Source organism: Marinobacterium sp. xm-d-530, assembly GCF_013283365.1.
Classification (GTDB): Bacteria; Pseudomonadota; Gammaproteobacteria; order Pseudomonadales; family Balneatricaceae; genus Marinobacterium_E.
In genome coordinates, this window is sequence record NZ_WBYM01000002.1 from 346,030 (window position 1) to 402,678 (window position 56,649).

A 56,649-nucleotide genomic window follows, 5' to 3' on the forward strand; every position below is an offset into this window, starting at 1 on the left:
CGCAGTAGAACTAGCCAGCCTGCTTTCTGATACCAAGCTTTCTCAATCAACTTAGTCGATCTCTCTGGTCGTAAGACTCAATTGAGAAAACCCCAAGTTTGCTGCTACATCCATGGTGGTAATGACCGCTTGGTGAGGAGTCGATGCATCGGCGGAAATCTTTAGAGGGGTTGTAAGATCACCACCACTCTCTTTTAAAAGTGCTGCCCTGAGGGTTTTAGACTGCGCATTGACCAATGCTTTATCGTTGATTGCGAAGCTACCATCAGCCTTGATAATAATTTCAAGCATATCGACCTGAGCCACCTGGTCTGTCGTTGCTTGAGGGAGATCCACTTTAAGCTGGGTCTCTTTAGTAAAGGTGGTCGACACCATAAAAAAGATCAGTAGCAGGAAGACCACATCAATCAATGGAGTTAGGTTGATGGATATCTCTTCCGATTGAGGTCTTGGAAAATTCACAGAGCGCCCTATTTCAGATCCACTTTGCGATCACCATGGATAATATCGACCAACTTGACCGACTCCTGCTCCATTGCCAACACCAGCGTCGATACACGACGTTGCAAGAAGCGGTGCGCTACCAACGCAGGGATGGCAACCGTCAAACCGGCTGCTGTTGTGATCAGGGCTTCAGAGATACCCCCGGCCAAAAGGTTGGCGTTACCCGTGCCGGAAATCATGATCTGGGAGAAGACTTTAATCATGCCGATCACAGTCCCTAACAGACCCAACAGAGGGGTAATGACTGCGACAGTCCCCAGAGCGTTCAAAAATCTCTCCATCTGATGGATGGCGTCACTGGCGGCATCGGTAATGGACTCTTTCATTACATCGCGACCTGAGCCTGCGTTACTCAATCCGGCGACAATCAGTGATCCTAATGCACTCGCCTCTCTTATCTCTTTAAGACGCTCGTTAGTCAGCTGCCCACCTTTATAGAGCCCCCAGACATCGGCTAGAAGACCCGGTGGCAAAATCCTATCAGCCCTCAGGGCCATTAAACGCTCAACCGTGATAGCAAGTGCAAGAATTGAACAGGCTAAAATCGGCAGCATCAACCAACCACCGGCGGAAATTAACTCTAACAACGAAAAACCTCAAAAAGACAGATTAACCAGCCAAGACGGCCGATAAAAAACCCATAGTATCGCAGCATTAATGAGTTCGCCAATAACGGGGATATAAGTTTGCAAAAGAGTCACTTAGACACTGATCTTGGGTCGCAGTTAACACTATTTCACCCTGCTCCGCTGTATCCAAAAGGGTGACACCTCGATCGGCCAAACGCTGTTTTACAGATTCATTGGGATGCCCAAAGCGATTGTGTTTACCTCGCGATGCGATCGCAGCCACCGGCAAAAGTTGATCAAGCCAGACACCTGAGGAAGAGCTATGGCTCCCGTGGTGGGATAAGACCAACCAAGTCACAGGGGTTAATCTCTTTTGATTCAACAGCTCGATTTCAGCACGACTGGACATATCTCCTGCGATCAATATTGAGCAACGACCATTTTCGACGTGCAGAACACAACTTTGATCATTATCGGATTGCTGGTTCTGTAGCGCGTAGAGCTGAAAACGGACCTCTCCTTTTTTCCAGTTTTGTGATGCACAGGCAGTGCCTCCCGTTAAAGAGGGCTGGCCAGAATAGAATCGCTTAACTAAAAACTGATCTAACGTTCTATCCAAGCCTCCACTGTGATCAACGTCTGAATGACTAACAACCAGATCTAACTCTCTATAGCCCAGTGCTCTGAGAGTTGGAAACAGAGTAGCTTGGGCTGCGATCCAACCGCTTCGACTTTTAGCCGCCAAATCATAGACCGTCACTCCCTCTCGAGTCTCAATCAAGATTGATAGACCCTGCCCCACATCCAGAAGACGAACGACATACTCACTTGCATCGGGCCGATTCTGTTTGGGTATGAGCAACGGCAGTAGAAGCAGTAGACTCATCACTTTGAGGCGTCCAGGTAGAAACAGCAACACCAGAGCGGCCAAGCCCACAAAGAGCCCAAACATCGCGGGAGTTTGCCACTGAGCATGCAGACCGATCACTGAGTGAAAATAGAGTCCATGCCAAAACCCTGAAGCCCAAATTTCATAGAACGCTAAGATCGGCTCAAATACTCCAACCAGTGCTAGCGTTAGGGGTAACAGCGCAACAAAGAGTGAGACATAGGGAATCGCCCAAAGGTTGGACAGTGCACCGCCTAAATTAAACTGCCCTAATCCAAAAAGTAATATAGGCAACATTGAGAGGGTTAAAAAGAGCTGTACTGCGAAGATCTTTATCAGCCTTGAGTAGCCATTGCGCCAATTAGAGAACTGAATCAACAACCCTACCAGACTGAACGAAAGCCAAAAGCCGATCTCTAAAATCGATAGAGGCTCATAAACCAGAACCAAAAAGAGTGCGATTTTAAGCCGTTTCATGGGGTCTATTCGCCGTGCGAACAACTGTGGTAGCAACAAGCAGATCGCCATGATCCAAGCTCTCTGAAGCGGCACACCAAAGCCTCCGAACCAGAGATAAAAAGAGGCTAAACTGATCGCACATAAAACGGGAAGGGTTTGTATTATCGAGGTAGGCCTAACACCCAGGTACTGGATCGACACCACAACCAACCTACCCAATAGAAGGCCGGCTAGACACATCACCCCTAGATGTAATCCGCTAACAACCGCTAAATGGACGGTTCCACTGACCCTAAGAAGCTCCCACTGACTGTCATCTAGATCCCCCCTGTAACCCAAAACAAGGGCGGACATCAGAGCGGATGCCGACTGGCTCATATTATGATTCAGCCAATCATGTACCCGTTGCCGAATGGAACTGTGCTGCTCATGTTTTATCAGCTGTTTGACATACCCTGACCCACCAATCCCCTGCGCAAACTCTTTTCTGCGTCGATCCGGACTAAACTCATTTTGGTAGGCATTCAGTGGACCCACCTTGGCCAGCACTTTAATGCGATCGCCAGCCGCTATTCTCACCTCAGAGTCGTATAGCCCCAGTCGCACACGCTCGATTCCCATCAACTGAACAGGCGCACTCTCTATATCCAACATCAGTGATTGAAAGCCCTCAGGAGCCTGAGGCTGCAAGTTGATGACCTGTCCTTCAATCTCAAACTCATCTGGCACAACGCTTATTGGTAAGGTTTTAGAGAGCCCATCAACTGCGTGCCACTGGGCCACCATAAAACCGAATAGAGCAAACAGCAGATGAGATCTAAGTGTAGGAGAGCTCCACCAAAGGCCAAGCGTTCCTAGGGTTAAGATAATAAGAAAATAGGATCCCCAACTGACAGATGGGAGGTAGGCGTGCCCAAGCACTGCTAAAAGAAAACTGATCATCCTTGATCCAAGCCAAATTATTTATTCAATCTAGCAGAAGTTTCAGTAATAGCAGGTTGGTTTATTAATAATCGAAGGGCATAATCTGACTTCCAAATAATTTGATAGGTCGTTCAGGGATGCCACGTAAGCTTTTAAAGCGTTACATGCCGAAACAGGATGCTTTAAAAAGTCATAAGCATCTTAAATGGCTTGGTGAACATCTTCACAACCCAGACCTATTCCATTTGACTCGAAAGTCCGCCGCCAAAGCGTTTTTGGTGGGTATTTTCTGTGCTTTTCTTCCCATTCCTGGTCAGATGCTTGTGGCCGCTTTTTTGGCACTCTGGATTGGCTCAAACCTACCCATTTCGATCGGGCTAGTTTGGTTAACCAACCCTATCACCATGCCACCTATTTTTTATACGACCTATAAAATTGGGGCGTGGATTTTAGGAACGCCGCCGGTCAAAATCAGCTGGGAGTTACACACCATCCATTCAGAGCTGGCAACGATCTGGTGGCCCCTACTGACGGGCTCTCTTATCTGTGGAGTGCTATTTTCTGGGATCAGTTATCTAACCATCAACCGCTTGTGGGTTTGGCAAGTGCGACGCCGTTGGCAGAAACGTTTACTAAAGGCTCGTGCTAGCAAAGACTAGTTCACCTCAACTAAACGCCCCTCTTTCAACTCAAGAACACGATCCATCCGTTTTGCCAACGCATGATCATGAGTGACGACAATCTGTGCCACGCCCTGCTCCTGATTGAGTTTCAGTAGATACTGCTCAACATCTTCGGCGGTATGAGGATCAAGATTACCGGTCGGTTCATCCATCAAAACACAGGCGGGCGTGTTTGCCAGAGCACGGGCAATCGCAACACGTTGACGCTCTCCCCCACTCAACTTAGCGGGTTTATGTTGTGCACGTGATGAGAGACCTACCTGATCAAGAAGATAAGCAGCACGCTGCTGAGCGGCGTCAACAGACGCACCGCCCAGGAGTTGAGGTATGGCGATATTCTCTAACGCAGAGAACTCAGGCAGCAGGTGGTGAAACTGAAACACAAAACCGAGTTGCGAGTTCCGCAGTTCAGCGCGGCGATTCTCGGAAAGCAGACTGATCGATTCACCTGCGATAACCACCTCACCAGCGGTAGGTGTATCCAGCCCTGCCAATAGGTTGAGTAGCGTACTCTTACCACTACCTGAGGAGCCGATGATGGCCACACGCTCTCCGGCAGCCACAGATAGATTCAGATCATTAATGATGATCAACTGACGCTCAGCTTCATCAAAAGAGCGGCATAGTTGGTTTGCAACCAAGACATTACTCATAACGAAGCGCCTCCGCAGGTTCGACCTTAGCCGCTCGCCAAGCAGGATAGAGCGTAGCTAGGAAGCTCATCGTGAGAGTCACGCCAATCACCAGCGACACATCTCCTAATTGAAGCTCAGAGGGTAGATAACTGATGAAGTAGACCTCCGAAGAGAGGAATTGAATGCCTAACACCGACTCTATCCAAGCCACCAGATCAGAGACCGTCAGCGCTAACGTAATGCCTAAAATAGCCCCAAGCAGAGTCCCTAGTAGTCCTATAAGGGAACCTTGAATCATAAAGATCCTCAATATCACCCCTGGCTTCGCGCCTAGAGTGCGCAATATTGCGATGTCGGAGCGCTTATCGGTGACGACCATGACCAGCGTTGAGACGATGTTAAAGCCAGCAACAAAGACGATCAGGAACAGCAGCAGTCCGATCATTCGTTTCTCTAACTGAATTGCTTGAAATAGATTGCCATGGGTTCGAGTCCAGTCAGAGGTAAAGACAGGATGATTCAACTCTCTAGCCAGTTCATAGACTCGTGTAGGCGCACTGAACAGGTCATTGAATTTAATCCTAAGCCCTTCAACGGCGTCACCCTTAATTCGTTTCAAACGGGCTGCATCCTGTAGATGAACATAGGCTAAATTGGCATCCAACTCAGCACCGACTGAGAAAATACCGGACACAGTAAAACGCTTTAGGCGGGGAATCACACCGGCCACACTCACGGACGCTTCAGGCAACACCAGGTTGACCTTATCCCCCATCGATACGCCCAAAAACTTAGCCAGAAGCTCACCTAAGACAATCTGATACTCTCCTGCATGCAGGGAGTTTAGATCACCTAAGGTCATCTGACCGGCGGCTATCGAAACACTCTCTTCCAGCTTTGGATCAATACCTGATACCAATACAGGCTGAACACGACCGGAAGCGGTCAGCATCCCTTGAGCCTGAACAAAGGGTGCCACCCCTTCGACGTCAGGCGCAGTCAGAAGCGTTTCACGTAGTGGTTGCCAATTATCTAACGGAGCGTTGTATCCATTGATGGTAGCCTGTGGAACCATACCAAGTATCCGCTCTTTCAGCTCACGATCAAAACCGTTCATGACACTCAGTACTAGAATCAATGCAGCCACACCGAGCATCAGTCCGAGCGTCGAAACTAAGCTGATAAAGGATATGAAGTGGTTTGAGCGGTTTGCTCGGGTGTAGCGCCAGCCAACAAAAAGAGAAAAGGGATTGAACATCGACTGGCGATTTCCTAGATAATGAATTGAAGCATAAGTTAACAATTCTGACCGCTTGAGTGAACCTAATTCAGGGAGTATTTCGCGATTAACATTTAAAATCGCCGATGAAACCTCTATTCTCAGCACAGCGTATCTTTGGGGTTCTGAAAAACATGCTCGACAATAAAAAACTTCACCACATTGGAATAGCCGTTGGCTTGATTGGCTTGGGCTGCTGGTATCTAGTTGCAGAGCGACTCTCATTATTCAGCCTGATTACGGAACAGTTCCCAGAATCTCACAAAGGCGCAGGTTTAATGGTCGCAATTATGGTAGTGATGACACCTGGCTTCTTCATATGGAAACACTACAACCGTTGGTTAGAGAAGGTACTAGCCATCAAGGGGAGGTACTATGAAGATAGCTACTATCAGAATGACTCAGAAACCAAACAGAAGTAATTAACCAAGCGAATTAGCTTCTCGCTATACTCTCCTTGGTAGGCTTAAACACTGACTCTGTAATAAATTTTCTCATTAAATGAGCGGCTGAAATCGGCACATAGCAGTCGTTTACAGCTGCGAATTAAATCAGAATCTAGCCAATTAAAACATTGGCAAGCCCCGAATCGCCTTAGATGCTTGAAAGTTGATCAAGTAACACCTTATATGATTCGTTTTCAGTTTTCTGAGTAGCAGTATCTTTCTGCATTACTTCTATAAATTTTAAATACGATTCATAGGTTTCAAATCTTTCGAAAAATGTCTGTATCAGTTCAAAGCAGTCATTTTCAATTTCATAAATATCGGAGAGCCATTTGAATAGTTTCGCCAGTTTCTGATCTTCTATCTCTTTGTACCGCCTGAAAATATTTTCATCTAGTCCTCGTTCCATCACGGCTTCCAGATAATCTTTTCTCAGGAGGCTATAATCATAAAACCTGATAGGCATTTCGTCGATCAACCCTCTATAAAGCCTGTCGGTCAGAAGATATTCAAAGGTTTTCCTTTTAGGATTAACCAGATACTCAACATGTGATGCTCCATAATTCTCGTATCGATCAAATACATAGCTGATCTCATCAGCAGCCGAATTGAACGCTACAGGCTTACACCACTGATCATCAGTAGAAAGATTTTCCCAGTCGGCAAAACTTATCAGCATTGATTTACCTTCTGTAATAGTAGAATTGATCTCCGACATTCTTTTCCCTCTGAGGAATACATCCGCATAGTAAAATAAAGATATTAAAGGTTTTTTCTAGTAACTGTATTATTTGCTGCGCACTTATATACGAAGTACGTCAGGTGCAACCCATTTGAATTGTCAGTGGCAGCTTTGGGTCGTGTTTGACCGCTAAGCGGGGCTACGTCTAACGGCACAAAGCTGCCGTCTCTGCTAATACCTCGAAGGGGCTCGCTTCAAGCCAAAACCTATAAATATTTCACCTGCCAGACGCTCAAGGCGGGATATTATCCTCGGACTGTTCATCCATTTGCTTAGTCTGCCAGGTGCCAAAAGAGGACATAAATAATCATATGCTTTATAGGTATATAGTAAACGGCAAATCAAACCGTCTTAGAATTGAAATGTTAGATGTACATGTGCTCACAGTCTCTCCAAAAGAACAAGAGTGCACATTATTAAAGGGTTAGTTTACTCTATCGCAATATATATACATTGGAGCAAACCTTGAAAAACTGGTTGTTTTTATCCGCTGCAATTATTTGTGAAGTAATTGCAACATCTAGTCTGAAGTCGAGTGAAGGTTTTACTAAAATCGCCCCATCTATGCTTGTTATTATTGGTTATGGCGCAGCTTTCTATTTACTTTCACTTACTCTGAAATCAATCCCTGTTGGTATTGCATATGCAATTTGGTCAGGGCTTGGCATAGTTTTAGTTACTCTAGTCGCATGGTTTATGCACGGTCAAAAACTTGACCTTTGGGGATATGTTGGGATGGGGTTAATCGTTAGTGGCGTTGTTGTTCTCAACTTGCTTTCAAAAACTAGCGCACATTAATCCAGTGCATCTAATAAGTTACTCAAGTGTACTGCGTCTGCTATACCTGGCTAAGAGGGGCAGTTATAGCTACTTTTCAGGCCACCTAGCAAGGCGTTAATGTCAGCTTTGGGTCGTGAGCCGACGTCAGACATGAACCGAAACCAGCCAAAAAAGCATTACCACTTACGGAACACGAAGCTCCAGCTTTCCGTCGCTTTGAACAAGGTCCAGGTGTTTCAGAAAACTCATTCCTAGCAGAACCATCTGACTGTCTAGCTCAGGTACAATCATTGCCGGTACGTTACCCATGGAGAGCCCACCCAAGCTAACCTCCTCTAACTGAGTTAAATCAACGGGTACTCGTCCATTAGCGGTTATCGCAAAGCTTTTGCCCTGACGGGGTAACGAGAGCTCATTGGCCAGGGCATCAGAAAGTGACACATAGGTTGCACCGGTATCAACCACAAAAGAGACGGGGTAACCATTGATGGTGCCTGGTGCTCGATACTGCCCTTTTCGATCGGCAATAAGGCGAACTTGATCGGTGCCGTTCGCCAAAGATAGTTGTGAGTTGGGATAGTCGCGCTGCTCAAGATAGGCGTTAAAGCCATAGGTAAGCATCACTAGAATAAGAATCCAGGTCATATGCGCAGAAAAACGGGCCATTTTTAGCTGTGTACTCGGAACCTTATTCACACAAAACCTCTCTAGAAAAGCGCTCTCTGTTTATCTATCAGATCATTAAAGCTGGCACCAAGAAAGGGTAATACTGTATCAGCGACCGGCTCTAACTGTTTAGAGACATAGTGTTGATAATCAATGATTGAACTACGACAGATGACCGGTTCTGGACCGTTAATCGTCATGACGTACTCGATAGGGTCGCCTCGCCCTAGACGCAGGTTTAACCCCTGCTTCTCTAGGTATGATTGCATTTTTTTAGCCGCTTTCACATGCGGTGGATTACTGGCCTGATAGGCATCCAGAGGTCGTCTTAGTCGTCGACGATAGGTCAATAGATGATCCGAGTTACCGCTGAGCAGTTGCTCAGTGGTCTCAACGACTAGATCGCGCCAAGACTCGTCATTGAATATTCTGGACAACAACTCTGTCTGGAACCTTTTCGCCAAGGGTGTCCAATCTGACCGAACCGTCTCCAACCCTTTAAAGACCAATTGATCTTCACTACCCGATCTCTTTAGACCCGCATAGCGCTTCTTAGTGCCCTTTTCAGAGTGACGCATGGTTGGCATCAAAAAGCGTTTGAAATGACTCTCGTATTGCAGTTCAAGTGCACTCTCTACACCGTATTGCTGTTTAAGGTGATCTCGTAACCATTGGTTGGCTTGATCTGCCAATTCAGCACCGTACTGCGCCATATCACTCTGTTGGCAATCATCGCCCAACCAGACAAAGACTGAATCGGTATCACCATAAATCACCTGATGACCCTGTTCAGATTCAAACCATTGTGCGGTTTTTTGCAGGAGCTCATGGCCCCTCAATGTAATTGCTCCCGATAGGTTCTGATCATAGAAGCGACAGACATTGGACCCTAATACCCCGTAGCAGGCATTCATCTGTATTTTGATCGCTTGTGACAACGCAGAGTTACCTTGCGCCTTAGCTCGATCTCGGGCTAACCAAAGCTCTTTGATGATCGCGGGAAGAATCGCCACATCAGAATTGAACTGCGCACCAAAAAAGCCCGGTACTAATGACGCCTCTGAGGCCTCACCCGCCAGAGCGAGTGCTAAAGGGTCCACTGAGAAGGTACGAATGATACTGGGATAGAGGCTCTTAAAATCGAACACTAACACATCACGATAGAGACCGGGTTTAGACTCCATGACAAACCCACCAGGCACAGAGAGGTCACTGCGACCAGAGGCATAAGGAGGTGCAACATAGCCTGCGCGATGCAGCTTAGGCAGATAGAGATTATCGAATGCCGCTTGGGAACCACCCACTTTGTCCAAGGCCAAACCTGTAAGACGAGTGCGTTCGATCAAATACTCAAGCAACTCAGCTTTTTTGAAGATCTCTAACACCAATCGACAATCTTCAATGTTATAGGTTGCTAATGCTTGTTTATCCTCTCTAAAGAGCTGCTGAATCTTCTCGCCACGATCATAGGGGTTATCAATCGCTTTACCACGCCCCAAGAGTGACTGAGCGACACTCTCCAGGCTGAAACTATCAAATTGCCAGGTGGCCCCTTTTAAAGTCTCAATGCCGTCGATGGCAACACGACCAGCAATACGACTGAACCAACGACCATTTTGACCAACATCGACCTGCATTTCACTGCTATCGCGTCCAAGCTTGAGCCCTACACGATTGGCCTTAGCTCGCCGAGCGAGCACGCGCAAATCAAAGCCAATCAAATTCCAGCCGACGATCAAATCAGGATCCCACTCTGCCACTATCTCGACAAAACGCTGAAGCAGAGCTCGCTCATCCGAGCAGCCTTCACACCAGGTCAGATCGGGCGCCTCACCATTAAACAGCACGAGACTCTGATCGCCCTGCTGCAAGCCAATCGAGAGCAACTGATTAGCATTTAACGTGGTTTCAATATCTAATGAGAGAAGCTTTAAATCAGGTGTAAAGTCACAGGGGCGCAACTCTAGCCCTTTAACACTTTCTACCTGAACAGCCCCGGTGCGAATAAACCGTTCCATCAAATAGCGATCAACCGGCCTGATATCCTCTTCCATGAGAGCAATCTGCACCGCCTCGAGTCGCTTTAACACTTCCCAGTAAACTTTTAGGCTTTGGCAGTAGAGACCCATGACAGGTTTTAAGGAGAGGGATTTCAGTTCTAAATGACGCAGCGTCCAACCCGATATATCTTTCAGACAGGACTCAATAGCAGCTTGATCAGTGGCAAACACAAAACAGACCGCCTCTGCATTCGAGACAGTAACCGCATGAGCACCCTCCACCCCAGTCAACCAGAAGGTGTATTCAATGCCCTGCGGGCCATCGCGCTGGGTTCGGGTGAGAGGGAAGCCAGTGGTTGGCATAACCGCGCTAGACACCGAAAGGGGTGACTACCTCCAGTTCAGGGAAGTGAGTCAATAGGTCAGTTAAAGACTCTTTCTGGAAAAGAAGCTTCAAGTTAGGGCCTGCATCCATGGTGAAATAGACCTCCAACCCCTGCTCACGAAGGTGCCATACCTTGTGCATCGCCTCTAACGACTCTGGCTGCCAATAGACTAGCGGAGGCCAGCTCGAAGCAAAGGTGGCATGCATCGACATGGCGTTATGCTCCGCAGTAGAACCCAACAGGGTAAAGTCCTTATCTGAGATCGCCTGATGCAGTTTCGACAGATCGGCATTCGCTTGTGCAGGCCAACTGTTATAAAGGTGAGAGGTCTCTTTGGTGCGCTGCATCCCAGATCGGCTATCAACGGACTTCTCGCCGATATCCACTTTGACCAGACCGATTCGAAGATCATCCCAGGTCGCATCAATTGGATGAGCATGACTGTCCAAACCATCTTCGCGATGCCCCATATGCCACTCTACAAATCCATTAAAGATGGATCGACAGGCACTGCCACTTCCCATACGAGCAATCATTGATAGCGCTTCATTGGAAAGCTGCAGTGATAGTGCATCGTTCAGCGCCAACGTCAGTGCAGCAAAGCCGGAGGCTGAGGAAGCAAGACCTGCTGCAGTAGGAATGTTATTTCGAGTCTCCACTCTGAAAGCGAGGGACTTGCTACCACGAAAGAGATCGATGAACTGACTAACGCGACCTGCAAACTGTGAATCCTGGTGCATCTGTTGGCCGTTTAACCAAACCTCATCAATCGGCTGATCAATTGGCGTCACTCGAGTTCTAGAACCCAAATCATTCAATGAGACAGAGAGGGATGGGTTGATCGGCAAATTAAGCTCAGCATCACGCTTGCCCCAGTACTTACACAGAGCGATGTTACTCGGAGCAAAGTGTTCCGATGATGCAGAAACAGCCCCCAACTCGGGTAGCACTTTAGTCAGCACTTCTTGCTTAGTAATCACATTGACTCCTGTTTCAGACCTTCACTGTGTATCGAGACGGGCAGATGTTGATAAGGGATCTCTGAAGGATTGGTCAAACCTAACGAGATAACAGAGTCACCCAAACCAGACCCTGAAATCTTAGCACCCAGAACACCAGACTGCTGACGCATTCTAAATTGCAGGTCTGCCAAATTAGTATCACACACGCCTAGCGCATCAATTAGGCCTGAGTATTGATCCATCAATTGCCCTACTCGGATCCACTCTTGTGACTCTATCGCCTCTTCTGCTGCGCGAGTCACCTGCCCCATCAATTGATAGATCGAGGCGTATATAGCGGGATCGGCCTCAGCTCGCTGATTAACCAAGGCAATCACATCAGGCGTTTTCATCTTGTAACCGACATAAAAGAGATCAATGTCAGGAGTGCCTTTCAGTGGACGAACCTTGGCACCGTTCATTTCATAGGCGATCAAACCACCCCATATTGAAGCGGCCAAATCAGTGCCGGAACCACGACCAAATTGAACCCTGTGAACAGCCTCTAGAGCCAGCTTGAATACCTGATCATTGGTAACCGGCTCACCACAGAAGTTTAACAGACAAGCAAGGGTTGAAGCCGTGACTGCGGCAGATGAACCCAAACCAACTTGGTCAGAAAACTGGCTGGAGACTTTTAAATCAAACCCCTGTTTTAACTTCGACTGACACAGCTGAATTGCAGCGACCATAAAGCTAAACGTTGAATCGTCTGTTAACTCACTCAAAGCGCTCTGATAACGACCCAGTTCCGACTCGATAGTGACGACCTCATCCACTCGCGGGATCAAAGAGACAGACAGCCTGTTACCAACGGCCAGTGCAATAGCAGGTTGGCCATGCAAGATGGCATGCTCGCCCATTAACATCAGGTTACCGGGTGCCGAATAACAGATCATACATCGTCTCCGAGAGTGACACCCAAACCATCCGACTCAACTCGCCCCCAGCGCATCAAAGCCGGTAACTTCAAAGCATCCGGTGTTTGATTGGGCAGATACGCCAGCACAAGCCCACCGGTATCACCCGACACCGCACCAGCACCTGCGATTTTAGCCGCACCGCCTAACCTCTCGATCTGCTCAATCAATGCGGTGACTCGGGCGGGCACCACCCCGATACGGTTTAATAGGCGGTGGTTATCTTGAATCGCAGAGAAGAGCTGATCGAGATCGGTTTGAGCCGTTTCGATGCGGTTCGTCACCGCAGCAAACTCGCTCCATATATCCGACTGCTCAAACTGGGCGCGGACACGCTCGACACAGACACCGGTACTTGTAGCGGGAGTTCCAGTGAATATCCAATACCAATCCTGATTAAATATTTCCGGTAATTCCCCTAATCGACTCGCTTGATCTTGCTCGACTTTGACCAAACCACCCATAGTAACTGTAGCCGCATCAATCAAACTGCCACGACCGTGTTGTAACCGTTCACAGTGTCGCACTTGCTCAATCAAGGTTGGCAAATCTTCGTGTTTGGAGAAGAGTTTCAAAAGCGCCGCAAGCAGAGCGGCAGATGAGCCCATGCCCGCACCAACAGGAATATCCGATTGAATATCAAATTTGCCGCGTGGAATGCGTTCAAGGTTACCTAGTATGCGAGCCACATCAACGGTGTAGAAAATCAACTCTGCCGGTCGAGAGAAGATCTCGCTGATGGAGCGCTCACCTCGAAGGTAGCCATCAAACGCTGCGTCCAATTTGTGACGAAGAGTGGACAACTTCTCCAGCGCCATCTCATGTGCTCTGTCTGGAGCAAACCAGCTAAGACGCGGCAGTAGATCGGGAGTGAAGTTAACGGTTAAACGCTGTTTTACCGAGAATGCGAGAGCTGGGGCACCGTACACAACAGAGTGCTCACCACTTAAAATGATCTTTCCGGGAGCACTCGCAACCGACATGACTAGCGTTCTACGTACTCACGTTTGTGATCGCTAATCGCCGCCAAACGGAAGCGACCCTGTGTATCGGGCTCAATCACATGTTGCCCACCATCACGTGGATCTGGGTAACGGTAAAGGGTGAGATACTCTTCGTAGCTCAACTCAGTCCGATCCTTTAACAGTTCAGCGTGGCGGCCTGTATTCAACGCCGATTGGTAGCCAGACACCACCTTAGCGGTAAAGAACTCACTGACTGAACCCGATCCATAACTGAACAGCCCGATGCGTTTATCGGTTAAATCTTCGTTGAGTTGCTCAAGAAGGGAGCAGAGCCCAATATACATTGACGCTGTGTAACAGTTACCGATCAAACGGTTGTAGATGAGTGTTGGTTCAATCTGAGCAGCAAGCTCTTCCGGAGTTTGACCCGTCTTATTGACACGAGCTAACTGTGAGTGAGCTTTCTGTGCCATCTTGCCGAACGGCAGGTGGTAACAGAAATAGTCGATATCACCGTAGCGAACTGAACTCTCTTCACAGAAGTTTTCCCAGCTACGTTTTAACGATGTTAGGTAAATTTTGGTCGAGTATTTGCCATCAACCAGCGCCGTTGTTCGGTAGTTGGGACGCCAAAAATCCATCACATCTTCAGTATGAGTACCCGATTCTGGTTCAATCTCTAGAACTCTTGGATTTGCTTTAATCAGCATTGCAACCGCACCACAACCCTGGGTGGCTTCACCTGGAGAGTCCAGATCGTAACGGGCCACATCGGAGGCGATCACAAGCACCTGTTTACTTGGGTTACGAGCAACCAGTGCACTGGCCATTTGAACGGCCGCTGTTGCACTGTAACAAGCGTGTTTGAGCTCAACGACGCGGCAACGACTGTTCAATCCCAACAGACGATGTACATAGACTCCCGCCGCTTTGGATTGATCAATACCGGTTTCAGTCGCAAACAGAATCGTTGAGATAGCATCGGTTCCAATGCGCTCAACAATGGGAAGTGCAGCGTTCGCAGCAAGCGTGACGATATCCTCATCATGCGCCGCCATCGCCATCTTCTCTTGACCAATACCATCGTAATACTTGTTAGGATCAGTGCCTTGACGTTCAGCCAGCGTGCGCAAATCGAGGTAGTAGCTCGATGTATAAAAGCTGATTTCGTCGATACCTACGGACATACTTTGATCAAATCCTTAAAACTGTTCGATGATAAGCGCTCGCTGACCCTTAAGCGCTGTCGTACTGGGCACACCTAAAAGAAACAGTGCCGTTACATATTCACGTTTGATACGTTCAATTACGTCGACAACCGCTTCAGCGGATTGCATTGCCGGTTGCAGTAGAGGCGCTGCAAATCCCCCCAGCGAGGCGCCGAGTATAACAGACTTAGCTAGATCAATCCCATTGCGTAGACCACCACTGGCAATCAACGTACTCTTATCCTGCCAAGGCTGACATTGATCTAACGCCACTGGAGTTGGTAATCCCCAATCTTGAAATAACAGCCCAAGATCATCCTGATCACGACGATGATGTTCGATTCGACTCCAAGAGGTTCCACCACTGCCTGCCACATCGAAATAGCGAACACCTGCTCGGTAACCAAGCTCCACATCGGCGGCCGACAGGCCAGAACCCACCTCTTTCAACCAGACTGGAACGGACAAACCCTCGACAACCTGTTGGATCTGATCCGTCAGATTCGCGAAATTACGATCACCCTCTGGCTGAATAGCCTCCTGCAAAGGGTTCAAGTGAAGGTAGAGAGCATCAGCCTTAAGCAGGTCAACCGCAGCCTGACACTGCTCCAGTGAAAAACCATAGTTGAGCTGCACAGCACCAACATTGCCAATCAATAACGCATTGGGAGCAACCGATCGAAGATCAAAACTACTCTTAGCCGACTCATCACTGAACATCACTCGCTGCGAACCCACCGCCATCGCCACACCACAACGCTCGGCTGCTTCTGCAAGATTACGGTTAATGGTTCGGATCAACTCATGATCACCACCCGTCATCGATGAAATAAGCATCGGGAAGCTTAGCGATTTACCCAACAATTCAATGGACGGATCGATCTTTTCGAAATCGAGCTCTGGCAACGCCCTGTGCGTTAACTTGATACGATCGAAGTAGCGCGCATCACGATCGGTCTCTGCATCCTGCAGAATCGCATTGATGTGCTCAATTTTTCGATCGTTGGTCAGCTGACTCATTTGCGTTCCATTTGCAGGTGCGACTGCATCAGCTCACCTGGGTTAGTCTGCGCAGCAATCAGCGACAGCTCACCACACAGAACCGTAGCACCACAGATAGCCGCCAATCGACGTGCATTAGCACCCGGCTCACGATCATCTCGACAGCCAAGGCGTTCTAGGTTCTCTTCTACAAAGTCGATCCCTTTGCCGTTACCGACACTGCCGACGATTAGGTTGGGTAGCGTACAGCTGAAGTATAAATCGCCGTTGCGAACCTCAGCGTGAACCACACCTTGTGATCCCTCAATGATGTTGGCCGCATCCTGACCTGTCGCCAAGTAAAAGGCGAGCAGCATATTAGCGTAGTGCGCATTAGCACTGCGTAAACCGCCGGCAATCATTGTTCCGATCAGGTTTTTCTTGATGTTCAGATCAACAATTTTCTCTGGCGTAGAGTGAAGGCGGCGCTCAACGATATCCCGTGGAATCAGGATTTCACAAACCACATACTTACCACGACCAAGAATGCCATTAACGGCGGTCGCCTTTTTATCGGAGCAATAGTTACCGGATATAGAGCTGTACTGAAGGTGTGGATACTCTGTCAAAATCCAAGGGATCAGATGATCAGCAGCATTGGTCACCATATTGTGACCAGAAGCATCGCCCGTCGTAAACTCTAGGCGTAGGTAGATAAGGTTACCAACCACCTGAGAATTCAGATCAATTAACTTGGCGAAACGACTCGATTTTGCCACTACCTCATTGAGGTCATCCATTCGAGCTTTTAGAGACTGGATCGCTTGGTGCGCTGCATAGGCATCTTCCGCTTCAAGCAAAATCGAGCGGGTCATACGCTCATCAATCACACTGACTTTAATCCCCTCTTCACAGAGAGTAGAGATGCGTGCACCACGACCAACGGATGGCCACAGAGGGGTTTCGTAAGTGGCTAGAGGAACACTCAACTTCTCTTCAATCAGATGACCTGACAGTTTCATCGGACCGACCCAGCGCATTGGGATCGGAGCTTGAAGAATTTTGTGTGTTTTCATCCGCTGAAAATCCAATAAAAAAGGGTTGTAGCAACAACCCTTTAGGTTCAAAAACTAACTAAGAGCAATTTTATCGATCACATCTACCTGATGCAATTGATTGAACTCATAACAGAGCAACTGAGATCACTGAAAAAACAAAAAACCCGAGTCATCTTAACGATGATTCGGGCTTCGATTTAGCAAACTAGACTAGTTGACGATTAGTCGAACTTACGACCTTTGCTAGCAGCGATACGCATACGAAGTGCATTCAACTTAATGAAGCCAGCTGCGTCTTTCTGATCGTAAGAGCCTGCGTCATCTTCAAAGGTTGCAATGCTCTCGTCGAACAGACTCTCTTCAGAGCGACGACCAACAACCGTCACGTTACCTTTGTACAGCTTCACACGAACTTCACCGTTCACGTACTTCTGACTCTCGTCGATCATCGTTTGAAGCATCTTACGCTCTTCTGACCACCAGAAGCCGTTGTAGATGACTTTAGCGTAACGTGGCATCAACTCATCTTTTAGGTGAGCCGTTTCACGATCTAGAGTAATCGATTCAATCGCACGGTGTGCAGGCAGCATGATGGTTCCACCCGGTGTTTCGTAACAGCCACGTGACTTCATACCAACGAAACGGTTCTCTACGATATCAAGACGACCGATACCGTTTTCACCACCCACCTTGTTAAGGTAAGTCAATACGGTAGCTGGAGACATCTCTTCACCGTTGATCGCAACGATGTCACCCTGACGGTAGGTCAATTCAAGGTAAGTTGGCTGATCTGGAGCCTCCTCTGGAGAGACAGACCAACGCCACATATCGGCTTCAGCTTCTGCCCAAGGATCTTCAAGAATGCCGCCTTCGTATGAGATGTGAAGCAGGTTCGCATCCATAGAGTAAGGTGATTTTTTCTTTTTGTTAGAGAAATCGACTGGGATGTTGTGAGTTTCACAGTAAGCCATCAACTTCTCACGCGAGTTAAGATCCCACTCACGCCAAGGTGCAATGACGTGCACGCCCGGTTTCAGTGCGTAGGCACCCAATTCGAAACGTACCTGATCGTTACCTTTACCGGTCGCACCGTGTGAAATCGCATCAGCACCAGTCTCGTTAGCGATCTCAACCAGACGCTTAGCGATGAGTGGACGAGCGATTGAAGTACCCAGTAGGTATTCACCTTCGTAAATAGTGTTCGCACGGAACATTGGGAATACGTAGTCACGAACAAACTCTTCACGAAGATCTTCGATGTAGATCTCCTTGACGCCCAAGGCTTCAGCTTTAGCTCGCGCTGGCTCAACCTCTTCACCCTGACCGATGTCAGCAGTAAAGGTTACAACTTCGGCATTGTACTCATCTTGTAACCAACGAACGATTACAGAGGTATCCAAACCACCAGAATAAGCTAAAACGACTTTTTTAATGTCGGACATTGACGACTCCAACTACATGCTCACCCGATCTGGGTAGAGGTTAATACGGCGCACTGAACTCATGAATCAGACAGCGCTAAAATTTATGGGGGGAAATTATAGCGAACATTTAAATAAATATCAGTAGATCTGAGTTTTAACTCTGCCCTTATCCTTTGGATTTGTTAAACTCCATAAAACCCCATCGAAGAGTAAGGATCTACTGTGCCAAATTCGAAACAGCGTCACCCAATGGCAGACCGTTTCCGTGGTTATCTTCCCGTTGTTGTTGATGTCGAAACGGCTGGATTCAATGCTCAAACCGATGCTCTCTTAGAGATTGCAGCGGTCACTCTGACCATGGATGAAGAGGGCTACCTGATCGTAGATCAGTCAATTGAGGCGCACGTAGAGCCTTTCGAAGGGGCAAACCTAGAACAATCGGCGTTGGATTTCACCGGCATCGACCCTTGGTCGCCGGATCGTGAGGCCGAGCCAGAACTCATGGCGATGGAGAAGATCTTCAAGCCTATCCGCAAAGCGGTTAAAGCGCATGACTGCAAACGAGCCATTTTGGTTGGACATAACGCCCACTTTGATCATAGCTTTGTATGCAATGCAGCTGATCGTTGTGACATCAAGCGCAATCCATTCCACCCATTCTCCACTTTTGATACCGCCACACTGGCGGGTCTAGCGTATGGCCATACGGTCCTCGCTAAGGCGTGCGATCTCGCCGGAATTAGCTTCGACAACAAACAGGCGCACTCCGCTCTCTACGACACAGAGAAAACGGCCGAGCTATTTTGCATGATTGTCAATCAGTGGAAAGAGATGGGGGGATGGGACATGATGCTCGCCCTCAGAGAAGAGAGCGAGCTGGACTAACAAGCGTCAGCGGGGATTAACCCTCAGCGTTGTCACCCTCTTCAGATTTAGCCGCTTCAGAGACCAATGTCTGTAGTTCACCGCTCGCTGCCATATCACAGATAATGTCACACCCGCCGACTAGCTCACCATTAACCCACAACTGAGGGAAGGTCGGCCAGTTAGCGTACTTTGGTAGTTCTGCACGAATGTCAGGGTTCTCAAGGATGTTTACGAAAGCAAAACGTTCGTTACACGACATCAACGCTTCAGATGCACGTGATGAAAAACCACACTGAGGAAAGCGAGGTGTGCCTTTCATGTAAAGAAGAATGGCATTGCTTTCGATCTGTTCTTTAATTGTCTCTAAAGTGCTCATTAACTCACCTCTTAAATCTCATTGAACGAATGGGCGCACTATACAGTAAATCTGAGTAAAAAACTCGGTTATAACCACTCTAAGATTGCTTATTTTGTAAGCACAAAATAATATTAGTCTCCAGCGACAGCCACGGCTGTCTTTTTGCGTTTTATGGAGAACACTTTCAATGACCATGACCCCTGTAATGCCCACCTACGCTCGGTTACCTGTTGCTTTCACTCACGGTGAAGGCGTTTGGTTGTACGACACTGAGGGGCGACGCTATCTGGATGCACTTTCTGGCATTGCAGTAACTGGTCTTGGTCACGCTCACCCTGCCGTTACTCAAGCACTCAGCGAACAAGCCGCTAAACTGATTCACACCTCCAACCTGTACGAGATCTCTCTGCAACAGCAACTGGGTGAAAAGTTGTGTAAAGAGACCAATATGGAAGCGGTCTACTTCTGTAACTCCGGTGCGGAATCGAATGAGGCGGCAATCAAGATTGCTCGTAAATACGGTAACGATCGCGGCATCACTAATCCGTCTATCATTGTGATGGAACAGAGTTTTCATGGCCGCACCATGGCAACGCTGTCAGCCACGGGAAATCGTGCCATACAAGCGGGGTTTGAACCGCTTCTGAGTGGCTTCGTGCGCGTGCCATACGATGATGTTGAAGCGATTAAGAAGGTCGCATCAAACAACCGCAGCATTGTGGCGATTCTTGTAGAGCCCGTTCAGGGTGAAGGTGGCGTGCACGTCCCTACCGACGGCTACCTAAAAGCACTGCGTGAGATTTGTGATGAGAATGAGTGGCTGCTCATGCTTGATGAGGTTCAAACAGGTAATGGACGTACTGGCAAATACTTTGCATTCCAACATGAAGGTGTACAGCCTGACGTATTGACCACAGCAAAAGGTCTAGGCAACGGGGTTCCTATTGGTGCCTGCTTGGTTGCAAAACATGGCAACCATGTATTCGGTCCTGGTAACCACGGCTCAACCTACGGTGGTAATCCATTGGTATGTGCGGCGGCGCTTGCCGTTTACAACACCATCCAAAATGAAGAACTGATGGCCAATGCGATGGCTCGTGGCCAACAGATTCGTGATGGCTTGGCCTCTCGCTTTGCCGACCTTGAAGAATTTGTTGAGGTACGAGGCAAAGGGTTGATGATCGGTTGTCAGTTCAATACTGACATTGCTGGCTTAGCTAAACTTGCCTCTGACAATCAGCTATTGCTCAATGTGAATGGAGGAGGTAAGGTTATTCGATTGCTACCACCTCTAATCATCTCTGAGTCTGAAGCAGAGCAACTGATAGAGACTGTATCTGAGCTAGTTCATCAGCTACTTGCAAAGTAATCAAAACTAACTTTATTTAGGATATCGTCAGCCATGCATTTGGCTGACGTTTTAATTTTTATGGGAACAAGACACTTTCTAACTCTTCTAGACCTAACGCCTGAAGAGCTTAACAAACTGATCAATCGTGCGATTGAACTCAAACGCATGCGCAATGCGGGAGAGATCTACGAGCCACTCAAGAATCGCGTTATGGCGATGATCTTTGAAAAGTCGTCTACACGAACACGTGTCTCCTTCGAAGCAGGCATGGCACAGTTTGGTGGTCATGCGATGTTCCTATCCCCTCGCGACACCCAGCTGGGACGCGGTGAACCGATTGAAGACAGCGCTCGAGTCATCTCTAGCATGGTTGATGTAGTGATGATTCGCACCTTCAGCCACGAATTAGTTGAAACCTTTGCAGCCAACTCCAAGGTGCCGGTCATTAACGCGCTGACCGATGAGTTCCACCCCTGTCAGCTTCTTGCCGACATGCAGACCTATCAAGAGATCCGAGGTTCTATTAAAGGTAAGACCGTGGCATGGGTTGGTGATGGCAATAACATGTGCAGTAGCTACATCAATGCGGCTCGCCAGTTTGATTTCCATTTAAACGTCGCTTGTCCTAAAGGTTTTGAGCCAGATGCAGAGCTACTCGCCGCAAACCCTGGTCGTGTAACAATTACTCATGATCCCAAAGAAGCCGTTAAAGATAGCGACCTGGTTGTAACCGATGTTTGGGCATCAATGGGACAGGAGGAGGAAGAGGCTCTTCGTCTGAAGCGTTTTGATGGATTCCAAGTCAATACAGCATTGATGGATCTCGCTAAACCGGATGCTCTATTCATGCACTGCCTGCCGGCTCACCGCGGTGAAGAGGTCAGCGACGAAATGATGGACGACCCACGTTGCGTTGCATTTCAAGAAGCTGAAAACCGCCTACACGCCCAAAAAGCACTTCTGGAGTTCCTTCTAGTAGGCATTTAACCCTTTGAGTAAGCAGTCCATGGGCTGCTTACTTGATATGGTCTATACTGGCCTCAATGCAATTAGCTGGAGTCAGCCATGATCGATCTTCGACATCTTAAAACTCTTGTGGCATTAAGAGATGCCGGTAGCCTTGTCGAAGCTGCAGAGCGGGTTCACTTAACCCAATCGGCCCTCTCACACCAAATCAAAGATCTCGAAGAGCGCCTAAACTGCTCGCTGTTCATCCGCAAAACCAAACCGATTAGTTTTACCTCTGCTGGTCAACGCATACTATCGTTGGCGGATGATATTCTACCGATGATCCGAACAGCCGAGCGTGATATTGCTCGCTTAGCGGGTGGTGAAGTTGGTCGTTTGAATATCTGTATCGAGTGTCATAGCTGTTTTGATTGGCTCATGCCAACCATCGACTCATTCCGCAAGAATTGGCCTGAAGTTGAGATGGATCTTTCAACCGGCTTTACATTCCAGCCACTGCCTGCACTGGCTCGTGGTGATATCGACCTTGTTATCACATCGGATCCAGAGCCAAGAAACGGCATTCACTACGTTCCACTGTTCAGTTACGAATCGATGCTCGCCCTTAGTCGCCAACACCGACTCAACGCTAAAAAGCAGATTGAGCCGTCGGATCTATCGGAAGAGACCCTGATCACCTACCCCGTCGATCAAAACCGTTTGGATCTGTTCACACGATTTTTAGACCCAGCAGGTATCGAACCTCAAGAAATTCGCACGGCGGAGTTAACTGTTATGATGGTGCAGCTGGTTGCTAGTGGTCGAGGCGTGGCTGCGCTGCCAAATTGGGCACTGCACGAGTATCTTGAAAAGCAGTTCATCGATGCCAAGTCCTTGGGTGAAGAGGGTTTGTGGTGCACACTCTATGCGGCTATCCGCGAAGAGCAGAAAGAGTCAGACTTCATGCTGGACTTCCTAAGCACCGCGCAAGAGATCAGCTTTAAACGACTCAACGGTATTAAAGCCGCGATCACCAAGTTCGAAACCAACGATGAGTAAAGCTCAAGCCGTTACACTATCGATCGCAGCGATCAGAGATGAGATGGAGCGTTTATCTCTGTGGGAAGCATCGCCACCCTCAGAGGAAGCGTTAAACAGCCAGCAACCTTTTTGCATCGACACGCTTGAGTTTACTCAGTGGTTGCAGTGGATTTTGATACCTAGGCTGGAAGCCCTTTTAAAAACTAATATTCCTCTGCCTGACTCTAGTGACATCCACCCCTATGCCGAAGAGGCATTGAAGAGTCGTACAGAGAACACCCAATTAATCGCTCAGATTCAACAACTCGATAGTGCACTCAGCGGGGATACTAATGGCTGAAAGCTACGGTCTATTTGAACAGATACTGCTTATTTTCATTGGTGCCGTTATTGCCACCACCCTGTTCAGACGTTTAAAACTGCCAGCCATTTTGGCCTACCTAGCTATGGGCGCCCTGATTGGCCCGTTTGCGCTTCAAGTTGCACACCCCGATCAGATGGCGCTGCTTTCGGAGCTTGGCGTTGTATTCCTTCTGTTCATGCTGGGTCTTGAGTTCTCATTGCCAAAAATGATTGCCATGCGCAAAACCGTTCTTGGCTTAGGTTCAGCCCAAGTCATTACTACCTCCGCTATTTTCATCGGCTTATCGCTACTAATGGGAATGGAGTTGGCACCCTCCATCGTTCTAGCCGGTGCATTAGCTTTATCATCAACGGCCATCGTGACTAAGGAGCTCATTCGACTCCAGCAGCTAGGCCAACCACATGGGCAACTATCCTTTGGGATTCTGCTATTTCAAGATATTGCCGCGGTCGTTTTTCTGATCTTAGTCCCTGCGCTTGGAACCAGCACCGCTGAAAGCAGCGAATCAATCATCTGGCCACTACTGCAAGGCGCCGGATTGCTTCTACTGCTTCTCATACTTGGGCACAAAATTCTGCCTGCGCTGTTTAATGAGATTGCCCGTGAACGCTCGGATGAGCTATTTGTACTGGTTGCACTGGTCACCGCTATGACGGCAGCTTGGATTACTCACGCAGCGGGCCTATCAATGGCTTTAGGTGGCTTCTTAGCGGGCATGATGTTGGGCGAGAGTCACTTTAAGCATCAACTTGAGAATGACATACGCCCATTTAGAGATGTGCTGCTTGGCCTCTTCTTCGTCACTGTGGGTATGCAGCTTGATCTGTCTGCGCTGGTTGAAAACATCCACTGGGTTATTCTAACGACTCTGATGCTGGTCACGGCGAAAACCCTCGTCATTTTGCTGCTAGGTCGTCTATTCGGTAATAACGCAAACACCTCCCTGAAAGCAGGCATCAGTCTAGCTCAAGGCGGTGAGTTTGGCTTTGCCCTACTCGCGGTTGCTCTGACCTATCACGTGATCGACAGTGACCTAAACGCTGTCTTAGTCTCCACCATTATCATTTCGATGGTCATTACACCTAGTCTATTAGATAAAGCCGATTGGATTGCAGAGCGCTTTTTCCCAACCGCAAACAGCAGTGAATCTGTGCCAGAGCACCAACATGCTGATGCCGCCAGCCAACATCACGAACTCGCAGACCATGTCATCATTTGTGGCTATGGTCGTGTTGGACAGATTGTGGCTCGTTTTCTGAAGCAGATGGGGATTCAATACGTAGCCATCGATCCGGACCCGATTCGCATTAAAGAGGCCTCTTCAGCCGGTGAGCCTGCCTATTACGGCGATGCCAAACGTGTCGATATTATGCGAGGCTTAGGAGCTGCGAAGGCTCGCCTTATTATTCTGACGCTGCCTAACCCCAAGTCGAGCCTTGAGACGTTAAAACAGATCAAGCGCGAATTCGGTGATATCCCAGTACTCGTTAGAACCCAGGATGATTATCACTTAGAGCAGTTTCAGATATACGGCGCAGCAGAGGTGGTACCTGAGGCCCTTGAGGGCAGCCTAATGTTGGTCTCTCACGTCCTCACACTGCTGGATGTTCCCGCCGATATCATCAAAGAGCGAATTCGTACCGTAAGATCACAACGTTATCGGATATTGCATGGTTTCGTTCACGGCGGACAATCCCTGAAAGCCGATTTAGACCCAAGCCGTGTGATTCAAAAGCACGCGGTTACTCTCTCTGAGAATGCCTATGCTTGTGGCAAAACCCTAGACGCTCTCGAGCTAGAATTAGAGATCAGCTCACTGATTCAACAGGGTGAGGAGATCGACAATCCATCGGGTACTCTGCAACTTAATGAGGGTGATACTTTGATTCTGAACGGATCGCCTAGGGAGATTGAACAGGCAGAAGAGAGGATTCTGCTCGGCAACCTGTGATTCGCTCGCCGACATGGTAAAATCGCGTGCTTAGAAAATGGAGTCAGCGATGAGCGATCAACAGGTAACTTTAACCGCACTATTCAAACAGGCCGGAACCGCGATGCGTATCTATGATCTCGGCCGTCGTATCAGAGCATTCAGTGCTGACGAGTTTGAACGCATCGAGACTCAGGCCACCCCTTACCCTACTCCCTACCTGCAGCACGCATGGATCGCGCTGCTACTTTGGAATCCTAAGTCTGCTGATGAGAATGCCGTCTGGTTTTTGAAGTTACCGCTTGATGAGCAAGGGTTTCTGCTCAGCGCTGTGCGTGATGATATCGTCAATCGCCTACTGCAAAACGTTCAATCCAGTATCGACGGTGTTCCAACAGAAGACAGCCTCAAAGAGAATCCTTTTGCGTTTAAACCAAGCGATGAAAAGATGGCACTATTTCATGCCAAAGCAGCACTGGATAACCAACAAGCAGCATCAGCCTATTACGAGCCTGTGCAGCAATTTATCAGCCAACCCAACCTTGATACTGGCTGGGAGAACTTGTCACTTCAAGGCTTGGCTGATTTTGTTGTAAGACTTGAACAGTCCGGTAACGAAGCCACTCTTGTGAACGCACTGAATCAGCTTCCAGAAGGCTTACACGCACAAGTTCTTGGGTTGCTTGAACACGCAAAGCCTAGCAGCGACCTATCCGAAAAGCTGTTGCATCAGCTAACAGAGGCATTAAGCGAAAACAGAGACCCTGTGCTTATCTCGCTTCTTATCCGTGCGCTCTCTAGTGCTAAAACAGAAAGCCATACGCATCAGGCGATTGAAGCTGTTCTCAATAGCAGAGCAGCACAGAGTGCTGAGCTGCTCGCTGCGATCGCTACCCGTTGTGAAAATGCGCTGCTTGAGCCAACACTTCTAACTCTGTTTTTAGAGGCTCTAGCTAAGTGTGATGCCGGGCAGAACGCCTTCAGTCGTATCCTAGCAGACTTGATGTACCTGCCGGTGCATCGAGTCTTGATGGTTCAAGCGCTTCGCTCATCCTCGGTGTCCGATGCACTGAAACAGGCAACCGATCAAATGTTCGGCCCACACTTTCGCCAACCACAATAGGCTCTTGCAATGAACAGTGTTCGCGCTATCGCTCACCGATTAACTCGTCAAACTGGTGATCAGTCATTTCACCTAAAAGAGCAACCTATTGGGTCAGAACTGAATGCCCGAAAACTGCTGAACGAAATCGATCAAGTATTCACACGCAGGGCCACCAAGCGTTATGGCCGTTTTGCGGATGAGGCAACGAGCTTCAAAGGACTCCTGCTGAACTGGCAAGAGAAGGGTCTGGACCTGACTCAATTCAGTTCCAAAGTGATCGAGCTGTTAGCGGTGATGTTTGAGAGTGAGGATTTAGAGACGGATGGTTACTGGGCGTTCATCGAGCAAGATGAAACTGACCTGCACGAACTCTGGATAGCTCAATTAAAACAGTCCGACGGATGGTGTTTTGATGAGAGCAATGAGCTGATTGAATCAGAACAGCTTGAGTTTTCAAAAATGGGGCTCTGTTGCTGCATCGATCTAAAGCGCCTGTTTGACCCTAGTGCCAGTCGCTACCTAACCTTAGGCTTCGGTTTTGGTGACCGCTCCGCCACTCGAGCTTTGGCTGAGTTTATTGGCTTCTTCGATACTGTAGATACTCAAGCTGACACAGAACGCTTCATGGAGGTGGTTCGTGACTACAGTGCCAATATGCCGGAAGAGTCTGGTAAACGTTATCAGAAAGAGGTCGCCGAGTTCTGTATAGAACAATCCAAAGCGGGTGAGTCCGTAAGTTATCGTGACCTAACTGCCTCTGTTGAAAGTGACCAAGAGGTTGGGTTTGATCAATACATCGCCTCTGAAGCCCCAGAACTTAAAGAGCAGTTCATTCCCGATCGCGCCAGTCTGAAAAAATACGTTCGCTACACCGGCAGAACGCGTGAGGTATCGATCAGCTTCAGCAACGAATCCCTCGGGAAATCGATCTCTTTCGATCCAAACAGTGAAACTTTGACAGTAAAGGATCTACCTGCGAACCTGATCAAGCAGCTCAAAGAGCAACTCGAGCCAGAGACTAAGGAGTAACCGATGCACTTTTTCATCATCATCGCGGGGGTCGCTTTCTTCATCTATTGGAAGTTTTTTAGACCACGCCAATTAGAAGTATTTATCGTTTCGGTCATTGCCACAATGATCACCATGACGCTGGTCGCGATTGTGTTTGATGATGTGAAATTGGGCTTTCTCTTTTCAGTATCGATTCTGGGGTGGAGTAAACTGTTTGACCAACTGATCAGCGATCAAAATGCCTCGAAAATGTCGAAGCACCTTAAACGCTTTCTTGGAAGAAAATAGTTCTCTTGAATCTGACTATTGAGTAGTCGGCAGCGTCCAACCACGATCTTGAGCCGTTGCTAAACTCTGCTGGTACTGTCGCGAACGGACATTAGAGCCCTCAGGCAAGGTCAAGTAATAGAGCAATTTGCAGGCTTCAGCCTCATCGATCTGATGGGTTTTAGCAAACTCGAGCATGGTGGTTGCATGCGTCACTTCGCTTTTGGCTTCAATCGCAACAGTCACTGGTTGATCAATCGTCTCACCAGCACGCACCCGCTTTGAAATCATATCGTAGTAGTATCGAAAACGTGGGTAGATATTGGCTTCCGCCTCCCCTCGAATCTCATACCAACCGGTCTGCTTGGCCGCCTCATAGACAGCAGGGTGAGACCAATCGTGATGATGATCGCCCGCGTATCGACAAGCCTCTTGGTAAGCTTCATAACTGCTAGGAAGACCAAAGTCTGCTCCAACCTCTTTTAGTATGTTGAGGAACTCTGAGATGGATGGCATCCAAGCTAAGGTCTCTTTACAACGATTAATAGCCGCTACCAGTTCATTTTCACCATAGCCAGAGATGCTCATTGCCCACTCACGTTTGGCAATCATAATCTCCTGCTCGGTTTCAAAAGCACTTTTGAATTTATGGCCATAGATCGCCATGAAACGAGCAAACACCATGTTGACCATCGCTTTGGTCTCTTGGCTGATCAGCTCGCGTTGCGGCGCCTCATGTTCCGGCGTACTGAGTGAGCGATTACCAGTCGAGGTTTTTGAGGTCCATGACGGCTGCGGTAACCCGTTTTCGGTTTTCCCGAGTATCTCGTCGACTTTTTTCATGCTGCCCACCGGCTTGTGAAGATTCGTTAAAACGTTCAGCTTTAGCCGAACGGCTCTCTTGATCACGAACGGCACGTTTTACCCAGGCTAAGAATTTCTGGTTCCAAACGCTCTGGTGATCAAGTTTATCCAGATAGTAGAGTGTAAATTCATCAAGATGCGATTCCGCAAATCGAGCTTCAATACCATGCTGCTGAAGCAACTGATAGAAACTCTCATCAGGCCTCCAAGAGACATCCATACGAATTTGAAGTTTGCGTTTTTGTTCAGCCGCTTCGAAAATTTCGTCCAACTCATTGGTTGATCGACGCCAGCCACCACCAAAACTGGGCGGCACGTTCCGTCTAGAGTTTGGCAAACGATGAGTTTGAGGTCGAGCAGCTGTCGCCTGGATGGCTGCAGGCGCTTGTTTTGTCGCAGGCGTTGCTACGGATTGAGAAGCTCCCTTTTCAAAACTAATCAGCAGTTGATCATCAGATACTTGCAGACCAAACAGGGATTCAGATGCCAGCGTGTAAAGATGCTCAAGCAACTGTGCCTCACTCCAGAAGGGGCAACGCTCCTGCAACGCAGACAATGAGAGAGTTAACTCATCTGCTTTGACAATAAGGCGGTACTGTTCAATCAGACCCAACAGCAGCGCACCATCCACACCATACTTGGATGCTAGGGATGGGGAGACAGATAGAGGCTGTTCGGGTAGATCGTTCATCAATACACTCTCAAAATTGATCAATTATTTTAACAGCGCCGATTGATCCATAACAGTAGAAACCTCATTACTGTTTGAACTCTTGTGGAAAGTATCCCGTTTTTAAGTAGACTGAATTTAGTCTTAGTATAAGAGTGACCTATGTTTCCAGAGAAAATGAATCCCTTAAGGGCACGCCGTTTAGGGATTGATACACACCACGAACCCAACATCTACCTTCGTTCAGACAGTTCTGTCTGCAAATCGGAAGGGTTTAACAGCCTAACGCGCGTCCTCGTCTCGACAGAACAGAATCACATGATCGCCACGTTGAATATCGTGACGGGAGACCTAATTGACGAGGGGGAGATCGGACTCTCTGAATCGGCTTGGGAGAAACTTAAACTGATAGGACATGAGTCCATATGGCTGTCTCACCCAAGGCCTGTTCATTCGCTGTCGCATGTGCGATCAAAGGTCTATGGCCATAAATTAAATGAAGAGCAGTTTAGCGAAATTATTAATGACATCGTTGATGAACGTTACGCTGATGTTTACTTAGCCGCCTTTATTACCGCCTGTGGTGACGACAAGTTAGATGATGAAGAGATCACCTCTCTCACGCGCGCAATGATCAATGCTGGAAGCACTATTGATTGGGGGCTAGATCAGGTCCTAGACAAACACTGTGTGGGTGGTTTACCCGGCAACCGCACCACGCCCATTGTGGTCTCCATATTAACGGCTGCAGGCTTAACCATTCCCAAAACCTCTTCACGAGCAATCACCTCGCCGGCCGGTACCGCTGACACCATGGAGACGCTCACAGATGTCAGTCTCACCTTAGATCAGATGCGAGAGGTCGTTCACTCGGAAGGAGGTTGTTTAGCCTGGGGAGGGTCCGTGAGGCTGAGCCCTGCTGACGATCTACTCATTCAAGTAGAACGCGCACTCGATATCGACAGTGAAGGACAGCTGATCGCCTCTGTTTTATCAAAAAAAGTAGCCGCAGGCGCGACCCACGTTTTGATCGACATTCCAGTAGGGCCAACCGCTAAAGTTAGAGATGATGAAGCCGCCGATAAGCTAGCAAACAGTTTTAAACGAGTGGCTGATAACTTAGGTGTCACCTTAGCCATTGTTAAGACAGACGGGACTCAACCGGTCGGTGAAGGAATTGGACCCGCTCTTGAAGCGCGAGATATTGTCCGAGTTTTAAAATGTGATGAGCAAGCACCTCAGGATCTGCTAAATCGCGCGGTCTACCTTGCCGGTGCAATGCTCGATTTAAGCGGTAAAGTATCACCTGGCGAAGGTGAAAAGCTCGCCAGAGAGTTGGTTACAACGGGGAAAGCTTGGGAGAAATTTGTTGCCATCTGTCAGGCGCAAGGCGCTTTTAAAGAGCCACCTATAGCCCACTATCGTTACGAAATGTTAGCGGAGAAGGATGGCACTCTCGCCACTGTTGATAATCGTATCCTAGCCAAAGTCGCCAAGTTGGCCGGTGCGCCAGCTGATGCGGCGGCGGGGGTTGATCTACACGTTAAAGTAGGCGATCTGATCAAACGTGGGCAGCCCATGCTAACGATTCATGCTGAACACATTGGCGAGCTAAACTACGCGGTAGACTATCTGCAATCACACCTACAAATTTTAACCTTTGGTGAATAGGTGACTTATGAAAAAAACCATTCTATTTAATCTATCTCCAAGCCACCCTATTCCGGAGAAACTCGCTGAAGCTACCGGTCTACCACTAGGTCAATTTGAAATCCGTCACTTCCCTGATGGGGAGACGTTTCTCAGGGTTGATACCGACGTAGCAGAATCCAACGTGGTTATTTTCTGCGACCTATACCAACCCAATGAGAAACTTTTTCCATTACTCAGTTTTGCAGAAAATGCTCGCGAGCTAGGCGCTAGCAATATCTGTCTGATCACACCCTATCTTCCGTATATGCGCCAAGACAAACGTTTTCATACTGGCGAATCGATCACCTCTAGACACTTTGCTAAGCACCTATCCCTCGCCTTTGATGCACTGATAACGGTCGATCCACACCTACATCGTTATCCAACACTGGATGCGGTTTATACACTCAACGGAATGGTCTGCACGGCGCAAACGGTGATTACCGAGTTCCTAAAAACGCAAACCGACAACTTATTATTGATCGGCCCTGATGAAGAGAGTGAACAGTGGGTAGCTGCCATCGCAAACGCATCTAATCGCCCCTATCAGATCCTGTTGAAAGAGCGATCAGGTGATTACGATGTCTCTGTGACAGAGCCTGAACTGGCCCAATACAGAGGCTATTGTCCTGTATTAGTCGATGACATCATCTCCAGCGGCAGAACCATGCTAGCGACCATTGAACACTTGGAGTCAGCGGAGATGGGTAAACCTTTGATCATCGGAGTCCATGGTATTTTCGCTAAAGATGCATATGCACTATTGAAAGATATTGCCGAAATTCACAGCTGCAACAGCATTGTCCATGAGACGAACTCATTAGATCTGACACCGGTCATAGCTACGCAATTGATGGGCTATCTTGAACAGCTGTAATGGGTAGTGATTTAAACGTTAAACTGATCGAGGGTTTTCTCAGTTCTAAAGAAGCAGATGCACTGCTCACAGAGCTCACAGACACCTTAGAGTGGCGCCAAGAGAGTATTACCCTTTATGGAAAAAGCCACCCTATTCCAAGACTGCAGTGCTTTGTAGCATCAAAAGGTGTCAGTTATCGTTACTCTAATCTGACAATGGAGGGTAGCGGCTTTCCGAACATTCTCGAATCCATTAAAGACAAAATCGAGTCAACGGCCAACCACACATTTAATGCCGTTCTTTGTAACCTCTATCGAGATGGGCATGACAGTATGGGGTGGCACAGTGATAACGAGCCAGAACTGGGCGAACAGCCTGTCATCGCGTCACTGTCACTAGGGAGCTCTCGCACCTTTCGATTTAGAGATCTAAAGAGTAGAAAAGAGACCGTCGACTTTGAACTCAGCCACGGCTCTCTGCTGATCATGAACGCTGGAGTTCAAGAGTATTGGGAGCACTCAGTGCCAAAACGTCTTCGCGTTAAACAACCGAGAATCAATCTAACCTTTCGACTAATCGATCCAGCTCGCTAGCCAACGCATAACAGGTTCTGCTGGCTCAGGATCTTTATTGGCATCAACATAGAGCGGCTCAACCAACGATTGAGCCTTCAGTTTTGAAAACACTTCAAACAGTCGTTTGGCCGCCCCGTTGAAATAGTCATAACTTGAATCCCCTAACCCTACCAATGCAAAGCGCTGATGGGTTAAATCGGGCTCTTCATCTAATAGATCACAGTAGAGCGGCATCAAACCGTCTGGGATGTCTCCCATTCCTGTCGATGCCGTCATAATCAGCAGGGAAGCTGATGGATCAAGATCAGAGAGCTCGGGTGTATCTAGCCATTCACACTGATGTCCCTGAGTGGTCAGAAATTCCTGACACTCATCAGCCAATTCAATAGTTGAACCATAAACGGTACCGACGATGATTTGAAACTTAGACATCCAATAACCCTGCTGGAGAGCCGCCTATATTAGCAAAGTTAATAAATAACCAAGAGATCTATAACCAAACTAGTTAAGAAAAACTTAACCTAAGCAGCATCTATTATTAACGCTTATACCTAGCCTATTATTAGGAACAGTTAATATAAAAACAATAGAGGATCACTGATGAGAAACCCACTGTTTCACCCAATGAGTTACGACATGGTCAACGACAATGTTGTTAGAACACGTGCCGCTTTTCTATTCTTAGTACCCGTCTCTATATTAGTCATCTTCTACAACACCATAAATGGCTCGGCTTTCATTGTTGATCCCAGCACACTGGAAGATACTTGGGAAACCAACATGGCTGGGCAGATCATCTACTCCGCTGAGGTCGTTCGCCAGGTCTACGACTGGACCCCACAAACTTACCTATTGCTCTATGTCCTTTGGGAGATGGTGCTAAGTCAAAGCAAACGAACCGCTTGGCTCTGCCCTCTGTTCTGGATTGCCGGTGCTATGAACCGTCACCACAAGCCGGTCTACCGCCCATACCAGCCTAAGAAGTTTGCTTGGAAGATTGGTACCGCACTGGTTGCAGCCTGCCTTCTCTTCTTCAATCCGGTACCGGTTGCCGAATTTGTAAACAGCCTCACAGGAAGTGAACTGCTGACAACCACACAAAACTGGATGCCTCGCTGGACCCCGCTAGTGACCATTCCTCTCTGTCTAACCTTCATGTGGCTTGAAGCCGCTGCAGGTTGGTGTGCCGGCTGTTGGTTCCACTCGGTGCTGGTAAAAGTCGGTATCTTCAAAGAGCACTGTGACACCTGTGTTGACAGTAGCAACGACTAAAAGACGATAGCTAGTTCACTCAAATCCTTATAAATTGTGAGGATCTTATACGATCTATACGGTCCTCACTGACATGCCACATCGATCACGTTTTAATTCGGTACTCCCTTTCACTGCTCTGCGTGAGGTCTTTAAAGAGGGGTACCGTTTTGATCATTTCATCAAAGACCTACTCGCCGGTTTAACTGTCGGTATCATCGCCATTCCGCTCTCTATGGCACTCGCCATTGCCAGCGGTGTACCTCCACAGTACGGTCTCTATACAGCGATCATTGCCGGTTTTAACCGGTGGCTCTAGATACAGCGTTTCAGGCCCAACGGCTGCATTCGTAATCATACTCTATCCAGTTGCTCAAAGTTACGGCTTGAATGGACTTCTGCTAGCTACGCTTCTGGCCGGTTTGATCATGCTCACGCTCGCTTTCGCGAGGTTAGGTCGGTTGATTGAGTATATACCCGAACCGGTGACTCTCGGCTTCACCAGTGGCATTGCCGTCGTTATCGCAGTATTGCAACTCAATGATTTCCTAGGCCTTCATATAGCTGAAATGCCTGAATTCTTCTTTGCCAAGCTTGTCACCCTGTTTGACCATCTTCCTGCCATTCACACCGGGGAGCTCGTTGTCGGGGTGGTGACACTGGCCTCATTGATCATTTGGCCAAAATTTAAAACGCCCATCCCAACCTATCTTCCAGCAGCCATTGTCGGAACCCTAGCGGCTTTTCTCTGGGGCTTTAACGAGATAGAGACTATTGGCACCCGTTTTCACTATCTATTACCGGATGGCACCTCTGGAGCCGGCATACCTCCTGTTTTACCCAGCCTAACTTGGCCATGGCAGCAACCTGGCCCTAATGGCGTCCCTCTTGATTGGAACTTATCGCTGGTCATTGAGCTACTGCCAGCGGCGTTCTCAATCGCTATGTTAGGTGCTATTGAGTCACTGCTCTGCGCTGTCGTGCTGGATGGCATGAGTCAAAAAAGACACCACTCCAACGGAGAGTTACTGGGTCAAGGGATCGGCAACCTAGTAACGCCTTGGTTTGGCGGCATTACAGCAACCGCTGCCCTGGCTCGATCGGCCACTAACTATCGAGTTGGGGCGGTCTCCCCGATTGCGGCCATAATCCACTCGCTGGTCGTATTGGCAGCTATCCTATTGCTCGCCCCTTGGTTAGCGAAGATTCCTATGGCTACCATGGCCGCAATGCTCCTTCTGGTTGCTTGGAACGTGAGTGAAGCGCCCAAAGCGATTAAGTTAGTACGACAGGCCAATTTGGGTGATGTATTGGTTCTGCTTAGCTGCTTCTCGCTGACCGTCATCTTTGACATGGTGATCGCCATTTGCGTGGGCGTCGTGCTAGCGGCACTGCTCTTCATGCGAGACATAGCACAGGTGACCCAAGTAAAAGATATCAGTGGCGTGCGTAAACATGTCCCTAGGCCGCTCTCTGAAAGAACCGCCGTCTTCAAAATCAACGGTCCGCTTTTCTTTGCTGCCGCTGATCGAGTTTTTGACCAACTGGAGCACCTAAGCCAAGGAAAACAAAAAATCATCTTATACCTAGATGGTGTATCGATACTGGATGCCGGCGGGCTGTCGGCACTTGAACGTTTCATTGAACGTCGAATTCAGGATGGCTGTGAAATCGTTTTGGCAGATCTGCAGTTTCAACCGTTAAAAACTGTCTCTCGATCTGACCTGACACCTCTACCGAACCAGTTAAGTTTTACCGCCACCTTAGCAGAAGCGCTAGAGTAGATCTGATAGAATTCACAGCATAACTATTTCGAGAGAGACTATGGCCACCGCATCTGCAGTACACATTTTGGTAAAGACCAAAGAGGAAGCTTTGGCGATATTAGCTGAGCTTAAAAAGGGTAAAAAGTTCGATCAGCTCGCTAAAAAACACTCTATCTGCCCATCAGGCAAGAGAGGCGGTAGCCTCGGTGATTTTCATCGTGGCGATATGGTCAAAGCCTTCGATGATGTGGTCTTTAAGCGCCCGATCTTAAAGGTACACGGCCCTATCAAAACCCGTTTTGGCTACCATCTAATTAAGACCCTTTACCGTAACTAAGGTCAAAGCCTATCTAACCAACCAGAAACAGTGTCGACCAACTCAGATTTATGTGTTTTGAAGTAGTGCTCTGCCCCTTCAACAACCAGCTGTGCCGACTTTGGATTACCTGCTTTTTCCAGCATAGCCAGACGCTCTGGCGCTTTTCTGATAACAGCCGGGAAATCTTCACTGCCATAAAGGTCTAAGACTGGCATTGGCATTTTATCGAGCTGAAAGGGCTCTACCATCGGTTGTTTGTAATCAGTGGCTCCCATCCCGATTCCGATATAGGCATCAAATGAGGCTAAGCTCGCTTCAGGTTGATTCTTAATCCAGCGCTGCGCCATGTGTGAACCACAACTGTGAGCGAGCAAAACAACCTTTCCGCCCTGCTCTTTAGCAAACTCGGTAGCAGCCTGGAAACGTGGAGCAGCATCATCAAAGATATCGACGTAGTCAAAATATTTAGCGCTCTTTTCCAGAACCGGAAGTTGAATGCTGAGCGTATTCCAACCCGCTTCGACCAATCCCACTCGTAAAGGGTTTACAACACTCTCCCAGTCGGCGTGATAACCACGTCCATGAGCGATGATCACTGTCCCTTTTGGCTCGTCGGCCTCCATAAAGATCGCCAGAAACTCTCGATCACCATCACTAAGCTCTATAGGGTCGCCATCAAAGATGACATCAACTATTTCATCCACCATCCGTTGTTCACGTTCAAGATCAGGGACTCGTTGAGCATGAGCGACAGTGGCAAGCATCGACACCCACAGTGTAAATGCTAACGGGAAGGTAGATAGGCGCATGACAAACTCCTAAGATGAATCAGACAGATTAACTGTATTAAAGCAGAATACGAAAAGGTGTAAATATTGAGTCACTTTTAAAATAAATTAATAACTTAGGGAACTTTTCAGGAAAACCTGTCTCTATATAGATAAGTGTCACAATGTTCATTAATGGTACAAAAGCAAAATCCAATGAGAATCATCGCAACCTCTTTAATCTGCTCAACACTGCTGGTAAGTGGATGCTCAAGCGTGAGTTACGACACGGCTCATAAGCTACGTATCAATGGCGATGTAGTCACCGTCCAATGTGAATCATCCATGTCAACGGTCACAGAGCATGAGAAGTTAAAATGGGGACGTAACATTGCAACGCCCATTTTGACGGTAGCGACCGTGGGTTTGGCACCCATCATCATCGGTGCCAATGCAGCCTTGGACTATGTCGATCGCAAAAATGCTTCCAATATGTTGGAGAGTTGTGGCAAGAATCCACTCAATGAAGAGCAGATACTTGCGGATGTTGGCACTAACGCCATGGTAAACGTCGCATTAGGCGCGGTTGATGTGGGTGGTGTGCTATCACCTGTTAGCTCAAACGCCGCGAACTAAGTTTCTACTCTGTGCCCAATCGATACGCATCGTGGCAGGCTACACACTGCGACGTAAGATCGGCCATTTTCAGAAAAATCTCCTGACTATCTTCAGTAATCTCCGAATCCCTGAGCGTCGTCGCTAACGCGTTCGCTTTTGTGTGCATCCCGTGACCCAACATCTGCATTCCAGGAGGCATGTACTCTCGAGCCGAATGCAGACCATTGGCGCCGTGACTGTTGCCAAAACCAAGATGCTGCTCAATCGCTTCTGCAGCCTGAACATAGTCTCCAGAGGCCACATTCATTAGGGCTAGGTTTACCCCCCTCAGGTGGTCTCGCATGTTCTGCAAAGTGAGATGGTATTCAGCTTCAGGAAACAATACGAGTTCTCTCTGGTCATTGACGACAGGTGTAGCCTCCTCTTCAGACATGCCGAGATGCTTCATCATCATCTCGTGATCATGTTGAGTCATTTTGCTGTGATCAACGGACATCTCTGCCATTGAGTGGCTAGAAGCCGTCATCAAAAACAGGGCTAATGAGAGTGGAGTCAGTTTTTTCATGCCAGGACCTACGAAGTAATTATTCGATCAAAGAATAATAGCAGAGGTTAAAAATTAATAAGACTTTTCCAAAGCAGAAGAGGATAATGGTAATAAGACTCTTGTTTATGGTTATAAAAAGTAAGAGTCGCTATTAACACTGAGGAAAGATCATGAAAAAGCTTTTAAGCATCGCTACCGCTGCAGTATTTGCGGGTACCACATTAACTGCAATCGCCAGCGACGAACACATCCAGCTATGGGACAAAATGAACGCTTACACCGTTGAGCTTGAAGATGGCCCAATGGAGATCACTCGAGTTAAAACTCCACCTGCATTGATTAAGGGTTACCTACAACCAATGGTTCCAGCAGAAGGTGTCACGCCAGTTGGTGAGATCGATGTGATCGAAGCGATTGGTAAAGAGAACAACATGATCGTTGATATGCGTATGAAAGATCACGTTCTTCAACTAGGTACCATCCCTGGATCTATCAACATTCCATACACTGAAGTTGCCATGAACATGGATCAATTCGGTTGTGAGAAAAAGGGTGAGGGTTGGAGCTGTGCAGACGTTACAACTAAGATCTACGCTTTCTGTAACTCAAGCACCTGTCCACAAAGCCCAAGCGGCATTCGTGCCATGATCCGTGAAGGCTACCCAGCAGAACTGATCTACTACTACCGTGGTGGTTACCAAGATTGGACCATTCATGGACTTACAACGGTTGAGGGTGAACTCTAATTGAGAGAGTGAGCTGATAAATATTCTAAAGAGGCCTTAGAGCCTCTTTTTTTATTCCTGTTCAATGAATAAAATAGGCTAAATTTTGATCAGGAACATGAATTGAAAACCTACTCTCTAAAAGCCCTTATTATCTCAGCCGTGTTATTGGTCAGCGGCGCTCTCAAAGCCGATGATTCTGCTAGAGCCTTCTACCAACTTGCAGAGAGACCGGTCACACTGATTGATATGGGCTTTTACAGACTCAACCTTGATCTAGATAAGCAGTTAATCCCGAATATTGCAGATCTTCTTAATACCCGAGACGAGCAGATTGGCATGCGCGCCTACATCTCCTCTTCACCTGAAACCGATATTATTTTAATCGTTGAGACACGCCTTAAGGGTGCGTTTGATGATTCCCGAAGTACGCGAAAAGCAAAAGCACTGTGCGACAAAATTACCGCTGAATCCGCACTCTATTTCTTTAGAAATCCTTTAATCGATTACTTTCAGACATTTGACCCATTTGAAGAGCCACTACCTAAGGAGTTAGCGGGTCATCTTGAAAGCGCACTTCGCCTCAGTGCGATTGTACCCACCAAAGAGGGGTTACCTGAGTATCGTTGCATGCGCCCGCTTAAACTTCGTTAAAGTTCAACGATTCTGCGCTTAACACCGCTCAAGGTGAACGCATCACGATCGGCGGCCGCCGGGAAGCGAGATCGATACTCCATAAGATCGTCTTTATTCAGCGAAACAGATTCGATCGTTGCTTGAAACGGTTCACTCTCTTTTAACAACTCCCCATCAAAAGAGATCACCAGGCTGTCGCCAGAATACTCCAGTCCATTTCCGTCCGTACCGACTCGATTGACTCCAACAACATAGGCTAGGTTCTCCACGGCTCGCGCCTGAAGCAGAGAGCGCCACGCGACTCTTCTAGCAGCCGGCCAGTTAGCCACATAGAGAAGCAGATCATACTCATCACAATTTCTTGACCATACCGGGAAACGAAGGTCATAACAGACCAGCGGCATAATTCGCCACCCTTTGTAGTGAATAATGACGCGCTCTTCACCGGCCGAGTAGTGATTTGGCTCATCACCCATAGTGAACAGATGGCGTTTGTCGTATTTAGCGACACGCCCCTCAGGGGTGATAAAGAGGAAGCGATTTCGATACTCCCCTGCAACAGAAACAGAGAGACTGCCTGCCAGAGCTTTTCCGCTTTGAGACGCGAGTTCAATCAACCATTGTAAGTTCTTGCCATCAATGGGTTCTGCACAGGTTTCAGGTGACATGGTAAAACCTGTCAAAAACATCTCAGGCATAACGACAATATCGCAGCTATCTAAAGCTAATACCTGCTCTTCGATAGCCTTACGGTTGGCCTGAGAGTCCTCCCAAGCAAGATCGATCTGAAAATAGCTCAGCGTTAAATTCGACATAGGCGTTCAATCGCTTTATCAAGGGTGTCATCCGCTTTGGCGAAGCAGAGACGAATACAACCTGTCTGCTCACCGTTTGAGTAGAACGGCGAAAGAGGAATGGCTGCGACACCCACCTCATCAATCATACGCAGTACAAATTGATCATCAGGCTCATCGCTGATCTCAGTGTAATCAACCAACTGAAAATAGGTACCACTCGAGTTGAGCAGTTTGAAACGGCTGTTTTGCAGCCCCTTAGCCAATCGATCGCGTTTTTGCGTAAAGAAATCCGGCAGTGTTCGTGGGTAGTCTGGCTCTTCAACCATAAAGTCCGCTATCGCATGTTGAATCGGTGTGTGGCTTGTGAATGTAACGTACTGGTGAACCTTGCGCAGCTCTTTGGTTAATGGCGCAGGCGCAACACAATACCCAGTGCGCCAGCCTGTGACGTGATAGGTTTTGCCGAACGAGGAGACAATGAACGAACGCTCAATCAACTCTGGATGAGTATTCACACTTTGATGCACCTGTCCGTCATAGACCAGGTGCTCGTAGACCTCATCACTGATGATCAATATGTCGGTGCCTCTGACAATGTCTGCCAGCGCATCTAAATCGGAACGCTGCCAAATAGATCCCGTCGGATTATGTGGCGTGTTAATCATGATCATACGGGTTTTAGAGGTGATGGCTGCTCTTACCTCGTCCCACTGCACCGAAAAATTGGGCGGTAGCAACTTAATATGAACGGGCACTCCACCATTAATCTCAATGGAAGGCTGATAGCTATCATAGGCGGGATCAAAGACGATCACCTCATCACCGGGCTGAATCACGGAGGTAATCGCTGAATAGATCGCCTCTGTAGCACCTGGCGTTACAGTCACTTCATTGGCCACATCCAAATCACGACCATAATAGTTTTTCACTTTGAGTTTAATCTGTTCCAACAGTTTGGGAACACCGGCCAAAGGGGCGTATTGATTGTTGCCTGAGGTAATCGCACGACCAACACCGTCTAGTAACTTCTGTGGGCCTAGGTAATCTGGAAAGCCCTGTGACAGGTTGATTGCCTGTTTTTCAGCCGCTAATGCAGACATTGTTGTGAAGATGGTTTCACCGACAGAAGGCAGTTTAGTTTTGGGGTAGTTCAGCACGCTTGGCTCCTAAAACTCTCGTATTGTGGGCTCTTTTTTTATCGCTTTTTTTAACCGTTCGAGAACCTCTGCAATGCGCTCTCGACCTTTTCGATCATATAGATAGTTGGCGAGACCTTCACTCGCTTTTTGTTCGCCATCAAGTCCTTCATGTATCCTGAGGCAATCAATCCTTGCCTCTTCCAGTAGTGGATCTGACTGTATTGGCAAGCCTAGAAAGAGATCCCACTCGGTCACTTTGGCTTCCCCAGAGAGCACACGTTCAAGTAGATTGATCACCGATCCTCTTGTTGGACGATAACTGGGTGTTCTGCCAAAGGTCAGTGCCGCGACCAACAGTAGAGTTGCCAGCAGAGTAAAGATAAATACTGGCAGTATGGACATCAGTGCACCCTATGCATCTCATGATCAATCAGACGTTGAGCCGCGGCGTGGATTCTTTCTTGGCATTCAGCCTCTACTTTCAGCATCTCCATCTGAAATTTTCGCTGTGACTGTTTATCCAAGGCTTTCCAATCTTGAAGGATAGGAATGTGGGAAGTTTTACCATAGACCTCTTCAATCACTTGGTAGTCAGGGTCTTGATGCAGCGATGCGTCATAATTATCAATCATCACTTTTAGACGCATGCACCCCTCTGTCAAAGTGATCTTGTCATCGTGCAGTATGGCATTAGAGATGATACGAATGCTCTCTGTTAGGTAACGTCGATTGGCTGCTGCCTCTACCGCCAATTTCTCCTCTTGCTCGGCTAACTGACGCGTTATCTCTCGCTGTTCACGCAACTGTTTGGTAATAAACCAGGCCAGCAGTGCAATGGCTATCACACCAATTAAGATCAGGGTGTATACTAGACTCTCGTTCATGTTCACTAATCCATTACCATGTTAATTCTCGATTCAAACGCACAGCTAGGAACTCTTATTGAGGAGCTCTACTTAAAACCAACCGGGATGACTGCAGAGCAAGCTGCTGAGTTATGCGGTCTTGATACGAAAGAATTTAGCGCTATTCTAGCCGGTGAGCTGCCAATGAACCACAAAAGAGCACTCGCTCTTTCTCGTGGTTTTAATACTCATATCAGTTTTTTTCAGAACTACATCCCTAGCAAATCCGATCAATAACTCAAAACCGGCCGACCACCGACAAACGGCTTGAAAGCTGATAAAATTGCGGACTTTCGTTTTTCAATACCCTGAAGGTCCCAATGAGCCCATCACTACACTACAACTGGTTCTCTAACGTACGTGGCGACATCCTCTCTGGTTTGGTTGTTGCTTTGGCTTTGATTCCAGAAGCGATCGCCTTCTCGATCATTGCAGGCGTTGACCCAAAAGTCGGCCTATACGCCTCTTTCTGTATCGCTGTCATCACCGCATTTGCCGGTGGACGCCCGGGCATGATCTCGGCCGCCACGGGGGCCATGGCCCTACTGATGGTCACTTTGGTGAAAGAGCACGGCCTTGAATACCTACTGGCAGCAACCCTCTTAACAGGTGTTATTCAGATTGGTGCCGGTTATCTTCGCTTAGGCTCGTTGATGCGTTTTGTATCACGCTCGGTAGTGACTGGGTTTGTAAACGCTCTGGCGATCTTGATTTTTATGGCGCAGTTACCTGAGCTGATTGATGTCACTTGGCACGTCTATGCAATGACAGCAGCAGGCTTGGTGATTATCTACACCTTCCCCTACCTAACCACTAAAATCCCATCACCACTTGTCTGCATCCTTGTTTTGACCGCGGTTTCAATGGCACTGGGACTGGATATTCGTACGGTAGGCGATATGGGTGAACTGCCTGACACACTTCCTATTTTCTTATGGCCAGATGTGCCTCTGACACTAGAAACACTGTGGATCATCCTTCCCTACTCACTACCTCTTGCAGTCGTAGGTCTTCTTGAGTCTCTTATGACCGCCACCATCGTTGATGATCTTACTGACACGTCAAGCGATAAAAACCGTGAGTGCAAAGGCCAAGGCCTTGCCAACATCGGTGCTGGCCTGTTTGGTGGCATGGCAGGCTGTGCGATGATCGGCCAGTCAGTGATCAACGTGAAATCAGGTGGTCGAACACGCCTATCAACACTGATCGCAGGTGTGGTTCTGCTAATACTCGTTGTTTTCCTAGATGAGTGGGTCTCGCAGATTCCTATGGCGGCACTGGTGGCCGTGATGATCATGGTCTCTATTGGAACCTTCTCTTGGGAGTCGATCTTTAACCTACGCAAACACCCAATGTCGACCAACATCGTCATGTTGACGACGGTCGCCGTCGTTGTGGCGACTCACAACCTAGCCTTTGGCGTCTTTGCCGGTGTGCTGTTAGCGGCCCTATTCTTTGCCAACAAAATTGGTCAATTCCTCTACATTGGCAAAGAGGATGGCGAGGGCGAAAACCATCGTGTCTATCGTGTTGTCGGCCAGGTATTCTTCAGTTCAAGTGATAAGTTCACCGCTGCGTTTGATTTCAAAGAGGACACAGATCGTGTCACCATTGATCTATCACGTGCACACTTCTGGGATTTAACTGCCGTCGGCGCACTGGATAAGGTGATTCTTAAATTCCGTCGTGAAGGGATTGCGGTTGATACCGTTGGTTTGAACGAGGCGAGCGCGACCATCGTGGATAAATTCGCCGTACACGACAAACCTGATCAGATCGATGAGCTGATGGGACACTAAGGAGTATTTATGACTCAAGTTGTAGCCTGTATTGATGGCATCGGTGAACGCTCAGAAGCCGTGTGTGACACGGCCGCTTGGGCGAGCCGAGTTCTTCAAGCACCTCTTAAGCTTCTGCACGTTCTAGATAAACGTGAATTCCCAACGGAAGAGAAGAGTCAACTCAGTGGCACCATTGGGCTCGGTGCCCGCGAGTCTCTTCTAGAAGAGCTCGCCTCTCTTGATGAGCAGCGTGGACGCATTGCCCGTGAACAGGGTCGTGTCATGTTGAATGCCGCTCTAGAGAGAGCCAACCAAGACCGCGCATTCGAACCCTCAACCTCACAACGTCATGGCGACCTGCAGCAGACCCTTGAAGAGGAGCAGTCAGATACTCGTCTGCTCGTGTTAGGCAAAGGCGCGCATGGGGATGCAATGGGGGTTCATATCGAACCGATCATTCGCGCACTGCATCGCCCTATTCTGATTACAGATACAGCACTGGTTGAACCCAAGCGTTTTATGATCGCTTACGATGGTAGCAAAACCGCTCGTAAAGCTCTGGATATGGTTGCCAAAAGCCCACTGTTAAAAGAGGCTGATTGTGAGCTATTAATGGTAGGGCCAGCGACATTCGACTTTAAACAGGAGTTGGAGATCGCTGAAAAGGTCCTAGTGGAGGCTGGCTTTAATGTGAATGCCACATTAGCGGCAGGTGAAGCAGAAGAAGTTATTCTGGAGCATGAGTCTAAGACGGGTTCAGAGCTGCTGGTAATGGGCGCTTACGGACACTCGCGTATCCGCCAGATGCTGGTTGGCAGTACCACTACCTCACTTCTAAGACGAACACCGACGCCCGTCCTTCTGTTGCGTTAGTCTTATCTGTTTTTGATAGCATTGCCTAGGAGGTTTAATACCCTCTTAGGCAATGTACATAATTACTTTTGAGCTTGATACTGCTCGAACGCCTCGATTGCTTGTGCACCATAGACCATTGAAGGTCCACCGCCCATCAACATAGCAACCCCAATCATATCGTCAAGCTCTTCTCGAGTAACACCAGCGTTGGTCGCGGCATTCATATGGTAGGCGATACAGCCATCACAACGGATCGCAATTGCAATGCCCAGCGCAATAAGCTCTTTCGTTTTAACATCCAACACCCCCTCTTTCATGGTGCCTTGATGCAACGCAGCAAAGCCTTTTCGCGCACCGTTCGGCAGCTTAGCGGCAAATTCATTAAGGTGATCGCGATATTCTGGGTAGTTATGACTCATAGCCTGCTCCTAAATTAAGTTAGAAGCAGAATAGAGAAGTGGGTAGGAAAGGTATTGAGATAGGTCAGTTAAATTAGAATTCTCTAAATTAAGTGCATAGATTCTAATAGGGCTTCAACTAAACCGATCAGGGCCAGACCAATAAAGAGTCCCGTTATCCGTTTAATCGACTCTTCACTAAAACGTGAAAAGAGCTTAGAGGCCAACGGCAAAGAGACCACACAGCCGACCATCAAGGAGGCCACCAGTGCATAATCCATGACACCGCGGCTACCAAAGGTGATTGAGACTGCCAGTGATAGAATCAGTCCAACAGGAATCGACGTCGCTACGGCAGATTTTACAGAGAGCCCGCCAGATGAAGAGAGTGCTGGAACCACTAGGACTCCGCCACCCACACCCGTAAGACCCATCAAAAAACCAGTGATACCACTGAGCCAAGAGAGGCTGAGTCTGCTTAAATATTCTTTAATCCGTTTAGTAAACATCGAAGCGAGAGAGAGCAGGCCAGCAAGAAGAACGAGTAGCATCAGCACTCGATCCACTGTCACTCTCATCTCTGGATCCGAAACGAGTGTTAAGCTCAAGGCACTGAGGATGGTGACCGGCAAGCATAGGTAGAGAAACTTTCGACCAACCGTCCAGTTAACCCCACCCTGCTTCGCATGACCAACTGTCATCAACACCTTCGCTAAAAAGGCAAAGAATGAGCCACTGGCAACCGCCAATGTTGGATCCAGATTAAACAGAACAATCAGGGAGGGAACCACCAGAACGCCAGCGCCAACACCCGATAAAAAGATCAGCATCGAGAAGAAGAATCCTGCCACAATTGCATAAGGATCCAGACTACTGAAGAGAGAGAGTTCCATCACATTGTCCTAAATTAAAAACCGAAGCTTATCGCTGCGGCATATCTGCTCGACCATAACCCAAACTAACAGAAGCATCGTCAGGGATGCTTGGAATAGTATCATTCCAATCCATCCAAACTTGACGCATCTCAGCCAGTTTATCTGGATAGTTCTTAGCTTGGTTCGCACGTTCGCGTGCATCGTTGACGACATTGAATAGATACTCATGCTCATCAACTTTCAGGTATTTCCAATCGCCCATACGGTAGGCACGCTGATCACGGTGATTCATACGCCAGAAGAGAGGACGTTCAAAGCTCTCAACTTGACCCGTTAGAACAGGTGTCAAATCTACTCCGTCCGTTGCGTAGCTTGGGTCCGCTTCGCCGCCACCGATCTTCATCAGAGTGTATGACCAATCCATTGTCATACAGTGCTGAGTCGTTTTCTGGCCAGCCTTAATGCCCTTAGGCCAACGAACCACCCAAGGGACACGAATACCGCCCTCTGTTAGGTCCATTTTACCGCCGACCAGAGGCCAGTTATCGGAGAAACGCTCACCACCGTTGTCGCTGGTAAAGACGATCAAGGTATCCTCTGTTAGGCCCTGCTCTTCAAGCGCAGCCATGATGTTCCCGATCCCCTCATCCATGTGGTGAATCATACGTTGATAGGTATGAATGTTACCGCCATCAAGATGGAAAAGATTGGTGATGTTTTTAGAGACCTCTTCGTCGTCGCGCGTCTCCCAAGGCCAGTGTGGCGCCGTGTAGTGAAGACTTAGGAAGAAAGGTTTACCGTTTTTCGCATCATCTGCTTTACGGTTTACAAACTGAACCGCACGCTCTGACAATAGATCCGTCAAATAACCCGGCTCATGGTGCTCCTCTTCATCAATGTAGAGATCATGGTCACCCTTACCACTGACATGGCTAAAGTAATCCACACCACCCGCCATAATGCCATAGAACTCATCATAGCCCGATTTGAGTGGACTGAAATGAGGTGGATAGCCAAGGTGCCACTTGCCGATTAGACCTGTGTTGTAACCCGCCTTTTTTAGCTGTGAAGGCAAGGTTGGGATTTCTGGTGGTAAGCCTAGACGAGGGTCACCCTTTGATCGACTGTTGATTGGTTCTTCCAATGCACCGCGTAAACGGTACTGGTATGCCATGGTCATCAAGGCAAAACGTGTCGGAGAACAGACGGGAGAGTTCGCATAACCGTCGGTAAAGATCATGCCCTCTTCTGCCAAGCGATCGATGTTTGGAGAGATCATGCCAAACTGTGCTTCACGACCACCGTAACAGCCTAGATCTGCATAACCCAGATCATCAGCAACAATGTAAATAATATTGGTCATAGTGCCCCACCTTCCTTAATAAGGCTGTTAAATCCAAGAATACGACGGTGAGCAAGCAGGATAAGAACCGCTCCACCAAGACCGACTAGATCCCAGTAACCGTCAGGAACAAACATCAACACGACACAGCTGATGCGCAGTGCAATTTCGAAGATATTCAGTTTTGATTTATCAAAACCGATCAGTGCACTTGAAAGAACGGGAATGCTGACAATCAGTTTCAACATCAACCAGGCCCAAGGCAGCCAAGCGAACTGAATATTCTCTTGATCGACACTCAACATCATAGGGTTGTAAGCAAACATGAAAGGTATCAAGAAGATCATGATACCGATTCGAGAGGCATCAACGGATGTCTTAATCGATTTACCCCCTGAGATGGTGGCTGCAGCATAGGCCGCTATTGCAACGGGTGGGGTGATGGCTGAACCCACTGCGATCATGAACACAAACATGTGAGCCGTTAGCGTGTCCAAACCGAGCATCTGCATCGCTGGAATCGCGATTGTTGCTACCGTTACATAAGCGGGTAGCGTTGGCATACCCATACCCAAGATCACACACCCGACTGCCGCAACAATCAACGAAATCATCAATGAATCGGTCACCACTGAGTTTAGAAGTACCCCAAATTTGACCGGCACACCCGTTGCTGAAAGCGCTGAGATAACAATTGAGACCGCCGCAATCGCCATTAAAAGGCCTGCGAAGGTGGATCCACCATCCGACAGACACTTAATCAAACGAGCAGGCTGTTTACGAATCTCAGGGTTAATGAAACTCAATGGGAATAGCAGTGCTAGAGCGGTAATCGAAGCGCCCGATGGTGACATACCTCGAATCAGTAGAACCACGATCACAAGCAGCGGGCCAAAAATCATTAGAAGATTAAGGTAGTCCTGTCTCTCTGGAACTGGAGTATTGGCAATATCCTCTTCGTTAGGCTGAATTCCCAAACGCTTAGTCTCGAAGTAGATCATCGTGCAGACACTGACGTAATAAGCTACAGCTGGTACTAATACAGCTACGATAACCGTCAGGTAGCCAACACCTGCAAAGTCCGCCATGACCAGTGCAGCGGCACCCATGATAGGTGGCATAATCTGACCACCAGAAGAAGCCGATGCCTCTACAGCGCCAGCAAAACTTTTCGTGAAGCCACGACGCATGATCATTGGGATGGTCACGACACCGGTGCCGACAACATTAGCTACTGCACTGCCCGACACGGTACCAAACAGGCCAGATGACATGACCGCTGCATAGGCAGGGCCACCCGCAGTGCGACGCATCCAGTAGAATGCGATGCGAATCATCGACTCACCGGCACCAACGCCCTCTAAAACGGCACCTAGAATGATGAATGGGAATACTGTTGTAATAACGATTGAGAAGGTACTTCCCATAATGCCTGTATCAAGCGAGAAGAGTAGATTCTGCGCCAACATCTCTTCGATACCGCTGTTAACAGTACGTAAAGGCCCCGGCCAAAGGTGCCCTGTCCACATATACGCAATTCCGATCACCCCAAGGATTGCAACCGGAATGCCCCAAATACGCCAACAGAAAAATAGAGCACCTGCAGCCGAGCAAACTGCGACCCACATCTCGTATGAGCCAAATAGGAACATTGCATCATCAATATCGCGCGCGACGAAATAGAACTCGAAGCTACCCCAGAAGAGGCCAGCAGTAGCTGCCAATCCTGTAAGAAGAACCCACCATGGCGTTTTCTTGCTTGAATCAGCCAGATCAACCAACACCATCGCTACACAAAGTGCGAAGAAGGTAGGTCGGAACCAGTGCATAGGGAAAGGCCCTAAACGGAAATCACCAATAGCTGGAAGGATATTTGCAAGGCCGTAGAAGGCCACCACAATACCCAAAACAAAAGCGATCGACTTTTGCACAGTAGCTGCGAGAGAAGTATTCATAATTAAGACTCTAAATAAGCGAGGCAAAGCTGCCCCGCTTTATAGGTAACGAGTAACTGAATAGTTACTTAAGGTTTGCAGGAACTTCAATACCCTGCTCTTCGTAGTACTTGATAGCACCAGGGTGAAGTGGAGCAGTTACACCTGTAAATGGGCTGTACTTAACTAGGTGGTTAAGTAGACGGTTGTCTTTACCCATCTGCTCACGTGACTCCATGTAAACCTTAGTCATTGTGTAGGCAAGATCATCAGACATCTTCTCGTTCACACCGATAAACATCAGTGTTAGGAATGCGCCTGAATCAGTCTCATTAGCTTGATCTGGGTAGGTACCCGCAGGAACGACAGAAGCTTCCATACCCAATCCAGCTTTAGGCTGTGTACCTTCAGGAATTCCTAGGATCCGAATTGGACGCTTAAGGCTTAGCTCAGCAACAACCTGCGAGCCTACTGGGAAAGAACCTACGTAAACGTCAAACTGGCCATCCTGGAAAGCCTGAGCTGCAGCACCCCAAGGTGCTTTGATGCCCTCGTATGCATCTTTAGCTAGGCCACCCGCTGCTGCAAGAGAGGTGATCTGAGCGTTAGCAGCACCCGCTGGTGGACCGATGTATACGCGTTTGCCGGCTGCATCCTTCCACTCGTTGATGCCGTTATCAGCCCAAGTGATCGCGTGGTAAGTACTGCCAGGGAAGCCGTAGAGTGCACGCACAGTTTTAGCCATTTCAGCGCCTTTCTCAGCGCCCATCTTCTTGTAAGGGGCCTTTACCTACTGTTAAAGCTTTAAAAGCGCCTGGTGGAATAACGGCTGAATCTAGTTTGCCCGTAGCTACTTTTAGTAGTGACTTAGTCAGTGTCTGACCCATCGCTAGCTGAACATTGACATCCTTATCAGCAAGGTAAGAGGCCATAGTCTGAGGCATTAGACCGACAACAGACTGAGCAGTTGCTGCTTCCATACTGATATCTGCTGCTTGTGCAGTAACTGACGCGAGGCCTAATGTAGTCGCAAGGACAGTTTTACGAAGTGCGTTCTTGAACATCATTTAACTCCAAGGGTTATTATTTTTAGAACTTAGCCAGTCTAGTAGATTGCTTATAAATGTGTAAAATGCATTTTTAAATAGCCAAATTAAAAAAAACGTATGGATCCAAAACACCTCTATTATCTATCGGTGGTCCTTGAGAAGGGCTCTTTGACAGAAGCCGCTAAACATTTAGCACTGACTCAGCCAACCCTGACTCGCACCATGGCGACACTGGAGATGCAGGCTGGAACACAGCTGTTCAGCCGAAGTCGATACGGCGTTAAAGGAACTCCTGTTGGTGTCGCCTTGGCTCGTGAGGGTCGAACGATCAATCGAAGCATGGAGGCGGCACGATTTCATGCATCGCGTTACAGAATTGGTTTGGACAAAGAGATTCGCATTGGCATTGGTCCACTACTGTCGGCAACCATCATGCCAGACGCCATGAACTCACTGTTAGAGCGGCACCCTAAGGCCTCATTGACGATTGAAGTCTCTCGCCCAACGGCTGTCATTGATCATCTAATCGATAATCAACTGGATATTGTGATTGCACCCTCTGCGTCTGACAAAATGATACCTGGCTGTGACCGACAGCTCCTCTTTAATGATGAAATCGCCATCTACTGCAGTAAAAACCACCCTTTAGCCGACAAATCGGATTTAACGATTGAGGATTTAGCGGCAGCGAATTGGTTAAGTCTTGGCCACGGGTCACCTTTTGAACGTGAGGTGATGGAACTGCTTAAAGAGTCTGGTCTAGCAAAAATACGTACTCAGATTGTCTTTCGTAATGAGGGGTATCTTCTGTTAGAGACTCTTCGTCAAGGGAAGCATCTGGCGGTATTGCCCAACGTGCCGATGCAGGTATTTAAAGATTCTGAAGAGTTTAAGCGGATAGAGTTCAAACGAGAGCTATCTCAACCGAGAAATATCTATCTTTGGGCGCGTGAAGAGATGCTGGAGAATAGCATCTATGAAAGTATTAAAGAGGTGATGCTGGCACAAGCAAAGACACTCATCGCCAGCACTCAGTAGGATTAATTAGCCTACCTTTTCACCTTTGGCTTGTAGGTCAGCATGGTAAGATGAGCGGACCAATGGTCCACTGGCAACATGACTAAAGCCCATCTCTTTTGCCAACGCCTCAAACTCTGCAAACTCATCAGGTGTGACAAATCGATCAACCGGAAGGTGATCACGGCTTGGCTGTAGGTACTGCCCAATCGTAATCATGTTGACGTCATGTGCACGAAGATCCTTCATCACCTCAACAATCTCTTCGTTCGTTTCGCCGACGCCGACCATCAAACCAGACTTGGTACGCACTTCTGGACGCAGTACTTTGTAGCGTTTTAGAAGCTCCAATGACCAAGCATAATCAGCCCCTGGGCGAACCTGTTTGTAGAGACGAGGCACTGTTTCTAGGTTGTGGTTAAAGACATCGGGCGGAGTATCTTTAAGGATCTCCAATGCGATATCCATGCGGCCACGAAAGTCAGGCACCAGGGTCTCTATTTGAATAGAGGGCAGACGTTCACGGGTTTCACGAATACAGTCAGCAAAGTGCTGTGCGCCACCGTCACGTAGGTCGTCTCGGTCTACAGAGGTAATGACCACGTAACGAAGACGCATATCCGCAATCGCTGTGGCTAACTCAATAGGCTCGTCTGGCGATAAGGCATTAGGACGGCCATGTGCAACGTCACAGAACGGACAACGGCGAGTACAGATATCGCCCATGATCATGAAGGTCGCTGTACCATGAGTAAAACACTCACCTAGGTTTGGGCAGCTCGCCTCTTCACAGACCGACGCAAGTTTATGCTTACGCAGGGTATCTTTGATGCGCTTAACTTCAGCATTAGAGCCCATGCGGACACGAAGCCAATCAGGCTTACGTGGCATATCCTCTTTTTCAGTCGGTATTACCTTAACCGGAATACGTGCTAACTTTTCAGCGCCACGCAGCTTAACTCCCTGCTCCGCTACACCCTTAGGTTTGATTGTCTCTTCACTCATTCGCTATCCCATCCATGAATAGTGTGCCACTCTGCGTAGCCAATTGCGTTTGCCAGATATTGTACTAGTTCAGACCCAACCTTTTCTACTTTAGTCGCAGAAGGATCAAACCTTGATAACTGTGTCATCTGAAGCCCTGCATAGCCACAGGGATTAATTCGTAAGAAAGGCTCAAGATCCATATCGATATTGAGCGCTAAACCGTGAAAGCTACGACTCTTGCGTACGCGCAGTCCCAGTGAACAGATCTTGTCTCCATCGACATAAACACCCGGCGCATCTGGTTTTGCGGCGGCTATGACTCGATAATCCGCTAACAGAGAGACAACCGAATCCTCCATCAGTGTGACCAGATCTCTAACACCCAACTTATTACGTTTTAAATCAAGCAGTAGATAGATCACCAGTTGACCCGGCCCGTGGTAGGTAACCTGACCACCTCGATCGACTTGGACGACAGGAATATCACCGGTGCCCAACAAATGCTCCGCTTTACCAGCTTGCCCCTGGGTAAAGACAGGCTCATGCTCTAACACCCAGAGCTCATCCGCTGTGTCTGCTGTCCGCTCATTAGTAAAAGCCTGCATCCTATCAAAGGCTTCTAGATAAGGCTGACGCCCTAAATAGCGAACGTTTAGAGGTAGATCAGATACCACTAAAGCACCATTTTGACGCGACCTGACGCCTTCAGATCGGTATGAATCTGCGCCAACTGCTCTTCACTGGTTGCAGTGATCAATACACGAACTGAGGTAAAGCGTCCTTTACTACTGGCATTGATCTCAACTTTAGACTCATCCAAATCCGGGTCGTAAAGCTTCATGGTATTAACTACGAAATCTCTATAGTCCGGCGCACTGTCACCGACCACCATGATTTTGTAGTCAGGACAAGGAAACTCAATTTTAGGAGGTGTAGGTTCGCTCATAGGTACCTCTAAAGTGAACGAAAGGTGGTTCAATCAGCGACTAACCGAACAACCCTTGGAAAAACAGAACAATGCTGTGCCAGATCGCTTTCACGAAGCCAGCCTCTTCAACCGACTGAAGCGCAAGCAAAGGCTCACGAGCGGCCTCTTCACCCTCTAGGGTCACTAGAAGATGACCTACCACTTCACCCGCTGCTAGAGGTGCTTCAATAACCTCTGGAAGGTCTAAAGTCGCGGCTAACTGATTCTCGCTGCCGCGGGGAATGGTTAACGACAGATCACCACCCAAGCCGAGAGAGACTGAATCGGTCATACCCTTCCAAACCTTTGGCTTATTCAGCTCTTGACCCGCTTTGTATAGTGGGTAATTTCTGAAGAAACGAAAGCCGTAAGCCAACAGCTTTTGACTCTCTTGGGCACGAGCTTGATCAGACGTCGTTCCTAGAACCACAGAGATCAGACGCATATCATCACGCACGGCTGACGATACCAGGCAGTATCCCGCCTCTTCCGTATGACCCGTCTTGATACCATCGACCGTTGGATCGCGCCACAACAGACGGTTACGGTTAGGCTGTTTGATATCGTTGTAGGTAAAGTACTTCTCTTTGTAGATGGCGTACTGTTCAGGGAAGTCCTGAATCAACGCACGACCAATCAACGCTAGATCTCGTGGTGAAGAGTAGTGACCCTCAGCAGGTAAACCGGTCGCATTTTTAAAGTGGGTATTGGTTAGACCCAAACGCTCAGCATGCTGGTTCATCAAATCAGCAAAGGCCTCTTCACTCCCAGCTACATACTCAGCCAAAGCAACCGACGCATCATTCCCTGACTGGATGATGACTCCACGAAGCAGATCCTCCAAACGAACTTGAGTCCCTTCACGAACAAACATCCGTGACCCTTCCGTTTTCCAAGCTTTAACGCTGATTGGCACAAGGTCGTTAAAGCTGATGTTACCCTCAGACACTTCGTGCTCAACGATGTAGCTGGTCATCATTTTAGTCAAACTAGCTGGTGCAAACTGACCATCTGCACCTGACTCAGCAATGATGTCACCCGTCGAGGCATCCATTAAGACATAAGCTGTTGCCGCTAATTGGGGTGGTGGAGGCAGAACGGCTGCCTGAATTTGAACCGTCGCAACCGCGACAAACAGTAGAACTAGGAAACGAATCTTTGAGAGCATCTTTACAACTTTTAAATAGGTTAAAACAGTTTAGGGGGATTTTATCAGCAATGGCGATGAATAGCCCATCGACTCCAAACTTTGCACCATTGAGTCAATCGACAGTGTGTCAGTCAGCGGCCCCACGAGCACTCTATGAAACTCGACATCACCCTGGCGAACTCTCTTGATGACGGCTTGGACGCCATCCATCGCTGAAAGTCGACGCTGAACCGATAGAGCCGAGCTCTCTTTACCAAAGGATCCTACTTGAAGGAATGCACCGGTATCGTCAGGTTTTGGCTGTTGAAGAGACGCAACAGGTTGAGGCGTTTTCTCTACTGTTTCAGTGGTATCAGCATGACTTCGAGCATCAATGGCCTCGACCCTAACTCGACCGGTACCCTGTTTCAAAATTTCCAAACGCGCCGCAGCTGAGTAACTTAGATCGATCAAACGATTTTCATGAAAGGGACCGCGATCGTTAACGCGCACAACAACCGACTTACCGTTATCCAGATTAGTAACTTTTGCGAAGCTGGGAATGGGCAGGCTCTTGTGTGCTGCAGACATCTTGTAGATGTCGTAGATCTCACCGTTAGAGGTTTTGTGACCATGAAACTTCAGGCCGTACCAAGAGGCGATACCCTCAGCTCTGTAACCAATGTGCGAAGGGAGCACATTATAGCTTTTACCCCAGACCTCGTAGGTCGAACGATTGCCCCCACGACTGTAGGGTATGTCGACAGGAACAGCATCGGCCACATTGGATACATCCGGTGGATTATCAGGGGCAAAATCTTTGCGAACTTTATATCGCCCGCCTGCCGTTTCACGATCGTAGGTAGGCGTGGAACTACAACCGACCAGAGCCAGGGCGAATAGAGCTACGATTGCTTTCAGCGTGAACCTTGTCACCAGTTAACCCTTGTAGATCTCAAGACGTATGGCTTCGCTCAGTTCACGAACCGCATTGGCATAGAGACGACTGTGATTATAGCGAGTGATGACGTAGAAGTTATGCAGTCCGAGAAGGTATTGATCACCTTGATCGCTGCTCATACGCATCAGTGTTGCAAGTTGATCGTCTGCAACTTCACCCTTGGCAATCACTCCACGTTGACGCCACTCACCCAGTGTAAGCTCTGGTTTAAGGCCCTTGTTAAACCACTCTGAATCAACACTGCCGTTCAAAAGGACGTCACTGATAATTGGCTCACCCGCACGCCAGCCATGACGAGCAAAGTAGTTCGCCACACTGCCAATAGCATCAACGGGGTTGCCCCAAATATCGCGCTGTTGATCGCCGTCAAAATCCACGGCATAAGCTAAGAAGCTTGAAGGGATAAATTGACCATAGCCCATGGCGCCAGCGTAAGAGCCTTTCAAAACACCGGGCTCAACCCCCTCTTGGCGCGCTAGGCGAAAGTAGTCACCTAACTGCCCTAGGAAGAAGTCGGCACGTTTAGGGTAGTCAAAACCCAAGGTCGACAGCGCATCCAAAACTCGATAATTACCAGTGATACGCCCAAAGCGTGTCTCCACACCCATGATCGCTAAAACTATTTCAGGTGGTACGCCATAAACTTCTTCAGCTTTCAACAGCGTCTCTTTGTGCTCTTTCCAGAACTGAATGGCTTGTTTGATGCGACGCTGCTCAATAAAAATCGCTCGGTACTCACCCCAATTTAGGCGACGCTCTGCTGGACGGCTGATCGCATCAATAATGCTCTGCTGATACTTTGCTCGACCTAACACATCACGAATGTAACTCTCTTCGAAACCATCAGCCTTCAGGTCATCAATCAATATCTGAGCTCGTGGATGGGCCTCATAACCAGCAAAAGAGGCTGTTGATACCGCTAAACAACCCGCTAACACCATCGTTTTAAAATGTTTAAGCATGCTTATCTCCAAGCAGTCATCTTATTATTCTAGCGTCGCAACATCGATTTATGGGTATGAATCGACATCAGAATTCCGAAACCTATCATCAACGTCACGATAGAGGTACCACCATAGCTCACCATTGGCAGAGGGACCCCTACAACCGGCAGAATCCCACTGACCATGCCGATGTTCACAAAGACATAGACAAAGAAGGTCAGCGTGATACTAGCTGCTAGCATACGGGAAAAACTGTCAGGTGCCTTAACAGCGATCATTAAGCCACGACCTACAATTAAAAGGTATAGAGCGAGTAGCACTAACACCCCTTTCATTCCCAGCTCTTCGCCGATCACTGCAATAATAAAGTCTGTATGAGATTCAGGAAGAAAGTCCAGTTGAGACTGGGTACCACTCAAGAAACCTTTGCCAGAGAGGCCGCCCGAACCGATCGCCGTTTTCGACTGTATGATGTTCCAGCCCGAGCCAAGAGGATCGCTCTCTGGATCTAAAAAGGTC

The 56,649-nt window shown here is 48.2% G+C and carries 62 protein-coding genes and 1 pseudogene (2 of these 63 cut by a window edge); 24 read left to right on the top strand and 39 right to left on the bottom strand.

The window, feature by feature from the left end; translation table 11 throughout:
- The 4 genes from lpxK to XMD530_RS04975 all read right to left on the bottom strand — a co-directional run.
- Positions 1–50, bottom strand: the beginning of a protein-coding gene (gene lpxK, locus XMD530_RS04960; RefSeq protein WP_173506836.1) for a tetraacyldisaccharide 4'-kinase. Its footprint begins 940 nt before the window's first position; the window shows 50 of its 990 coding nt (coding positions 1–50); the start codon lies at positions 48–50; the stop codon falls past the left edge of the window.
- Between the two features lies 1 nt (position 51).
- On the bottom strand, positions 52–462 hold the full coding sequence (locus tag XMD530_RS04965) for a biopolymer transporter ExbD (protein WP_173489099.1): 411 nt from the start codon (positions 460–462) through the stop codon (positions 52–54).
- 8 nt (positions 463–470) lie between these two features.
- Complete coding sequence (locus XMD530_RS04970; protein WP_173489098.1) at positions 471–1,091, bottom strand: MotA/TolQ/ExbB proton channel family protein; 621 nt, start codon at positions 1,089–1,091, stop codon at positions 471–473.
- Between the two features lie 67 nt (positions 1,092–1,158).
- On the bottom strand, positions 1,159–3,363 hold the full coding sequence (locus XMD530_RS04975; protein WP_173506837.1) for a DNA internalization-related competence protein ComEC/Rec2: 2,205 nt from the start codon (positions 3,361–3,363) through the stop codon (positions 1,159–1,161).
- Between the two features lie 119 nt (positions 3,364–3,482).
- On the opposite strand from XMD530_RS04975, the gene XMD530_RS04980 reads away from it, so the two are divergent.
- Entirely contained in the window at positions 3,483–4,004 is a 522-nt protein-coding gene (locus XMD530_RS04980) for a DUF2062 domain-containing protein (protein WP_173506838.1), read from the top strand.
- Here XMD530_RS04980 and XMD530_RS04985 read toward each other — a convergent pair.
- Positions 4,001–4,681, bottom strand: a complete 681-nt coding sequence (locus XMD530_RS04985) for an ABC transporter ATP-binding protein (RefSeq protein ID WP_173483221.1) — start codon at positions 4,679–4,681, stop codon at positions 4,001–4,003. The two genes, XMD530_RS04980 and XMD530_RS04985, sit on opposite strands and share 4 nt — an antisense overlap.
- Positions 4,674–5,921: a lipoprotein-releasing ABC transporter permease subunit gene (locus tag XMD530_RS04990; protein WP_173506839.1), complete on the bottom strand. Its 1,248-nt coding sequence runs from the start codon at positions 5,919–5,921 to the stop codon at positions 4,674–4,676. The genes XMD530_RS04985 and XMD530_RS04990 overlap by 8 nt, the downstream gene beginning before the upstream one ends.
- A gap of 107 nt (positions 5,922–6,028) precedes the next feature.
- Between XMD530_RS04990 and XMD530_RS04995 the strand changes: the two genes are divergently transcribed.
- Complete coding sequence (locus XMD530_RS04995; RefSeq protein ID WP_173483130.1) at positions 6,029–6,364, top strand: hypothetical protein; 336 nt, start codon at positions 6,029–6,031, stop codon at positions 6,362–6,364.
- Between the two features lie 172 nt (positions 6,365–6,536).
- On the opposite strand, the gene XMD530_RS05000 is transcribed toward XMD530_RS04995, so the two are convergent.
- On the bottom strand, positions 6,537–7,106 hold the full coding sequence (locus XMD530_RS05000; RefSeq protein WP_173482299.1) for a hypothetical protein: 570 nt from the start codon (positions 7,104–7,106) through the stop codon (positions 6,537–6,539).
- A gap of 489 nt (positions 7,107–7,595) precedes the next feature.
- Here XMD530_RS05000 and XMD530_RS05005 point away from each other — a divergent pair, with 489 nt between their 5' ends.
- Positions 7,596–7,928 (top strand): Qac family quaternary ammonium compound efflux SMR transporter, encoded by a 333-nt coding sequence (locus XMD530_RS05005; protein ID WP_173482599.1) that lies wholly within the window; start codon positions 7,596–7,598, stop codon positions 7,926–7,928.
- A gap of 165 nt (positions 7,929–8,093) precedes the next feature.
- Here XMD530_RS05005 and XMD530_RS05010 read toward each other — a convergent pair whose 3' ends face one another.
- From XMD530_RS05010 to XMD530_RS05050, 9 genes are all read right to left on the bottom strand, one after another.
- Positions 8,094–8,606 (bottom strand): retropepsin-like aspartic protease, encoded by a 513-nt coding sequence (locus XMD530_RS05010; protein ID WP_173506840.1) that lies wholly within the window; start codon positions 8,604–8,606, stop codon positions 8,094–8,096.
- Positions 8,607–8,617: 11 nt separating this feature from the next.
- Positions 8,618–10,954: a DNA polymerase II gene (locus XMD530_RS05015; protein ID WP_371731726.1), complete on the bottom strand. Its 2,337-nt coding sequence runs from the start codon at positions 10,952–10,954 to the stop codon at positions 8,618–8,620.
- Positions 10,947–11,942 (bottom strand): diphosphomevalonate decarboxylase, encoded by a 996-nt coding sequence (mvaD, locus tag XMD530_RS05020; protein ID WP_371731727.1) that lies wholly within the window; start codon positions 11,940–11,942, stop codon positions 10,947–10,949. Before mvaD ends, XMD530_RS05015 begins: the two co-directional genes overlap by 8 nt.
- A complete protein-coding gene (mvk, locus tag XMD530_RS05025; RefSeq protein ID WP_173506841.1) occupies positions 11,939–12,862 on the bottom strand; it encodes a mevalonate kinase in 924 nt (307 codons plus the stop codon). The genes mvaD and mvk overlap by 4 nt, the downstream gene beginning before the upstream one ends.
- On the bottom strand, positions 12,859–13,866 hold the full coding sequence (locus tag XMD530_RS05030) for a mevalonate kinase (RefSeq protein ID WP_173483226.1): 1,008 nt from the start codon (positions 13,864–13,866) through the stop codon (positions 12,859–12,861). The genes mvk and XMD530_RS05030 overlap by 4 nt, the downstream gene beginning before the upstream one ends.
- Positions 13,867–13,868: 2 nt before the next feature.
- Positions 13,869–15,035 (bottom strand): hydroxymethylglutaryl-CoA synthase, encoded by a 1,167-nt coding sequence (locus XMD530_RS05035; protein WP_173506842.1) that lies wholly within the window; start codon positions 15,033–15,035, stop codon positions 13,869–13,871.
- A 15-nt stretch (positions 15,036–15,050) separates the two neighbouring features.
- A complete protein-coding gene (fni, locus tag XMD530_RS05040; RefSeq protein ID WP_173483228.1) occupies positions 15,051–16,076 on the bottom strand; it encodes a type 2 isopentenyl-diphosphate Delta-isomerase in 1,026 nt (341 codons plus the stop codon).
- A complete protein-coding gene (locus XMD530_RS05045) occupies positions 16,073–17,113 on the bottom strand; it encodes a hydroxymethylglutaryl-CoA reductase (protein WP_173483229.1) in 1,041 nt (346 codons plus the stop codon). The genes fni and XMD530_RS05045 overlap by 4 nt, the downstream gene beginning before the upstream one ends.
- Positions 17,114–17,316: 203 nt before the next feature.
- Positions 17,317–18,537 (bottom strand): argininosuccinate synthase, encoded by a 1,221-nt coding sequence (locus XMD530_RS05050; protein ID WP_173483230.1) that lies wholly within the window; start codon positions 18,535–18,537, stop codon positions 17,317–17,319.
- A 231-nt stretch (positions 18,538–18,768) separates the two neighbouring features.
- On the opposite strand from XMD530_RS05050, the gene rnt reads away from it, so the two are divergent.
- Entirely contained in the window at positions 18,769–19,404 is a 636-nt protein-coding gene (gene rnt / locus XMD530_RS05055; RefSeq protein WP_173483279.1) for a ribonuclease T, read from the top strand.
- A 16-nt stretch (positions 19,405–19,420) separates the two neighbouring features.
- On the opposite strand, the gene grxD is transcribed toward rnt, so the two are convergent.
- On the bottom strand, positions 19,421–19,762 hold the full coding sequence (grxD, locus tag XMD530_RS05060) for a Grx4 family monothiol glutaredoxin (RefSeq protein ID WP_173483231.1): 342 nt from the start codon (positions 19,760–19,762) through the stop codon (positions 19,421–19,423).
- Positions 19,763–19,931: 169 nt separating this feature from the next.
- On the opposite strand from grxD, the gene XMD530_RS05065 reads away from it, so the two are divergent.
- From XMD530_RS05065 to XMD530_RS05100, 8 genes are all read left to right on the top strand, one after another.
- Positions 19,932–21,113 (top strand): aspartate aminotransferase family protein, encoded by a 1,182-nt coding sequence (locus XMD530_RS05065; protein WP_217363899.1) that lies wholly within the window; start codon positions 19,932–19,934, stop codon positions 21,111–21,113.
- Between the two features lie 60 nt (positions 21,114–21,173).
- Positions 21,174–22,082 carry an ornithine carbamoyltransferase gene (gene argF, locus XMD530_RS05070; protein ID WP_173483232.1) on the top strand — a complete coding sequence of 303 codons (909 nt, stop codon included), beginning with the start codon at positions 21,174–21,176 and terminating at the stop codon, positions 22,080–22,082.
- 78 nt (positions 22,083–22,160) lie between these two features.
- Positions 22,161–23,102, top strand: a complete 942-nt coding sequence (locus XMD530_RS05075) for a LysR family transcriptional regulator (protein WP_173483233.1) — start codon at positions 22,161–22,163, stop codon at positions 23,100–23,102.
- Positions 23,095–23,424 carry a YqcC family protein gene (locus tag XMD530_RS05080; RefSeq protein WP_173483234.1) on the top strand — a complete coding sequence of 110 codons (330 nt, stop codon included), beginning with the start codon at positions 23,095–23,097 and terminating at the stop codon, positions 23,422–23,424. The genes XMD530_RS05075 and XMD530_RS05080 overlap by 8 nt, the downstream gene beginning before the upstream one ends.
- On the top strand, positions 23,417–25,399 hold the full coding sequence (locus XMD530_RS05085) for a monovalent cation:proton antiporter family protein (protein ID WP_173506843.1): 1,983 nt from the start codon (positions 23,417–23,419) through the stop codon (positions 25,397–25,399). Before XMD530_RS05080 ends, XMD530_RS05085 begins: the two co-directional genes overlap by 8 nt.
- A 49-nt stretch (positions 25,400–25,448) precedes the next feature.
- Positions 25,449–26,501 (top strand): DUF3549 family protein, encoded by a 1,053-nt coding sequence (locus XMD530_RS05090; protein ID WP_173489076.1) that lies wholly within the window; start codon positions 25,449–25,451, stop codon positions 26,499–26,501.
- Positions 26,502–26,510: 9 nt separating this feature from the next.
- Positions 26,511–27,512 carry a nucleoid-associated protein gene (locus XMD530_RS05095; protein ID WP_173494314.1) on the top strand — a complete coding sequence of 334 codons (1,002 nt, stop codon included), beginning with the start codon at positions 26,511–26,513 and terminating at the stop codon, positions 27,510–27,512.
- A gap of 3 nt (positions 27,513–27,515) precedes the next feature.
- The gene (locus XMD530_RS05100; protein WP_173481997.1) at positions 27,516–27,782 is read left to right on the top strand and encodes a hypothetical protein; all 267 of its coding nucleotides are present in this window, start codon (positions 27,516–27,518) and stop codon (positions 27,780–27,782) included.
- A 15-nt stretch (positions 27,783–27,797) separates the two neighbouring features.
- On the opposite strand, the gene XMD530_RS05105 is transcribed toward XMD530_RS05100, so the two are convergent.
- Together XMD530_RS05105 and XMD530_RS05110 are read right to left on the bottom strand one after the other, a co-directional pair.
- Positions 27,798–28,604, bottom strand: a complete 807-nt coding sequence (locus XMD530_RS05105) for a replication protein P (RefSeq protein ID WP_173506844.1) — start codon at positions 28,602–28,604, stop codon at positions 27,798–27,800.
- The gene (locus XMD530_RS05110; RefSeq protein ID WP_173483239.1) at positions 28,522–29,316 is read right to left on the bottom strand and encodes a DnaT-like ssDNA-binding domain-containing protein; all 795 of its coding nucleotides are present in this window, start codon (positions 29,314–29,316) and stop codon (positions 28,522–28,524) included. Before XMD530_RS05110 ends, XMD530_RS05105 begins: the two co-directional genes overlap by 83 nt.
- 141 nt (positions 29,317–29,457) lie before the next feature.
- Between XMD530_RS05110 and XMD530_RS05115 the strand changes: the two genes are divergently transcribed.
- The 3 genes from XMD530_RS05115 to XMD530_RS05125 are packed head-to-tail and all read left to right on the top strand — an operon-like array spanning position 29,458 to position 32,439.
- Positions 29,458–30,966, top strand: coding sequence for a thymidine phosphorylase family protein (locus XMD530_RS05115; protein WP_173483240.1), 1,509 nt, complete (start codon positions 29,458–29,460; stop codon positions 30,964–30,966).
- Between the two features lie 7 nt (positions 30,967–30,973).
- Positions 30,974–31,864, top strand: a complete 891-nt coding sequence (locus XMD530_RS05120; RefSeq protein ID WP_173506367.1) for a ribose-phosphate diphosphokinase — start codon at positions 30,974–30,976, stop codon at positions 31,862–31,864.
- Positions 31,864–32,439 (top strand): alpha-ketoglutarate-dependent dioxygenase AlkB, encoded by a 576-nt coding sequence (locus XMD530_RS05125; protein ID WP_173506368.1) that lies wholly within the window; start codon positions 31,864–31,866, stop codon positions 32,437–32,439. Before XMD530_RS05120 ends, XMD530_RS05125 begins: the two co-directional genes overlap by 1 nt.
- Here the strand turns inward: XMD530_RS05125 and XMD530_RS05130 are convergent.
- A complete protein-coding gene (locus XMD530_RS05130) occupies positions 32,419–32,853 on the bottom strand; it encodes a flavodoxin domain-containing protein (RefSeq protein ID WP_173506845.1) in 435 nt (144 codons plus the stop codon). The two genes, XMD530_RS05125 and XMD530_RS05130, sit on opposite strands and share 21 nt — an antisense overlap.
- Before the next feature lie 168 nt (positions 32,854–33,021).
- On the opposite strand from XMD530_RS05130, the gene XMD530_RS05135 reads away from it, so the two are divergent.
- From XMD530_RS05135 to ppiC, 3 genes and pseudogenes are all read left to right on the top strand, one after another.
- A complete protein-coding gene (locus tag XMD530_RS05135) occupies positions 33,022–33,693 on the top strand; it encodes a DUF4395 family protein (RefSeq protein WP_173483244.1) in 672 nt (223 codons plus the stop codon).
- 214 nt (positions 33,694–33,907) lie between these two features.
- A pseudogene (dauA, locus tag XMD530_RS05140) lies at positions 33,908–35,456 on the top strand (C4-dicarboxylic acid transporter DauA).
- Positions 35,457–35,496: 40 nt separating this feature from the next.
- A complete protein-coding gene (gene ppiC / locus XMD530_RS05145) occupies positions 35,497–35,775 on the top strand; it encodes a peptidylprolyl isomerase PpiC (protein WP_173506846.1) in 279 nt (92 codons plus the stop codon).
- Positions 35,776–35,777: 2 nt separating this feature from the next.
- Here ppiC and XMD530_RS05150 read toward each other — a convergent pair whose 3' ends face one another.
- Positions 35,778–36,566 carry a DUF3530 family protein gene (locus tag XMD530_RS05150; RefSeq protein WP_173506847.1) on the bottom strand — a complete coding sequence of 263 codons (789 nt, stop codon included), beginning with the start codon at positions 36,564–36,566 and terminating at the stop codon, positions 35,778–35,780.
- A gap of 174 nt (positions 36,567–36,740) precedes the next feature.
- On the opposite strand from XMD530_RS05150, the gene XMD530_RS05155 reads away from it, so the two are divergent.
- A complete protein-coding gene (locus tag XMD530_RS05155; RefSeq protein ID WP_173506848.1) occupies positions 36,741–37,160 on the top strand; it encodes a hypothetical protein in 420 nt (139 codons plus the stop codon).
- Positions 37,161–37,164: 4 nt separating this feature from the next.
- Here XMD530_RS05155 and XMD530_RS05160 read toward each other — a convergent pair whose 3' ends face one another.
- The gene (locus XMD530_RS05160) at positions 37,165–37,707 is read right to left on the bottom strand and encodes a hypothetical protein (protein WP_173489070.1); all 543 of its coding nucleotides are present in this window, start codon (positions 37,705–37,707) and stop codon (positions 37,165–37,167) included.
- Positions 37,708–37,859: 152 nt separating this feature from the next.
- Between XMD530_RS05160 and XMD530_RS05165 the strand changes: the two genes are divergently transcribed.
- Entirely contained in the window at positions 37,860–38,435 is a 576-nt protein-coding gene (locus XMD530_RS05165; protein WP_173482010.1) for a rhodanese-like domain-containing protein, read from the top strand.
- 102 nt (positions 38,436–38,537) lie between these two features.
- Positions 38,538–39,068 carry a hypothetical protein gene (locus tag XMD530_RS05170; RefSeq protein ID WP_173482011.1) on the top strand — a complete coding sequence of 177 codons (531 nt, stop codon included), beginning with the start codon at positions 38,538–38,540 and terminating at the stop codon, positions 39,066–39,068.
- On the opposite strand, the gene XMD530_RS05175 is transcribed toward XMD530_RS05170, so the two are convergent.
- From XMD530_RS05175 to XMD530_RS05190, 4 genes are read right to left on the bottom strand one after another with little or no spacing between them, the layout of a single operon-like run.
- On the bottom strand, positions 39,065–39,865 hold the full coding sequence (locus tag XMD530_RS05175) for an amidohydrolase (protein WP_173506849.1): 801 nt from the start codon (positions 39,863–39,865) through the stop codon (positions 39,065–39,067). The genes XMD530_RS05170 and XMD530_RS05175 overlap by 4 nt on opposite strands.
- Positions 39,853–41,004, bottom strand: coding sequence for a methionine aminotransferase (locus XMD530_RS05180; RefSeq protein WP_371731728.1), 1,152 nt, complete (start codon positions 41,002–41,004; stop codon positions 39,853–39,855). The genes XMD530_RS05175 and XMD530_RS05180 overlap by 13 nt, the downstream gene beginning before the upstream one ends.
- A gap of 9 nt (positions 41,005–41,013) precedes the next feature.
- On the bottom strand, positions 41,014–41,388 hold the full coding sequence (locus tag XMD530_RS05185; protein WP_173482013.1) for a hypothetical protein: 375 nt from the start codon (positions 41,386–41,388) through the stop codon (positions 41,014–41,016).
- Positions 41,388–41,870, bottom strand: a complete 483-nt coding sequence (locus tag XMD530_RS05190; RefSeq protein WP_173483252.1) for a DUF2489 domain-containing protein — start codon at positions 41,868–41,870, stop codon at positions 41,388–41,390. Before XMD530_RS05190 ends, XMD530_RS05185 begins: the two co-directional genes overlap by 1 nt.
- 341 nt (positions 41,871–42,211) lie before the next feature.
- On the opposite strand from XMD530_RS05190, the gene XMD530_RS05195 reads away from it, so the two are divergent.
- Positions 42,212–43,690, top strand: a complete 1,479-nt coding sequence (locus tag XMD530_RS05195) for a SulP family inorganic anion transporter (RefSeq protein ID WP_173482016.1) — start codon at positions 42,212–42,214, stop codon at positions 43,688–43,690.
- Between the two features lie 9 nt (positions 43,691–43,699).
- A complete protein-coding gene (locus XMD530_RS05200) occupies positions 43,700–44,545 on the top strand; it encodes a universal stress protein (RefSeq protein ID WP_173482017.1) in 846 nt (281 codons plus the stop codon).
- A gap of 62 nt (positions 44,546–44,607) precedes the next feature.
- Here XMD530_RS05200 and XMD530_RS05205 read toward each other — a convergent pair whose 3' ends face one another.
- The 6 genes from XMD530_RS05205 to XMD530_RS05230 form a co-directional block, all read right to left on the bottom strand.
- Positions 44,608–44,946, bottom strand: a complete 339-nt coding sequence (locus XMD530_RS05205; RefSeq protein WP_173482018.1) for a carboxymuconolactone decarboxylase family protein — start codon at positions 44,944–44,946, stop codon at positions 44,608–44,610.
- Positions 44,947–45,029: 83 nt separating this feature from the next.
- On the bottom strand, positions 45,030–45,818 hold the full coding sequence (locus XMD530_RS05210; RefSeq protein WP_173482019.1) for a sulfite exporter TauE/SafE family protein: 789 nt from the start codon (positions 45,816–45,818) through the stop codon (positions 45,030–45,032).
- Positions 45,819–45,846: 28 nt separating this feature from the next.
- The gene (locus tag XMD530_RS05215; protein ID WP_173482020.1) at positions 45,847–47,163 is read right to left on the bottom strand and encodes a sulfatase; all 1,317 of its coding nucleotides are present in this window, start codon (positions 47,161–47,163) and stop codon (positions 45,847–45,849) included.
- Positions 47,160–49,097, bottom strand: coding sequence for a TRAP transporter fused permease subunit (locus XMD530_RS05220; protein WP_173506850.1), 1,938 nt, complete (start codon positions 49,095–49,097; stop codon positions 47,160–47,162). The genes XMD530_RS05215 and XMD530_RS05220 overlap by 4 nt, the downstream gene beginning before the upstream one ends.
- A 64-nt stretch (positions 49,098–49,161) precedes the next feature.
- Positions 49,162–49,821 carry a TAXI family TRAP transporter solute-binding subunit gene (locus XMD530_RS05225; RefSeq protein WP_173482022.1) on the bottom strand — a complete coding sequence of 220 codons (660 nt, stop codon included), beginning with the start codon at positions 49,819–49,821 and terminating at the stop codon, positions 49,162–49,164.
- 13 nt (positions 49,822–49,834) lie between these two features.
- The gene (locus XMD530_RS05230) at positions 49,835–50,143 is read right to left on the bottom strand and encodes a hypothetical protein (RefSeq protein WP_173506851.1); all 309 of its coding nucleotides are present in this window, start codon (positions 50,141–50,143) and stop codon (positions 49,835–49,837) included.
- Positions 50,144–50,242: 99 nt separating this feature from the next.
- Here XMD530_RS05230 and XMD530_RS05235 point away from each other — a divergent pair, with 99 nt between their 5' ends.
- On the top strand, positions 50,243–51,163 hold the full coding sequence (locus tag XMD530_RS05235) for a LysR family transcriptional regulator (protein WP_173482024.1): 921 nt from the start codon (positions 50,243–50,245) through the stop codon (positions 51,161–51,163).
- A gap of 6 nt (positions 51,164–51,169) precedes the next feature.
- Here XMD530_RS05235 and lipA read toward each other — a convergent pair whose 3' ends face one another.
- The 7 genes from lipA to rodA form a co-directional block, all read right to left on the bottom strand.
- Complete coding sequence (gene lipA, locus XMD530_RS05240; protein WP_173482025.1) at positions 51,170–52,147, bottom strand: lipoyl synthase; 978 nt, start codon at positions 52,145–52,147, stop codon at positions 51,170–51,172.
- Entirely contained in the window at positions 52,144–52,734 is a 591-nt protein-coding gene (gene lipB, locus XMD530_RS05245) for a lipoyl(octanoyl) transferase LipB (RefSeq protein WP_254442908.1), read from the bottom strand. The genes lipA and lipB overlap by 4 nt, the downstream gene beginning before the upstream one ends.
- Positions 52,735–52,802: 68 nt before the next feature.
- On the bottom strand, positions 52,803–53,075 hold the full coding sequence (locus XMD530_RS05250) for a YbeD family protein (RefSeq protein WP_173482027.1): 273 nt from the start codon (positions 53,073–53,075) through the stop codon (positions 52,803–52,805).
- A 40-nt stretch (positions 53,076–53,115) separates the two neighbouring features.
- Positions 53,116–54,264 carry a D-alanyl-D-alanine carboxypeptidase family protein gene (locus tag XMD530_RS05255; RefSeq protein WP_173482028.1) on the bottom strand — a complete coding sequence of 383 codons (1,149 nt, stop codon included), beginning with the start codon at positions 54,262–54,264 and terminating at the stop codon, positions 53,116–53,118.
- 30 nt (positions 54,265–54,294) lie between these two features.
- A complete protein-coding gene (locus tag XMD530_RS05260; RefSeq protein ID WP_371731729.1) occupies positions 54,295–55,161 on the bottom strand; it encodes a septal ring lytic transglycosylase RlpA family protein in 867 nt (288 codons plus the stop codon).
- A 3-nt stretch (positions 55,162–55,164) separates the two neighbouring features.
- Complete coding sequence (mltB, locus tag XMD530_RS05265) at positions 55,165–56,148, bottom strand: lytic murein transglycosylase B (RefSeq protein ID WP_173483265.1); 984 nt, start codon at positions 56,146–56,148, stop codon at positions 55,165–55,167.
- Positions 56,149–56,177: 29 nt separating this feature from the next.
- On the bottom strand, positions 56,178–56,649 hold the 3' portion of the coding sequence (rodA, locus tag XMD530_RS05270) for a rod shape-determining protein RodA (RefSeq protein WP_173483266.1). Its footprint extends 668 nt past the window's final position; only the last 472 of its 1,140 coding nucleotides appear in the window; its start codon lies off the right edge, out of view; the stop codon is at positions 56,178–56,180.

Excerpts from the sequence above, each read along its gene's own strand:
- XMD530_RS04975 (WP_173506837.1), bottom strand. The coding sequence starts at position 3,363 with ATGATCAGTTTTCTTTTAGCAGTGCTTGGGCACGCCTACCTCCCATCT.
- XMD530_RS04980 (WP_173506838.1), top strand. The coding sequence starts at position 3,483 with ATGCCACGTAAGCTTTTAAAGCGTTACATGCCGAAACAGGATGCTTTA.
- XMD530_RS04985 (WP_173483221.1), bottom strand. The coding sequence starts at position 4,681 with ATGAGTAATGTCTTGGTTGCAAACCAACTATGCCGCTCTTTTGATGAA.
- XMD530_RS04990 (WP_173506839.1), bottom strand. The coding sequence starts at position 5,921 with ATGTTCAATCCCTTTTCTCTTTTTGTTGGCTGGCGCTACACCCGAGCA.
- XMD530_RS04995 (WP_173483130.1), top strand. The coding sequence starts at position 6,029 with ATGAAACCTCTATTCTCAGCACAGCGTATCTTTGGGGTTCTGAAAAAC.
- XMD530_RS05000 (WP_173482299.1), bottom strand. The coding sequence starts at position 7,106 with ATGTCGGAGATCAATTCTACTATTACAGAAGGTAAATCAATGCTGATA.
- mvk (WP_173506841.1), bottom strand. The coding sequence starts at position 12,862 with ATGATCTGTTATTCGGCACCCGGTAACCTGATGTTAATGGGCGAGCAT.
- XMD530_RS05030 (WP_173483226.1), bottom strand. The coding sequence starts at position 13,866 with ATGTCGGTTGCGAGTGCTCCCGGAAAGATCATTTTAAGTGGTGAGCAC.
- XMD530_RS05035 (WP_173506842.1), bottom strand. The coding sequence starts at position 15,035 with ATGTCCGTAGGTATCGACGAAATCAGCTTTTATACATCGAGCTACTAC.
- fni (WP_173483228.1), bottom strand. The coding sequence starts at position 16,076 with ATGAGTCAGCTGACCAACGATCGAAAAATTGAGCACATCAATGCGATT.
- XMD530_RS05045 (WP_173483229.1), bottom strand. The coding sequence starts at position 17,113 with ATGAAAACACACAAAATTCTTCAAGCTCCGATCCCAATGCGCTGGGTC.
- XMD530_RS05050 (WP_173483230.1), bottom strand. The coding sequence starts at position 18,537 with ATGTCCGACATTAAAAAAGTCGTTTTAGCTTATTCTGGTGGTTTGGAT.
- rnt (WP_173483279.1), top strand. The coding sequence starts at position 18,769 with ATGGCAGACCGTTTCCGTGGTTATCTTCCCGTTGTTGTTGATGTCGAA.
- grxD (WP_173483231.1), bottom strand. The coding sequence starts at position 19,762 with ATGAGCACTTTAGAGACAATTAAAGAACAGATCGAAAGCAATGCCATT.
- XMD530_RS05065 (WP_217363899.1), top strand. The coding sequence starts at position 19,932 with ATGACCATGACCCCTGTAATGCCCACCTACGCTCGGTTACCTGTTGCT.
- argF (WP_173483232.1), top strand. The coding sequence starts at position 21,174 with ATGGGAACAAGACACTTTCTAACTCTTCTAGACCTAACGCCTGAAGAG.
- XMD530_RS05075 (WP_173483233.1), top strand. The coding sequence starts at position 22,161 with ATGATCGATCTTCGACATCTTAAAACTCTTGTGGCATTAAGAGATGCC.
- XMD530_RS05080 (WP_173483234.1), top strand. The coding sequence starts at position 23,095 with ATGAGTAAAGCTCAAGCCGTTACACTATCGATCGCAGCGATCAGAGAT.
- XMD530_RS05085 (WP_173506843.1), top strand. The coding sequence starts at position 23,417 with ATGGCTGAAAGCTACGGTCTATTTGAACAGATACTGCTTATTTTCATT.
- XMD530_RS05090 (WP_173489076.1), top strand. The coding sequence starts at position 25,449 with ATGAGCGATCAACAGGTAACTTTAACCGCACTATTCAAACAGGCCGGA.
- XMD530_RS05095 (WP_173494314.1), top strand. The coding sequence starts at position 26,511 with ATGAACAGTGTTCGCGCTATCGCTCACCGATTAACTCGTCAAACTGGT.
- XMD530_RS05100 (WP_173481997.1), top strand. The coding sequence starts at position 27,516 with ATGCACTTTTTCATCATCATCGCGGGGGTCGCTTTCTTCATCTATTGG.
- XMD530_RS05105 (WP_173506844.1), bottom strand. The coding sequence starts at position 28,604 with ATGAAAAAAGTCGACGAGATACTCGGGAAAACCGAAAACGGGTTACCG.
- XMD530_RS05110 (WP_173483239.1), bottom strand. The coding sequence starts at position 29,316 with ATGAACGATCTACCCGAACAGCCTCTATCTGTCTCCCCATCCCTAGCA.
- XMD530_RS05115 (WP_173483240.1), top strand. The coding sequence starts at position 29,458 with ATGTTTCCAGAGAAAATGAATCCCTTAAGGGCACGCCGTTTAGGGATT.
- XMD530_RS05120 (WP_173506367.1), top strand. The coding sequence starts at position 30,974 with ATGAAAAAAACCATTCTATTTAATCTATCTCCAAGCCACCCTATTCCG.
- XMD530_RS05125 (WP_173506368.1), top strand. The coding sequence starts at position 31,864 with ATGGGTAGTGATTTAAACGTTAAACTGATCGAGGGTTTTCTCAGTTCT.
- XMD530_RS05130 (WP_173506845.1), bottom strand. The coding sequence starts at position 32,853 with ATGTCTAAGTTTCAAATCATCGTCGGTACCGTTTATGGTTCAACTATT.
- XMD530_RS05135 (WP_173483244.1), top strand. The coding sequence starts at position 33,022 with ATGAGAAACCCACTGTTTCACCCAATGAGTTACGACATGGTCAACGAC.
- ppiC (WP_173506846.1), top strand. The coding sequence starts at position 35,497 with ATGGCCACCGCATCTGCAGTACACATTTTGGTAAAGACCAAAGAGGAA.
- XMD530_RS05150 (WP_173506847.1), bottom strand. The coding sequence starts at position 36,566 with ATGCGCCTATCTACCTTCCCGTTAGCATTTACACTGTGGGTGTCGATG.
- XMD530_RS05155 (WP_173506848.1), top strand. The coding sequence starts at position 36,741 with ATGAGAATCATCGCAACCTCTTTAATCTGCTCAACACTGCTGGTAAGT.
- XMD530_RS05160 (WP_173489070.1), bottom strand. The coding sequence starts at position 37,707 with ATGAAAAAACTGACTCCACTCTCATTAGCCCTGTTTTTGATGACGGCT.
- XMD530_RS05165 (WP_173482010.1), top strand. The coding sequence starts at position 37,860 with ATGAAAAAGCTTTTAAGCATCGCTACCGCTGCAGTATTTGCGGGTACC.
- XMD530_RS05175 (WP_173506849.1), bottom strand. The coding sequence starts at position 39,865 with ATGTCGAATTTAACGCTGAGCTATTTTCAGATCGATCTTGCTTGGGAG.
- XMD530_RS05185 (WP_173482013.1), bottom strand. The coding sequence starts at position 41,388 with ATGTCCATACTGCCAGTATTTATCTTTACTCTGCTGGCAACTCTACTG.
- XMD530_RS05190 (WP_173483252.1), bottom strand. The coding sequence starts at position 41,870 with ATGAACGAGAGTCTAGTATACACCCTGATCTTAATTGGTGTGATAGCC.
- XMD530_RS05195 (WP_173482016.1), top strand. The coding sequence starts at position 42,212 with ATGAGCCCATCACTACACTACAACTGGTTCTCTAACGTACGTGGCGAC.
- XMD530_RS05200 (WP_173482017.1), top strand. The coding sequence starts at position 43,700 with ATGACTCAAGTTGTAGCCTGTATTGATGGCATCGGTGAACGCTCAGAA.
- XMD530_RS05205 (WP_173482018.1), bottom strand. The coding sequence starts at position 44,946 with ATGAGTCATAACTACCCAGAATATCGCGATCACCTTAATGAATTTGCC.
- XMD530_RS05210 (WP_173482019.1), bottom strand. The coding sequence starts at position 45,818 with ATGGAACTCTCTCTCTTCAGTAGTCTGGATCCTTATGCAATTGTGGCA.
- XMD530_RS05215 (WP_173482020.1), bottom strand. The coding sequence starts at position 47,163 with ATGACCAATATTATTTACATTGTTGCTGATGATCTGGGTTATGCAGAT.
- XMD530_RS05220 (WP_173506850.1), bottom strand. The coding sequence starts at position 49,097 with ATGAATACTTCTCTCGCAGCTACTGTGCAAAAGTCGATCGCTTTTGTT.
- XMD530_RS05225 (WP_173482022.1), bottom strand. The coding sequence starts at position 49,821 with ATGGCTAAAACTGTGCGTGCACTCTACGGCTTCCCTGGCAGTACTTAC.
- XMD530_RS05230 (WP_173506851.1), bottom strand. The coding sequence starts at position 50,143 with ATGATGTTCAAGAACGCACTTCGTAAAACTGTCCTTGCGACTACATTA.
- XMD530_RS05235 (WP_173482024.1), top strand. The coding sequence starts at position 50,243 with ATGGATCCAAAACACCTCTATTATCTATCGGTGGTCCTTGAGAAGGGC.
- lipA (WP_173482025.1), bottom strand. The coding sequence starts at position 52,147 with ATGAGTGAAGAGACAATCAAACCTAAGGGTGTAGCGGAGCAGGGAGTT.
- lipB (WP_254442908.1), bottom strand. The coding sequence starts at position 52,734 with ATGCAGGCTTTTACTAATGAGCGGACAGCAGACACAGCGGATGAGCTC.
- XMD530_RS05250 (WP_173482027.1), bottom strand. The coding sequence starts at position 53,075 with ATGAGCGAACCTACACCTCCTAAAATTGAGTTTCCTTGTCCTGACTAC.
- XMD530_RS05255 (WP_173482028.1), bottom strand. The coding sequence starts at position 54,264 with ATGCTCTCAAAGATTCGTTTCCTAGTTCTACTGTTTGTCGCGGTTGCG.
- mltB (WP_173483265.1), bottom strand. The coding sequence starts at position 56,148 with ATGCTTAAACATTTTAAAACGATGGTGTTAGCGGGTTGTTTAGCGGTA.